This window comes from Streptomyces aurantiaciflavus, from assembly GCF_049808595.1.
Taxonomy (GTDB): domain Bacteria; phylum Actinomycetota; class Actinomycetes; order Streptomycetales; family Streptomycetaceae; genus Streptomyces.
The window spans coordinates 372124-422522 of sequence record NZ_JBNCAQ010000001.1; the positions used below are offsets into that span (position 1 = coordinate 372124).

The 50399-nt window shown below is 70.8% G+C and carries 43 protein-coding genes, 1 tRNA gene and 1 pseudogene (1 of these 45 running past the window's edge); 26 read left to right on the plus strand and 19 right to left on the minus strand.

The annotated features are described in order from the left end of the window. The 3 genes and pseudogenes from ACPT94_RS01620 to ACPT94_RS01630 all read right to left on the minus strand — a co-directional run. Window positions 1-164: the beginning of an esterase-like activity of phytase family protein gene (locus ACPT94_RS01620; protein ID WP_360336804.1), read on the minus strand. The gene continues 856 nt to the left of window position 1, outside the view; 164 of the gene's 1020 nt are visible here — the first part of the coding sequence; the start codon lies at window positions 162-164; the stop codon falls past the left edge of the window. A gap of 174 nt (window positions 165-338) precedes the next feature. After that, window positions 339-1190, minus strand: a complete 852-nt coding sequence (locus ACPT94_RS01625; protein WP_360336993.1) for a serine hydrolase — start codon at window positions 1188-1190, stop codon at window positions 339-341. Between the two features lie 117 nt (window positions 1191-1307). Next, a pseudogene (locus ACPT94_RS01630) lies at window positions 1308-1541 on the minus strand (D-alanyl-D-alanine carboxypeptidase); the annotation flags it as partial. Here ACPT94_RS01630 and ACPT94_RS01635 point away from each other — a divergent pair. Continuing rightward, window positions 1512-3824, plus strand: a complete 2313-nt coding sequence (locus tag ACPT94_RS01635) for a mannosyltransferase YkcB-related protein (protein WP_425244888.1) — start codon at window positions 1512-1514, stop codon at window positions 3822-3824. The pseudogene ACPT94_RS01630 and the gene ACPT94_RS01635 overlap by 30 nt on opposite strands. 188 nt (window positions 3825-4012) lie before the next feature. Continuing rightward, a complete protein-coding gene (locus ACPT94_RS01640; RefSeq protein ID WP_360336808.1) occupies window positions 4013-4816 on the plus strand; it encodes an endonuclease I family protein in 804 nt (267 codons plus the stop codon). A gap of 135 nt (window positions 4817-4951) precedes the next feature. Here the strand turns inward: ACPT94_RS01640 and ACPT94_RS01645 are convergent, their stop codons facing one another. Further along, window positions 4952-6637: a thiamine pyrophosphate-binding protein gene (locus tag ACPT94_RS01645; protein WP_360336810.1), complete on the minus strand. Its 1686-nt coding sequence runs from the start codon at window positions 6635-6637 to the stop codon at window positions 4952-4954. Beyond that, entirely contained in the window at window positions 6634-7614 is a 981-nt protein-coding gene (speB, locus tag ACPT94_RS01650) for an agmatinase (protein ID WP_360336812.1), read from the minus strand. The genes ACPT94_RS01645 and speB overlap by 4 nt, the downstream gene beginning before the upstream one ends. Window positions 7615-7732: 118 nt before the next feature. Here speB and ACPT94_RS01655 point away from each other — a divergent pair, with 118 nt between their 5' ends. Beyond that, window positions 7733-9439 carry a helix-turn-helix domain-containing protein gene (locus tag ACPT94_RS01655; RefSeq protein WP_425244889.1) on the plus strand — a complete coding sequence of 569 codons (1707 nt, stop codon included), beginning with the start codon at window positions 7733-7735 and terminating at the stop codon, window positions 9437-9439. Window positions 9440-9529: 90 nt separating this feature from the next. Further along, window positions 9530-10318 (plus strand): phosphatase, encoded by a 789-nt coding sequence (locus tag ACPT94_RS01660; protein ID WP_360336816.1) that lies wholly within the window; start codon window positions 9530-9532, stop codon window positions 10316-10318. Window positions 10319-10405: 87 nt separating this feature from the next. Here ACPT94_RS01660 and ACPT94_RS01665 read toward each other — a convergent pair whose 3' ends face one another. The 4 genes from ACPT94_RS01665 to ACPT94_RS01680 all read right to left on the minus strand — a co-directional run bounded on the left by ACPT94_RS01665 (window position 10406) and on the right by ACPT94_RS01680 (window position 14669). Then, entirely contained in the window at window positions 10406-10813 is a 408-nt protein-coding gene (locus ACPT94_RS01665) for a hypothetical protein (RefSeq protein ID WP_360336818.1), read from the minus strand. A 303-nt stretch (window positions 10814-11116) separates the two neighbouring features. Beyond that, the gene (gene tesB / locus ACPT94_RS01670; RefSeq protein WP_360336820.1) at window positions 11117-11983 is read right to left on the minus strand and encodes an acyl-CoA thioesterase II; all 867 of its coding nucleotides are present in this window, start codon (window positions 11981-11983) and stop codon (window positions 11117-11119) included. 35 nt (window positions 11984-12018) lie between these two features. After that, a complete protein-coding gene (locus ACPT94_RS01675; protein WP_360336822.1) occupies window positions 12019-13176 on the minus strand; it encodes an acyl-CoA dehydrogenase family protein in 1158 nt (385 codons plus the stop codon). An 896-nt stretch (window positions 13177-14072) separates the two neighbouring features. Beyond that, complete coding sequence (locus ACPT94_RS01680; protein ID WP_360336824.1) at window positions 14073-14669, minus strand: SACE_7040 family transcriptional regulator; 597 nt, start codon at window positions 14667-14669, stop codon at window positions 14073-14075. Between the two features lie 96 nt (window positions 14670-14765). Here ACPT94_RS01680 and ACPT94_RS01685 point away from each other — a divergent pair, with 96 nt between their 5' ends. From ACPT94_RS01685 to ACPT94_RS01700, 4 genes are read left to right on the plus strand one after another with little or no spacing between them, the layout of a single operon-like run. Next, window positions 14766-16397, plus strand: coding sequence for a carboxyl transferase domain-containing protein (locus ACPT94_RS01685; RefSeq protein ID WP_360336826.1), 1632 nt, complete (start codon window positions 14766-14768; stop codon window positions 16395-16397). 11 nt (window positions 16398-16408) lie between these two features. Then, window positions 16409-18346, plus strand: coding sequence for an acetyl/propionyl/methylcrotonyl-CoA carboxylase subunit alpha (locus ACPT94_RS01690; RefSeq protein ID WP_425244890.1), 1938 nt, complete (start codon window positions 16409-16411; stop codon window positions 18344-18346). Further along, a complete protein-coding gene (locus ACPT94_RS01695; protein WP_425244891.1) occupies window positions 18343-19326 on the plus strand; it encodes a hydroxymethylglutaryl-CoA lyase in 984 nt (327 codons plus the stop codon). The genes ACPT94_RS01690 and ACPT94_RS01695 overlap by 4 nt, the downstream gene beginning before the upstream one ends. 5 nt (window positions 19327-19331) lie before the next feature. Next, entirely contained in the window at window positions 19332-20492 is a 1161-nt protein-coding gene (locus tag ACPT94_RS01700) for an acyl-CoA dehydrogenase family protein (protein ID WP_425244892.1), read from the plus strand. 127 nt (window positions 20493-20619) lie between these two features. Here ACPT94_RS01700 and ACPT94_RS01705 read toward each other — a convergent pair whose 3' ends face one another. Beyond that, a complete protein-coding gene (locus tag ACPT94_RS01705) occupies window positions 20620-21150 on the minus strand; it encodes a DUF6232 family protein (protein ID WP_425244893.1) in 531 nt (176 codons plus the stop codon). 282 nt (window positions 21151-21432) lie between these two features. Here ACPT94_RS01705 and ACPT94_RS01710 point away from each other — a divergent pair, with 282 nt between their 5' ends. The 7 genes from ACPT94_RS01710 to ACPT94_RS01740 all read left to right on the plus strand — a co-directional run bounded on the left by ACPT94_RS01710 (window position 21433) and on the right by ACPT94_RS01740 (window position 29750). Next, on the plus strand, window positions 21433-22482 hold the full coding sequence (locus tag ACPT94_RS01710; protein ID WP_360336836.1) for an ABC transporter substrate-binding protein: 1050 nt from the start codon (window positions 21433-21435) through the stop codon (window positions 22480-22482). Between the two features lie 195 nt (window positions 22483-22677). Next, complete coding sequence (locus tag ACPT94_RS01715; protein WP_425244894.1) at window positions 22678-23556, plus strand: siderophore-interacting protein; 879 nt, start codon at window positions 22678-22680, stop codon at window positions 23554-23556. Between the two features lie 158 nt (window positions 23557-23714). Continuing rightward, complete coding sequence (desA, locus tag ACPT94_RS01720; RefSeq protein WP_360336840.1) at window positions 23715-25181, plus strand: lysine decarboxylase DesA; 1467 nt, start codon at window positions 23715-23717, stop codon at window positions 25179-25181. Then, window positions 25165-26457, plus strand: coding sequence for a lysine N(6)-hydroxylase/L-ornithine N(5)-oxygenase family protein (locus ACPT94_RS01725; RefSeq protein ID WP_360336842.1), 1293 nt, complete (start codon window positions 25165-25167; stop codon window positions 26455-26457). The genes desA and ACPT94_RS01725 overlap by 17 nt, the downstream gene beginning before the upstream one ends. After that, complete coding sequence (locus tag ACPT94_RS01730) at window positions 26454-27002, plus strand: GNAT family N-acetyltransferase (protein ID WP_425244896.1); 549 nt, start codon at window positions 26454-26456, stop codon at window positions 27000-27002. Before ACPT94_RS01725 ends, ACPT94_RS01730 begins: the two co-directional genes overlap by 4 nt. Further along, complete coding sequence (locus tag ACPT94_RS01735; RefSeq protein WP_360336846.1) at window positions 26999-28768, plus strand: IucA/IucC family protein; 1770 nt, start codon at window positions 26999-27001, stop codon at window positions 28766-28768. The genes ACPT94_RS01730 and ACPT94_RS01735 overlap by 4 nt, the downstream gene beginning before the upstream one ends. A gap of 94 nt (window positions 28769-28862) precedes the next feature. After that, window positions 28863-29750 carry a DUF4429 domain-containing protein gene (locus ACPT94_RS01740; RefSeq protein ID WP_360336848.1) on the plus strand — a complete coding sequence of 296 codons (888 nt, stop codon included), beginning with the start codon at window positions 28863-28865 and terminating at the stop codon, window positions 29748-29750. Window positions 29751-29765: 15 nt separating this feature from the next. Here the strand turns inward: ACPT94_RS01740 and ACPT94_RS01745 are convergent, their stop codons facing one another. After that, window positions 29766-31331, minus strand: a complete 1566-nt coding sequence (locus tag ACPT94_RS01745) for a purple acid phosphatase family protein (RefSeq protein WP_425244897.1) — start codon at window positions 31329-31331, stop codon at window positions 29766-29768. Between the two features lie 186 nt (window positions 31332-31517). Here ACPT94_RS01745 and ACPT94_RS01750 point away from each other — a divergent pair, with 186 nt between their 5' ends. Then, on the plus strand, window positions 31518-31775 hold the full coding sequence (locus tag ACPT94_RS01750) for a hypothetical protein (RefSeq protein WP_360336995.1): 258 nt from the start codon (window positions 31518-31520) through the stop codon (window positions 31773-31775). A 45-nt stretch (window positions 31776-31820) separates the two neighbouring features. Continuing rightward, window positions 31821-33638, plus strand: a complete 1818-nt coding sequence (glmS, locus tag ACPT94_RS01755) for a glutamine--fructose-6-phosphate transaminase (isomerizing) (RefSeq protein ID WP_360336852.1) — start codon at window positions 31821-31823, stop codon at window positions 33636-33638. 112 nt (window positions 33639-33750) lie between these two features. Here glmS and ACPT94_RS01760 read toward each other — a convergent pair whose 3' ends face one another. Further along, on the minus strand, window positions 33751-34314 hold the full coding sequence (locus tag ACPT94_RS01760) for a GPR1/FUN34/YaaH family transporter (protein ID WP_360336854.1): 564 nt from the start codon (window positions 34312-34314) through the stop codon (window positions 33751-33753). A 151-nt stretch (window positions 34315-34465) separates the two neighbouring features. After that, complete coding sequence (locus ACPT94_RS01765) at window positions 34466-34993, minus strand: universal stress protein (RefSeq protein ID WP_360336856.1); 528 nt, start codon at window positions 34991-34993, stop codon at window positions 34466-34468. 305 nt (window positions 34994-35298) lie between these two features. Between ACPT94_RS01765 and ACPT94_RS01770 the strand changes: the two genes are divergently transcribed. The 5 genes from ACPT94_RS01770 (at window position 35299) to ACPT94_RS01790 (ending at window position 38914) form a co-directional block, all read left to right on the plus strand. After that, a complete protein-coding gene (locus ACPT94_RS01770; RefSeq protein WP_360336858.1) occupies window positions 35299-35637 on the plus strand; it encodes a hypothetical protein in 339 nt (112 codons plus the stop codon). A 377-nt stretch (window positions 35638-36014) separates the two neighbouring features. Then, window positions 36015-37292 (plus strand): helix-turn-helix domain-containing protein, encoded by a 1278-nt coding sequence (locus ACPT94_RS01775; protein WP_425244898.1) that lies wholly within the window; start codon window positions 36015-36017, stop codon window positions 37290-37292. 252 nt (window positions 37293-37544) lie between these two features. Then, window positions 37545-38147 (plus strand): oligoribonuclease, encoded by a 603-nt coding sequence (gene orn, locus ACPT94_RS01780; protein ID WP_189941427.1) that lies wholly within the window; start codon window positions 37545-37547, stop codon window positions 38145-38147. 108 nt (window positions 38148-38255) lie between these two features. Continuing rightward, window positions 38256-38328, plus strand: a tRNA-His gene (locus ACPT94_RS01785). Between the two features lie 145 nt (window positions 38329-38473). Beyond that, window positions 38474-38914, plus strand: coding sequence for a GNAT family N-acetyltransferase (locus ACPT94_RS01790; protein ID WP_360336860.1), 441 nt, complete (start codon window positions 38474-38476; stop codon window positions 38912-38914). A gap of 125 nt (window positions 38915-39039) precedes the next feature. Here ACPT94_RS01790 and ACPT94_RS01795 read toward each other — a convergent pair whose 3' ends face one another. Next, window positions 39040-40095: a LacI family DNA-binding transcriptional regulator gene (locus ACPT94_RS01795; RefSeq protein WP_360336862.1), complete on the minus strand. Its 1056-nt coding sequence runs from the start codon at window positions 40093-40095 to the stop codon at window positions 39040-39042. Window positions 40096-40601: 506 nt separating this feature from the next. Between ACPT94_RS01795 and ACPT94_RS01800 the strand changes: the two genes are divergently transcribed. From ACPT94_RS01800 to ACPT94_RS01815, 4 genes are all read left to right on the plus strand, one after another. Continuing rightward, entirely contained in the window at window positions 40602-41918 is a 1317-nt protein-coding gene (locus tag ACPT94_RS01800) for an ABC transporter substrate-binding protein (protein WP_360336864.1), read from the plus strand. 5 nt (window positions 41919-41923) lie between these two features. Next, on the plus strand, window positions 41924-42940 hold the full coding sequence (locus ACPT94_RS01805; RefSeq protein WP_360336866.1) for a carbohydrate ABC transporter permease: 1017 nt from the start codon (window positions 41924-41926) through the stop codon (window positions 42938-42940). An 11-nt stretch (window positions 42941-42951) separates the two neighbouring features. Then, the gene (locus ACPT94_RS01810) at window positions 42952-43860 is read left to right on the plus strand and encodes a carbohydrate ABC transporter permease (RefSeq protein ID WP_425244899.1); all 909 of its coding nucleotides are present in this window, start codon (window positions 42952-42954) and stop codon (window positions 43858-43860) included. 150 nt (window positions 43861-44010) lie between these two features. Then, window positions 44011-45447 (plus strand): GH1 family beta-glucosidase, encoded by a 1437-nt coding sequence (locus ACPT94_RS01815; RefSeq protein WP_425244900.1) that lies wholly within the window; start codon window positions 44011-44013, stop codon window positions 45445-45447. Window positions 45448-45526: 79 nt separating this feature from the next. Here ACPT94_RS01815 and ACPT94_RS01820 read toward each other — a convergent pair whose 3' ends face one another. From ACPT94_RS01820 to ACPT94_RS01840, 5 genes are all read right to left on the minus strand, one after another. Further along, window positions 45527-46186 carry a hypothetical protein gene (locus tag ACPT94_RS01820; protein WP_425244901.1) on the minus strand — a complete coding sequence of 220 codons (660 nt, stop codon included), beginning with the start codon at window positions 46184-46186 and terminating at the stop codon, window positions 45527-45529. A gap of 21 nt (window positions 46187-46207) precedes the next feature. Then, window positions 46208-46453 (minus strand): RpnC/YadD family protein, encoded by a 246-nt coding sequence (locus ACPT94_RS01825; RefSeq protein WP_425244902.1) that lies wholly within the window; start codon window positions 46451-46453, stop codon window positions 46208-46210. Window positions 46454-46535: 82 nt separating this feature from the next. Continuing rightward, the gene (locus ACPT94_RS01830) at window positions 46536-48554 is read right to left on the minus strand and encodes a beta-galactosidase (protein ID WP_425244903.1); all 2019 of its coding nucleotides are present in this window, start codon (window positions 48552-48554) and stop codon (window positions 46536-46538) included. Then, window positions 48551-49876, minus strand: coding sequence for a glycoside hydrolase family 36 protein (locus ACPT94_RS01835; protein WP_425244904.1), 1326 nt, complete (start codon window positions 49874-49876; stop codon window positions 48551-48553). The genes ACPT94_RS01830 and ACPT94_RS01835 overlap by 4 nt, the downstream gene beginning before the upstream one ends. A gap of 163 nt (window positions 49877-50039) precedes the next feature. Beyond that, window positions 50040-50399: carbohydrate ABC transporter permease (locus ACPT94_RS01840; RefSeq protein ID WP_425244905.1), on the minus strand; the 360-nt coding region annotated here is incomplete at its 5' end.

The following is a 50399-nucleotide window of genomic DNA, read 5'->3' on the forward strand; positions in this document are numbered from 1 at the left end:
GTGCCGGCGTAGGTGGTCTTGTCGAGGGCGTCGGAGAAGCCGTCGACGGAGACCGTGGGGGAACAGGCCCGGTTCTGCTGGGCGCTCGCGGGCCCGGCGGCGGAGAGGCAGGTGGCCGCCGCCAGGCCGGCGGTGAGAGTGGCGAGTACGGTTCGCAGGCGCATGGCGGTCACCGTAGGGCGGGCGGGTGACGGCCGGTAGGACGCGCCGTTAAGGATCCCCGAGGGCTCAGAAAGGCCGCGAGGTTCCGGACGATCCCCCGGGCGGGCTCGGGAAAAGGCCGCGGGGAGGTCCCGAGGGCTCAGGAGACCGCGAGGCCCCGAGGCCGCCGCTCGGTCTCAGGAGGCCGCGAGGTCCCGGTGGATGACCTTGGCGACGCCCTGGATGGTCGTGATGCCGTAGTTCATCGTGCTGTTGCCGTGGGTGAGGACGGTGATGTGGTAGTCGTGGCCGCCGCCCTTGAAGGTGCCGACGCTGTGCACCCGCCAGCCGTGCGTGGCACGCGACAGCCAGCCGTTCTTGACGTGCCAGGAGACACCGGCGGGCCTGCCGTACGGGGTGCCCCAGCGCTGGGAGGCGACGACCTGGCCCATCAGCTTGAGCACGTACGAGCGCGAGGCGTCGGTGAGGACCGCGTTCCTGGCGGTGAGCAGCCTGAGCAGCTTCTGCTCGTCGGTGACGGTGATCTGGGTCAGACCCCAGTAGCCGTTCGCGCCCGGCTTGGTCTGCGTCATCCTGGCCGCGGTGAGGAAGCCCTTGATCTTCGTCACGCCGAGCTGCCTCCACAGGGTGGAGGTGGAGGCGTTGTCCGATTTGGTGATCATGGCCGTGGCGAGGGTCTTCTCACGGCTCGTCAGGGCGCGGTGGTGCTTCTGCGCGTCCCACAGCAGCGCGGAGAGGACGGTCACCTTGACGACGCTGGCCGAGTCGTAGGCGGTGGAGGCGCGCAGGGTGCAGGTGGTGTTGGTGCTGCGGTCGTAGAGGCCGACGGCGACCGTGCCCTTGCGGTTGGCAAGAGCGGCCGTGATGTCCTTCTTCAGCTTGGCCGCCAGACCGGCTTCGGCGGAGGTGCAGCTGACGGTGGGGGTGACGGCCGCGGCGGGAGTGGCGGCGGCCACGCCGGTCATGAGGACGCCGGCGGTGAGCCCGGCGCCGAGCAGTCTTCTGCTTCTTCTGGTCCGGTGAGTCATGCCTCGTTGACTCACACAAACGACCGAGAGTTGTACGGATGTTCCAGGAACCCTGTTCGTGACGGCGTCACGGGAGAAGTCAATTCCGGTAACTTGCGCCGGAGTTGACTTGCCGTCCTTGCCCTGCGTGAGGCCACTCAGCGCGATGGCCCCGGTCAGGGTGCCGGTCTTGGCGTGCACCTTGCCAACGGCGCACGACGAGTTCACGTCGTCGAAGCGGCCCCACTCCGGGCCGAGGGTGCTGCCGGCCTCACGCGTTTTCACAGGCGGGTGCCAGGTACGGCACAGTGCGCGCTCACGCCCGCTCTGCACGATGCCCGGGTGACATCTGCCACCGATCCACACCCCCACACGACCGTGTCCCCCGACTGGCCGCCGCCGACGGCCTCCGCGTCGGCGCCGGTGACACCCCCGCCGGACAAGGCCCCGCGCTGGTCGCTGCCCGCGCTGATCGCGATCCTGGTCCTGGCGGCGGTGCTCTACGGCTGGAATCTCTCCGGAAACAGCCTCAACAGCTTCTACAGCGCCGCCGTTTACAGCGGTACGCAGAGCTGGAAGGCGTGGTTCTTCGGCTCGCTCGACGCCGGGAACTTCATCACCGTCGACAAGCCGCCGTTCGCGCTCATGATCATGGGCCTGTCCTGCCAGATCCTCGGATTCGGCACCTGGCAGATGATGGCGCCGGAGATCGCGGCGGCGCTGGGCACGATCTGGATCCTGCACTCGTCGGTGAAGCGGGTGTTCGGGCACGCGGCGGCCGCCGTCGCCGCGCTGGTGCTCGCGCTGACGCCGATCACCGTCGCCATCAACCGGGACAACAACCCCGACACGATCCTCGTGCTCCTGATGGTCGGCGGAGCCGCCCTCGCCCTGCGCGCCACGCGCGACGACAGGCTGCTGCCGCTCATCGGCTCCGCGGTGTGCTTCGGCCTCGCCTTCAACACCAAGATGCTCCAGGGCTACATCGCCCTGCCGGCCGTCTTCGCCGTATACGTGTACGCGTCGAGGCTGGGGTGGCGGAAGAAGGTCGTCAACCTGGCGCTCGCCGCCGTGGCGTTGGCCGTCTCCAGCTTCTGGTGGGCGACGGCCGTGTCCCTGGTGCCCGCCGACGACCGCCCGTACATCGGCGGTTCGACCGACGGCAGCGCCTGGGACCTGATCATGGGCTACAACGGTCTGGGCCGGGTCCTCGGCGGCGAGGGCAACGGCGGTGGCGGTGGCGGCGGAGGCGGCACCTTCGCCGGGACCGCGGGCATCGGCCGTATGTTCAACGAGATCCTCGGCGGCCAGATCTCCTGGCTGATCCCCTTCGCGGGCATCGCGCTCGTCGGCGGGCTGGTGCTGTGCGGGCGGGCCCCGCGCACCGACGTCACGCGTGCCGCGCTGGTGCTGTGGGGCGGCTGGCTGGTGCTGCACTACCTGACCTTCGCCATGGCCGAGGGCACCATGCACCCGTACTACACCACCGCCCTCGCCCCGGGCATCGCCGCGCTGTGCGGCGGCGCCGGTGTGATGCTGTGGCGCGCCTTCCGCAGCGGTGACGCGCGCTGGTCGTGGGTGCTGCCCGCGGGGCTCGCGGTCACCGGCGTCTGGGCGATCGTGCTGCTGCGCCGGGCCACCGGCTGGAACACCTGGCTGTGGCCGGTCGTCGGCGTGGTCATGGTCCTCGCGATCGTGGGCCTGTTCGTCTTCCGGTCCGCCGGCTCCGGCACCAGGGTCCGGCTGCTCGGCGTGTCCGTCGCCGCGGCGATCGTGGCGGCCCTCGCGGGCCCGGCGGCGTACGCCGCCTCACCGGCCTTCGGCTCCTCCGCCGGCGGCGGCATGGGCGGCACCAACCCCACCGCGGGCCCGTCCACCGGGGGCGGCATGGGCGGTCCCGGCGGCGGCCGGGGCGGCTTCGGCGGCGGCAACGGCGGTCCCGGTGGCCAGATGCCCGGCGGCACGCAGCAGGGCGGCGGCCAGGCGAACGGCGCGTTCCCCGGCGGCGGCAACGGCGAACTTCCGCAGGGCGGCGGTACCCCCAGCGGCGCGCCGAACGGCCAGGGCGGCCGGCAAGGCGGGACGAACGGGGAGTTCCCCGGCGGTGGCCTCCAGGGCGGCACCGAGAACAACACGGCTCCGGGCGGCGGGACCGGCGGCGCAGCCGACGGCATCGGCGGTGGCCCCGGTGGCGGCCAGGGCGGCGGCATGGGCGGTGGCGGCATGGGCGGCGCCGACAGCCGGCTCGTCTCGTACCTGGAGAAGCACCAGGACGGCGCCAAGTGGCTGATCGCGGTGTCCAACTCGCAGAGCGCGGGCCAGATGATCCTCAGCACCGGCGAGCCCGTCATCTCCATGTGGGGCTTCACCGGCTCCGACCAGGCGATGACGCTCGCGAAGCTCAAGGAACTGGTGAAGAAGGGCGAGCTGCACTACATCCAGCTCGGCGGCGGCGGTATGGGCGGCAACAGCAGCCTGAACCAGGAGATCACCGCCTGGGTGCAGAAGAACGGGACGGCGGTGAAGGAGAGCGAGTACAGCTCGAACGCGTCGTCGAGTTCGGGCTCGACCTCCGACTCGGCCTCGGGCGCGTCGGGCTCCTCCGGCTCCTCCAGCTCGTCGATCTACCGTCTGGACCCGTCGGACGTCAGCTGACGATCCGTCCCCAACGGCCCCCGACCTTCCGGTCGGGGGCCGTTGTGACTGTCAACTCGCGTAGACAAGGGGCGATTTGCCGCTTCCGGTCACCCAATGGACACGCGCAGTCCATTTACACGGCCGCATGTCCATGTCACGCTCCCGATTGCCGCCTCCCATCAACCCGCGTAGATCGGACACCCCACATGCTGGCGACACGCATACGCCGATGGAAGTCGGTGGCGCTTGCCACCACTGCCGTCCTGGTCGGCCTCTCCGCTCCCGCGCTCACCGCGACCCCCGCCGCGGCGACCACGACTGCGTACGACTCGACGTACTACAAGAACGCGGTGGGCAAGACGGGTACGAGCCTCAAGTCGGCCCTGCACACCATCATCAGCAGCCAGACGAAGATCTCGTACTCCGCGGTCTGGAACGCCCTCAAGGTCACCGACCAGGACCCGAACAACAGCAACAACGTGATCCTGCTGTACAGCGGCGTCTCGCGCAGCAAGTCCCTCAACGGCGGCGACGTCGGCGACTGGAACCGCGAGCACACGTGGGCCAAGTCCCACGGCGACTTCGGCGAGGTGACCGGCCCCGGTACCGACCTGCACCACCTGCGCGCCTGCGACGTCCAGGTCAACAGCATCCGCGGCAACCTGGACTTCGACAACGGCGGCAGCGCGGTCACCAACGGCGGCGGCAGCACCGTCGACTCCGACTCCTTCGCGCCGCGCGCCGCGGACCGGGGCGACGTGGCCCGCATGATCCTCTACATGGCGGTCCGCTACGAGGGCGACGACGGCTTCGCCGACCTGGAGCCCAACGAGAAGGTCAACAACGGCAGCAACCCCTACATGGGCAAGCTCTCCGTCCTCAAGGCCTGGAACGAGGCGGACCCGCCCAGCGCCTTCGAGGAGCGCCGCAACCAGGTCATCTACGACACCTACCAGCACAACCGCAACCCGTTCATCGACCACCCGGAGTGGGTCGAGGCGATCTGGTAGCCGCTGCGTGCCCGTGAAGGGGCTGAACTCCTGACGAAATACGGGGTGTTCAGCCCCTTCGTCGCGCCTCTGACGCAGGCCGCACATCAGTTGCGGGGCTCGCCGTACCAGCGCCGCCGCGTGAGGCGTGCTGTGTCAGTCGAGATGCGTGGGCGCGAACAACCGCACAAGGGCCGGGAGTACGACCACCGACGGGCCCGGCGACGCCAGGGCCTTCGTCAGGTCCGCTTCCAGGGTCTCGGGGGAGGTCAGCACCCCCGGTACCCCGAAGGACTCCGCCAGCGCCACGAAGTCCGGGCGGGTCAGCTCCGTGGCCGTGGCCTGGCCGAAGGCGTCCGTCATGTACTCGCGGAGGATGCCGTAGCCGCCGTCGTCGACGATGAGCCAGGTGACGTTCAGGTCGTACTGGCGGGCCGTGGCCAGTTCGGCGATCGAGTACAGGGCGCCGCCGTCGCCGGACACCGCCAGCACCGGGCGGGTCGGGTCGGCGACCGCCGCGCCCAGGGCTGCCGGGAAGCCGTAGCCGAGGCCGCCGGCGCCCTGCGCGGAGTGCATGTGGTTGGGCCCCTTGGCGTCGAAGGCCGACCAGGCCCAGTAGGCGAGGATCGTCATGTCCCAGAAGGACGGGGAGGCCGGGGGAAGCGCCCTGCGGATCGACGCCAACAGGTCCTGTTCCAGGCCCAGTTCCTGGGCGGCGATACGTGCGGCGACCTTGTCGAGCAGAGCTCGGACGCGGGCCGGCGCCTCCTCGTCCTCCCGCCGTTCCACCGTCTCCAGCAGCGCCTGCAACGCCAGTCGCGCGTCCGCGTGGATGCCCAGCGCCGGGTGGTTCGACTCCAGCTTGCCGAGGTCGGCCTCGATCTGGACGACCCGGCCTCGCGGCTTGAACGTGTGGTAGTTCGAGGAAAGTTCGCCGAGGCCCGAGCCGACCACCAGCAGGACGTCGGCGTCCTCCAGGAAGTCCGTCGTGTGGCGGTCCTCGATCCAGGACTGCAACGACAGCGGATGCTTCCAGGGGAACGCGCCCTTGCCGCCGGGGGTCGTGACGACCGGCGCCCGAAGCAGCTCGGCCAGCTGCCTCAGCTTGCCCGACGCGTCCGCCCGTACCACTCCCCCGCCCGCGATGATCGCCGGGCGGGCGGCGCGGGACAGCAAGTCGGCTGCCACGGCGGTCAGTTCGGGGCGCGGAGGCAGCTCCTCCGGGAAGGCGTCCCCGACCGTCACCACCGGGATCGACGTCTCGGCCAGCAGCACGTCCTGCGGGATCTCCACCCACACCGGGCCGTGCGGGGCGGTCAGCGCCGACTTCCAGGCCGCCTCGATCGCGTCCGGGATCTGGGACTGGGCGCGAACGGTGTGCACCGACTTGACCACACCCCGGAACGAGGCCGCCTGGTCCGGGAGTTCGTGCAGATAGCCGTGCCGGCCACCGCCCAGCCCGGCCGTCGGGATCTGGCTGCAGATCGCCAGCACCGGCGCGCTGGCCGCCGCCGCCTCCTGCAGAGCGGCCAGCGAGGTCAGCGCGCCCGGGCCCGTCGACAGCAGCAGCGGCGCCGCCTCGCCCGTGACACGGCCGTACGCGTCCGCCGCGAACCCCGCGTTGTTCTCCACCCGCAGGCCGATGTACCGCAGGTCGGAGCGGCGCAGGGCGTCGAACACGCCGAGGGCGTGCTGGCCGGGCAGGCCGAAGACCGTCGTCGCGCCCAGCCCGGCCAGGGTCTCCACGACCAGGTCTCCGCCGATGCGGCCGGCGGGAGGATTCAGGGCGGCAGAGATCTGCGCCTGTGTCGGGCGGAGGACCTGGTCGTGGTCGTGGGTCACTTGCCCTCGTTCTCCTCACGGGCCTCGGCGATCTGACGGGACATGATCGTGGTCAGTTCGTACGCCGTGTGGGACGCGGCCACCGACGTGATCTCGGCGTGATCGTACGCGGGGGCCACCTCGACGACGTCCGCCGAGACCAGGTTGCAGGACGCCAGGCCGCGCAGGATCTCCAGCAGCTCGCGGGAGGTCATGCCGCCCGCCTCCGGCGTGCCGGTGCCGGGGGCGTGGGCCGGGTCCAGGCAGTCGATGTCGATGGAGATGTAGAGGGGCCGGTCGCCGATGCGCTGACGGAGCTGGTCGGCCACCTCGTCGGCGCCCCGGCGGTAGATGTCCGCCGAGGTGACGATGCCGAAGCCCATCTTCTCGTCGTCCGTCAGGTCCTGCTTGCCGTAGAGCGGGCCGCGGGTGCCGACGTGGGAGAGCGCGGAGGTGTCCAGGATCCCCTCCTCCACCGCCCGCCGGAACGGCGTCCCGTGCGTGTACTCGGCGCCGAAGTACGTGTCCCAGGTGTCGAGGTGGGCGTCGAAGTGGAGCAGGGCGACGGGGCCGTGCTTCTTCGCCACCGACCTCAGCAGGGGCAGCGCGATCGTGTGGTCGCCGCCCAGCGTCATCAGGCGGGCCCCCGTCCCCAGCAGGTCGTCCGCCGCCGCCTCGATCGTCTCCACGGCCTCGTTGATGTTGAACGGGTTCACCGCGATGTCGCCGCCGTCCGCGACCTGCGCGAGGGCGAAGGGGGAGGCGTCCTGCGCCGGGTTGTACGGGCGCAGCAGCCGGGACGCCTCACGGATCGCGTTGCCGCCGAAGCGGGCGCCCGGCCGGTACGAGACGCCCGAGTCGAACGGCACGCCCACGACGGCGACGTCGGCGCGGCCGACCTCGTCGAGGCGGGGCAGCCGGGCGAAGGTCGCGGGGCCGGCGTACCGCGGGATCCGCGAGGAGTCGACCGGGCCGCGGGGCGTCTCGTTGCTGCTCATGCACTGCCTTCTTTCCTACGCGTCATCGCGTATGTACTGCTCTGTACTACTGAGTACGACCCTAGGTGGTCGGAAAGCGACTGCGAAGTGTACGTTTCATCCACTGGAGCCGTCCGGGATGGAAGGAACGCACACCGTGCCGGATGCCGCCGTTCCGCCCACACCGCCGGTCCCGCTGGCCGCGCTGCTGGCCCGCGAGGACCTGGCCCTGCGCCGGATCGCCGGACCGTCCGACCCCGGCCTGGTCATCCACGGGGCGCACACCTCGGAGATGGCCGACCCGTACCCGTACCTGCTGGGCGGCGAGCTGCTGCTGACGGCGGGGGTGCACATCCCGGATGCGGCGGGGACGGGCACGTACTTCGACGACTATGTCTCCCGGATCGTGGCGGCGGGCGGTGCGGCGCTCGGCTTCGGGCTCGCGCCGGTGCACGACACCGTGCCGCGCGCGCTGGTCGCCGCCTGCGACAAGTACCGGCTGCCGTTGCTGGAGGTCCCGCCGCAGACCACGTTCTCGGGGGTGGCCCGCGCCGTCTGGCAGCTCATGGCCCAGGCCCGCCACGCGGAGCTGCGCCGGGTGACGGAGGCCCAGCAGAGCCTCGCCTCCGCCGCGTCCCGCCCGGACCCGGTGCCGTCGGTGCTGCGCCGGCTCGCCCAGCGGGTGGGCGGAGGGGCGGTGCTGTACGGGCCGGACGGGGCGGTGATCGCGGAGGCGGGGAGGGATCCGTCGGGCGACGCGCGGGAGGCGCTGGCGGAGCTCGCCCGGGTCGTCGTCGGCCGGGGCTCCGCCACCGCCAGCGACACCACCGCCGCCGGGGCGCATCTCACCGCCTACGTCCTCGGTGCCGGGCGGGGTTTCGTACTCGGGGTGGCCGCGCCCCGGCGCGATCCGGGGGACCACACCATCGCCTCCGTCGCCGCCGTCCTTCTCTCCCTTCTCACCGGCGAGCACCAAAGCGGCACGGGAGCGGCCCGCTCGTCGGCGCTCGTACGACTGCTGCTGGGGGCGGCGCCGGAAACGGTGGCGCCGTTGCTGGGCGGCGAGCGATGGCGTGTGGTGCACGCGGTGCCGGAGGGGGCGGCGGGGCCGGAACGGGAAGGGCCGCCGGAGGCGCCGTCGGGGGCGACGCCGGGGGCCGGGCGCCACAGCCGACCGGACCCGGCACCGGGCGCGCGACGGCACCAGCGCCCCGAGGCGCCGGCCGCGACCGGGGGCCCCGAGCGGCCGGCCGATGCGACAGCCGCGACCGGGGCCCACGAGTGGCCGAGCAGCACACCGGACACCCCACCCCCTGGGCGGCCCGGGCCGCGGCTCCCCGACGCCGTCGCCGCCTCGGCGCTGGGAGCCGCCCTCGGGTCGCCGCTGGTGGACCTCGCGGGCGGGGTCGTACGGGTGCTCGTCCCGGCGGACCGGGAGCCGGTCGCGCAGGCGGGGTGGACGTTGGGCGTCAGCGCGGCCGTGGGGCCCGGCGACTGGCCGACGGCCGACACCCAGGCGGGGCGTGCCCTGGCCCGGGCCCGGGCGACCCGTGCGCCGCTGGTCCGGCACGGCGCCCGGCCCGCGCTCGCCGACCTGCTGCCGCCCGGCGAGGCGGAGGCGCACGCCCGTACGCTCCTCGCGCCCCTCGGCGAGAACGCGGCCCTCGCCGACACCCTGCGTACCTGGCTGTCGCTGCACGGCAGTTGGGACCGTACGGCGGTGGCGCTGGGTGTGCACCGCAACACCGTGCGACAGCGGATCGCGCGTTGCGCGGCCCTGCTGGGGACGGACCTGGATGATCCGGACGTACGGATGGAGCTGTGGTTCGCCCTGCGGCAACGGTGAGTTCGACGGCGCGTGTCAGGCCGAGTGACCCATGTCCCAGCGTCCGGGACACCCAGGACTCCCACTGGCGGCTGCCTCACAATGGACACCATGCCGATACCCGGGACACCCAGCCGCGCCGAGCTCGTCGAGCACCTTGTGAAGACCCGCATCGCGGGTGACGTAGCCACCCCGCGCGAGAACAACCTCTCCCACTACCGCCAGCTCGCCAACGGTGTCCGCAACTTCTGGCTCGGTCTGGAGCTCGGCGACCGCTGGACCGACGAGCAGGACGTGCTCGCGGTGATGGCGGAGCGGGTCGGCGTCAACGACGACCCCGAGTACCGGTACGGCCAGGACACCATCGACCCCGAGCTGACCGTCGACGCGCTGGACCGGCTGGCGGGACGGCTGCGCAAGGCGGCCGAGGACCGGCAGCGGGTGCTGTTCGCCACCGGTCACCCGGGCGGTCTGCTCGACGTGCACCGGGCCACCGCCGCCGCCCTGCGCACGGCCGGCTGCGAGATCGTCGTCATCCCGGACGGGCTGCAGACCGACGAGGGATACGTCATGCAGTTCGCCGACGTGGCGGTCCTCGAGCACGGCGCCACCCTCTGGCACACCCACTCGGGCGAACCGATGAAGGCGATCCTGACCGCGCTGGAGCGCGAGGGGCGTCCGCTGCCCGACCTGGTCGTCGCCGACCACGGCTGGGCGGGCTACGCCGGCCGGCACGGCGTCGACTCCGTCGGGTACGCCGACTGCAACGACCCGGCGCTGTTCATCGCCGAGGCGGAGGGCACCGTGCAGGTGACGGTGCCGCTCGACGACCACGTGGTCAGCCCGCGCCACTACGACCCGATGACGGCGTATCTGCTGGCGGAGGCGGGGCTGGCGTAGGTCCGGCTCACGACCGGAGCCACACATGAACGGCGTGATGCGCGGCCCTGTTCGGGGACCGCACATCGCGCCGTTGCCGTTGTCGGGTCAGTCGTGGCCGCCGTGGCCACCGTTGCCGCCACGGCCACCGTTGTCGTGGCCACCGTTGCCGCCACGGCCACCGTTGTCGTGGTCGCCGTTGCCGCCACGGCCGTTGTCGTGGTCACCGTGGTCACCATTGCCGCCACGGCCGTTGTCGTGATCACCGTAGCCGCCACGACCGTTGTCGTGGTCACCGTAGCCGCCACGACCGTTGTCGTGGTCGCCGTAGTCACCGTTGCCGCCACGACCGTTGTCGTCATCGTCGCAGCCGTTCCACCAGCCGTTGCAGTAGCTGCTGTGGCTGTAGGAGTCGGCCGCCGAAGCGATGCCCGATGTGCCCGCCGCGATACCGCCGGCCATCAACAGCCCGGCGGCGGACACCGCGGCAAGGCGCTTCGCGCGTTGTACTCGCATGAGAAATACCTTTCGCTCCATCGTCTCCCGCGTTTCCCGGAAGGAGGCGCGAGAATGGATGGCCGCAGCCGCAAAGGAGAGTTGCGGCAGGGTCTCTGAGTGTCACCGCATATTGATCTGGAGCACGGGCTCGACCGCCGACGCCTCCAGGTCGCTCGCCATGATGCGCGGGCGATCGCTGTGGCCTTGGTCCGCTCTGCTCGGGAACCGGTCGGCCGGGCGTGCCGTGCGTGCGGCTTTCAGTCATTGAGCCTAGTACCGCTACGGCACATCAGCATCTCGGGCGATCCGCCGCACGGGCCGTCACCGGGGGAGCCGGACCACGCCCTCCTGGATCACCGAGATGGCGAGCCGGCCGTCCCGGGTGTAGATGCGCCCCTGGCCGAGGCCCCGGCCGCCGTACGCCGACGGGGACTCCTGGTCGTAGAGCAGCCACTCGTCGGCGCGGAACGGGCGGTGGAACCACATCGCGTGGTCGAGGGAGGCGCCCACGACGTCGCCGACCGCCCAGCCGCCGCGGCCGTGCGCGAGGAGGACCGAGTCCAGGAGCGTCATGTCGGAGACGTAGGTGGCGAGGACGACGTGCAGGAGGGGGTCGTCGGCGAGCTTGCCGTTGGTGCGGAACCAGACCTGGCTGTGCGGCTCGCGCGGTGCGCCGAACTTCCCGTACGGGGGCTCGTCGACGTAGCGCAGGTCGATCGCCTCGCGGGACTCCAGGAACCGCTCGACGACGGCCGGGGCGAGGTGGTCGTAGCCGCGCAGGCGGTCCTCGGAGGTGGGCAGGGTCGCCGGGTCGGGGGCGGGCGGCATGCCGGCCTGGTGGTCGAGGCCGTCCTCGTACGTCTGGAAGGACGCCGACAGGGAGAAGATCGGTCTGCCGTGCTGGATCGCCACCACGCGGCGGGTGGTGAAGGAGCGGCCGTCGCGGATGCGCTCGACGTTGTAGACGATCGGCGCGCCGGGGTCGCCGATGCGCAGGAAGTACGCGTGCAGGGAGTGGGCGGGCCGGTCCGCGGGGACCGTGCGCCCGGCAGCGACCAGCGCCTGGGCCGCGACCTGACCGCCGAAGACGCGCGGGACGACGGCGGAGCGGGACTGGCCGCGGAAGATGTTCTCCTCGATCTGCTCGAGGTCGAGCAGATCGAGGAGATCCTGTAGTGCCTGACTCATGGGGCCAGTTCTACCGGTGAGTAATTTCTCGGACCTTACAGACCCATGTCCTTCGCGATGATCGTCTTCATGATCTCGCTGGTGCCGCCGTAGATGCGGTTCACGCGGTTGTCCGCGTACAGGCGGGCGATCGGGTACTCGTTCATGTAGCCGTAGCCGCCGTGCAGCTGGAGGCAGCGGTCGATGACGCGGTGGGCGACCTCGGTGCAGAACAACTTCGCGCTGGCGGCCTCGGCGGGGGTCAGCTCGCCCGCGTCGAGAGCCTCGAGGGCGCGGTCGGCGACGGCCTCGGCGGCGTCGACCTCGGCCTGGCAGGCGGCCAGCTCGAACTTGGTGTTCTGGAAGTGGGCGACCGGCTTGCCGAAGACGGTGCGCTCCGTGACGTACTGCTGGGCGAAGCGGACGGCGGCCTTGGCCTGCGCGTAGGCGCCGAAGGCGATGCCCCAGCGCTCGGAGGCCAGGTTGTGGCCGAGGTAGTAGAAGCCCTTGTTCTCCTCGCCGAGGAGGTCCTCGACGGGGACCTTCACGTCGACGAAGGCCAGCTCGGCGGTGTCGGAGGTGCGCAGGCCCAGCTTGTCGAGCTTGCGGCCGATGGAGTAGCCCTCGGACTTGGTGTCCACGGCGAAGAGGGAGATGCCGAAGCGGCGGTCCTCGGCGGTCGGGGCGGAGGTGCGGGCGCACACGATCACGCGGTCGGCGTGGACGCCGCCGGTGATGAAGGTCTTGGCGCCGTTGAGCACGTAGTGCGTGCCGTCCTCGCTGAGCTTGGCGGTGGTCTTCATGCCCGCCAGGTCCGAACCGGTGCCCGGCTCGGTCATCGCCAGCGCCCACATCTCCTCGCCGCTGACGAACTTCGGGAGGAAACGCTTCTTCTGCTCGTCGGTGGCGAGCATCTTGATGTACGGGAGGGCGAGCAGCACGTGGACGCCGGAGCCGCCGAACTGGACGCCCGCGCGAGCGGTCTCCTCGTAGAGGACGGCCTCGAACTTGTGGGTGTCCAGGCCCGCGCCGCCGAACTCCTCGGGCACGTTGATGCCGAAGAGGCCCAGCTCGCCGAGCTTGTAGTAGAAGTCGCGCGGCGCCTGGCCTGCGGCGAACCACTCGTCGTACACCGGGACGACCTCGGCCTCGATGAAGGCGCGCAAGGTCTCCCGGAACGCCTCGTGATCCTCGTTGAACACCGTACGGCGCACGCCGCCACCTCCACGTACCTCGGCCTGTCTAAGCGCTTGCTCACAGCACCGTACCGGTGAGTACAGGGTGCGTCCAGGGTGCTCCCGTGGTAACGCTCGTCACGCCGGGGGCCCTTGCCCACCCACCCGCCCGACTCGGTCGGAGGTGAGGGCACCCCCTGGGGCTCCGCCCCAGACCCCGGGGCGTTCGCACACCCACCCGCCCGACTCGCTTGGACGATGAGTGGCCCTCCCCCTGGGGCTCCGCCCCAGACCCCAGAGCCTCGCCCACCCACCCGACTCGGTCGGACGAGAAGTCTCCCCCGGGGCTCCGCCCCAGCCCCCGGCGGGGGCTCCGCCCCCTGCACCCCCGGGGCGCCGCAGTCCCGCCCGAAAGACACCACAGCCCCGCACCTCCGGTCGCCGCAGTCCCGCACCTCCGGCACACGGGAGCCCTACACCTCCGGCACGGGAGCCCACGCCTCCGAGGTGCCGCGGCACCACTTCGAGGCACCACAGCACACACCCCCCGAGGCACCGCGGCCCCACACCTCGGACCACCGCAGCTCCGCGCCCCGGGTGACCGCAGCCCTACACCCCGCACCACCGCAGCTCCGCGCCCCGGGTGACCGCAGCCCTACACCCCGCACCACCGCAGCTCCGCGCCCCGGGTGACCGCAGCCCTACACCCCGCACCACCGCAACTCCGCGCCCCGGGTGACCGCAGCCCCACACCCCGCACCACCGCAGCTCCGCGCTTCGGATGACCTCAACCCCACACCCCGCACCACCACAGCCCCACACCCCGGTGACCACACCCCCACACCGACCCATCAGCCGCCGATGGCGCCCAGCCCCCACCAAGGCCACCCGCACCCGGCGACGAAAGGCGCGCGGGCCTGGCCGGAGGCCGGTCGCTACGCTTCCGCCGCGGAGCCGAACGCCCCCCGCGCCATCCGGTGGAGCAGCGCCGCCGTGGCGCCTCGGCCCGGCAGGACGCCTGCCCGGCCCAGGTGCGGCGTCGAGTTCAGGAGGCCGAAGACCGAGTGCACCGCCGAACGGGCGGTGGGCTCGGTCAGGGCGGGGTAGACCTCGCGGACGACCTCCACCCACAGCTCGACGTACTGCCGCTGCAGCTGCCGCACCAGCTTGCGGTCGCTGTCGCGGAGGCGGTCCAGCTCGCGGTCGTGCAGGGTGATGAGGGGACGGTCGTCGATGGCGAAGTCGATGTGGCCCTCGATGAGGGAGTCGAGGACCGCCTCGGCGCCGCCCCCGTCGGACTCCTGCACGCGACGGCGCGCGCCGTTCAGCAGCTGGCCGCTGATCCCCACCAGCAGCTCGGCGAGCATCGCGTCCTTGCCGGGGAAGTGCCGGTAGAGACCGGGGCCGCTGATGCCGACGGCGGCTCCTATCTCGTCCACGCCGACGCCGTGGAAGCCGCGCTCGGCGAACAGCCGCGCGGCCTCCTTGAGGATCTGTTCGCGGCGGGTGGGGGCGTCGGTTCTGGGGGCCATGGAAGCAATTCTAGACAGGGAGGTTAGCGGTCGTTAACCTGGAGGAAATGGTTAACGCTCATTAACAGTCGATCACTGGGTGAGGGGACCGCAAGGATGGATCAGGCACCGGAGCTGACGAGCGCGGCAGACCCCGCGTCGGAGGCCTGGCGGGCCAATGAACAAGCCCACCTCGCCCTCGTCGAGGAGCTGCGCGGCAAGCTCGCCGCCGCCCGGCTCGGCGGGGGTGAGAAGGCGCGGGCCCGGCACACCGCGCGCGGGAAGCTGCTGCCGAGGGACCGGGTGGACACCCTCCTGGATCCCGGGTCTCCCTTCCTGGAGCTCGCGCCCCTCGCCGCCGAGGGGATGTACGAGGGGCAGGCCCCGGCCGCCGGCGTCATCGCCGGGATCGGGCGGGTCAGCGGGCGGGAGTGCGTCGTCGTGGCCAACGACGCCACCGTCAAGGGTGGGACGTACTACCCGATGACCGTGAAGAAGCATCTGCGCGCGCAGGAGGTCGCCCTCGAGAACCGGCTGCCGTGCCTCTACCTCGTGGACTCCGGCGGCGCCTTCCTGCCCATGCAGGACGAGGTGTTCCCGGACCGGGAGCACTTCGGGCGGATCTTCTACAACCAGGCCCGGATGTCCGGCGCCGGGATCCCGCAGATCGCCGCCGTGCTCGGGTCGTGCACCGCCGGCGGGGCGTATGTGCCGGCCATGAGCGACGAAGCCGTCATCGTCCGGAACCAGGGGACGATCTTCCTCGGCGGCCCTCCCCTGGTGAAGGCCGCCACCGGCGAGGTCGTCACCGCCGAGGAGCTCGGCGGCGGTGAGGTGCACGCGCGTGTGTCGGGTGTCACCGACCATCTCGCCGAGGACGACGCGCACGCCCTGCGGATCGTGCGGACCATCGTCTCCACCCTTCCGGCCCGCCCGTCCCTTCCCTGGGAGGTGCGGCCGGCGGTCGAGCCCAAGGTCGACCCCTACGGGCTCTACGGCGCCGTCCCCGTCGACTCCCGCACCCCCTACGACGTACGGGAGATCATCGCCCGCGTCACCGACGGCTCCCGTTTCGCCGAGTTCAAGGCGGAGTTCGGGCAGACCCTCGTCACCGGGTTCGCCCGTATTCAGGGCCACCCGGTCGGGATCGTCGCCAACAACGGCATCCTGTTCTCCGAGTCCGCCCAGAAGGGCGCCCACTTCATCGAGCTGTGCGACCAGCGCGGGATCCCGCTCCTCTTCCTCCAGAACATCTCAGGCTTCATGGTCGGCAAGGACTACGAGGCCGGCGGCATCGCCAAGCACGGCGCCAAGATGGTGACCGCCGTGGCCTGCACCCGCGTGCCGAAGCTGACCGTCGTCGTCGGCGGGTCGTACGGCGCCGGGAACTACTCGATGTGCGGGCGGGCCTATTCGCCGCGCTTCCTGTGGATGTGGCCCAACGCCAAGATCTCGGTCATGGGCGGCGAGCAGGCCGCCTCCGTCCTCGCCACCGTCAAGCGGGACCAGCTTCAGGCGCACGGCCAGGAGTGGTCCGTGGAGGAGGAAGAGGTCTTCAAGGACCCGATCCGGGCGCAGTACGAGCGCCAGGGCAACGCCTACTACGCCACCGCCCGGCTCTGGGACGACGGCGTCATCGACCCGCTGGAGACCCGGCAGGTGCTCGGTCTCGCCCTGACGGCCTGCGCCAACGCGCCGCTGCCCCAGAAGGACTACTCGGCGCCCCAGTTCGGCGTCTTCCGGATGTGAGGAGGGGACCCTTGTTCGACACCGTGCTCGTGGCCAACCGGGGCGAGATCGCCGTCCGTGTCATCCGCACCCTGCGCTCGCTGGGCGTGCGCTCGGTGGCCGTCTTCTCCGACGCGGACGCCGACGCCCGGCATGTCCGCGAGGCCGACACGGCCGTACGGATCGGCCCCGCGCCGGCCGCCGAGAGCTATCTGTCCGTCGAGCGGCTCCTGGAGGCCGCCGCCCGCACCGGCGCCCAGGCCGTCCACCCGGGGTACGGCTTCCTCGCGGAGAACGCCGGCTTCGCGCGCGCGTGCGCCGACGCGGGGCTCGTCTTCATCGGGCCGTCGGCCGAGGCGATCGCCCTCATGGGCGACAAGATCCGCGCCAAGGAGACCGTGAAGGCGGCCGGCGTGCCGGTCGTCCCCGGGTCGAGCGGCAGCGGGCTCAGCGACTCGCAGCTCGCCGACGCCGCCCGGGAGATCGGCACCCCGGTGCTGCTCAAGCCGAGCGCCGGCGGCGGCGGCAAGGGCATGCGGCTGGTCCGCGACGCCGCCGTCCTGGCGGACGAGATCGCCGCCGCCCGCCGTGAGGCCCGCGCCTCCTTCGGCGACGACACCCTCCTCGTCGAGCGGTGGATCGACCGGCCCCGGCACATCGAGATCCAGGTCCTGGCCGACGGCCACGGCCGTGTGATCCACCTGGGCGAGCGCGAGTGCTCCCTGCAGCGCCGGCACCAGAAGATCATCGAGGAGGCGCCCAGCGTGCTCCTCGACGAGGCCACCCGGGCCGCGATGGGCGAGGCGGCGGTCCAGGCGGCCCGCTCTTGCGGGTACCGGGGCGCGGGCACGGTGGAGTTCATCGTCCCCGGCGGCGACCCGACGTCGTACTTCTTCATGGAGATGAACACCCGCCTGCAGGTGGAGCACCCGGTCACCGAGCTCGTCACCGGCCTGGACCTGGTCGAGTGGCAGCTGCGGGTGGCGGCCGGTGAGCGGCTGCCGTACACGCAGGACGACATCGCCCTGACCGGGCACGCCGTCGAGGCGCGGATCTGTGCGGAAGACCCCGCGCGCGGGTTCCTGCCCTCCGGCGGGACCGTGCTCAGGCTGGAGGAGCCGCAGGGCGACGGCGTGCGCACCGACTCGGGGCTGAGCGAGGGGACCGAGGTCGGCAGCCTGTACGACCCGATGCTGTCCAAGGTGATCGCGTACGGGCCCGACCGGGTGACCGCGCTCAGAAAGCTCCGGTCCGCCCTCGCGGAGACGGTCACGCTGGGCGTGCAGACCAACGCCGGGTTCCTGCGCCGGCTGCTGGCGCATCCGGCGGTCGTGGCGGGCGAGCTGGACACGGGGCTGGTCGAGCGGGTGGTGGACGACCTGGTCCCCACCGACGTACCGGAGGAGGTCTACGAGGCCGCCGCCGCCGTACGGCTGGAGGGGCTCAGGCCGCACGGGGACGGCTGGACGGATCCCTTCTCGGTGCCGAGCGGCTGGCGACTGGGCGGGGCGCACCGGCCGGTGGACTTCCCCCTGCGCGTGACGGGACTGGAACCCGTCACTCACCCGGTGCGCGGCACCCACACCGTCACCGACGAGCGGGTCCACGTCACCCTCGACGGCGTCCGCCACACCTTCCGGCGGGCCGGCGACTGGCTGGGCCGTGACGGCGACGCCTGGCATGTGCGCGACCACGACCCGGTGGCCGCGTCCCTGACGGGCGCCGCGCACTCCGGCGCCGACTCGCTGACGGCGCCCATGCCGGGGACGGTGACGGTGGTGAAGGTCGCCGTCGGCGACGAGGTGGCGGCCGGGCAGAGCCTGCTGGTGGTGGAGGCGATGAAGATGGAGCACGTCATCTCCGCCCCGCACGCCGGCACGGTCGCCGAACTGGACGTCAGCCCCGGCACGACGGTCGCCATGGACCAGGTCCTGGCCGTCGTCACCCCGCACGAGGAGGTGCAGGAATGACCGGACTCGGACTCCCCATGGCCGTACCGGCCGCGGGCCTGCCCGCGCGGGTCAGGATCCACGAGGTCGGCGCGCGCGACGGCCTGCAGAACGAGAAGGCGACCGTGCCGACCGAGGTGAAGGCGGAGTTCGTCCGCCGGCTCGCCGGCGCCGGCCTGACGACGATCGAGGCGACCAGCTTCGTCCACCCCAAGTGGGTGCCCCAACTGGCCGACGCCGAGGAGCTGTTCCCGCTCGTCCGCGATCTGCCGGTGGAGCTGCCGGTGCTGGTGCCGAACGAGCGGGGCCTGGACCGGGCCCTGGCGCTCGGCGCGCGCCGGGTCGCCGTGTTCGCCAGCGCCACCGAGTCCTTCGCCAAGGCCAACCTCAACCGCACGGTGGACGAGGCGCTGGCCATGTTCCGACCGGTGGTGGAGCGGGCCAAGGCCGAAGGCGACGGTGTGCACGTCCGCGGCTATCTCTCCATGTGCTTCGGCGACCCCTGGGAGGGCGCGGTCCCGGTCCCCCAGGTCGTGCGGGTGTGCCGGGCCCTGCTCGACATGGGCTGCGACGAGCTGAGCCTGGGCGACACGATCGGGGTCGCGACCCCGGGTCATGTCCGCGGGCTCCTCACCGCGCTCAACGAGGAAGGCGTCCCGACCTCCGTGCTCGGCGCGCACTTCCACGACACCTACGGCCAGGCGCTGGCCAACACCCTGGCCGCCCTCCAGCACGGCGTCACCACCGTCGACGCCTCCGCGGGCGGCCTCGGTGGCTGTCCGTTCGCCAAGTCCGCCACCGGCAACCTCGCCACCGAGGACCTCGTGTGGATGCTTCAGGGCCTCGGTGTCGACACCGGGGTCGATCTCGGCCGTCTCGTCGCCACCAGCGTGTGGATGGCCGGCCAACTGGGCCGACCCAGCCCGTCCCGCACCGTCCGTGCCCTGTCCCACGAGGACCTTCAGGGCCTGCAGGGCCGCGAGGCCCACAAGGAGCAGTGACCGTCATGGACCACCGACTCTCCCCTGAGCTGGAGGAACTCCGCCGTACGGTGGAGCAGTTCGCGCACGACGTCGTGGCGCCGAAGATCGGCGACTTCTACGAGCGGCACGAGTTCCCCTACGAGATCGTCCGCGAGATGGGCCGCATGGGCCTGTTCGGGCTGCCGTTCCCGGAGGAGTACGGCGGTATGGGCGGCGACTACCTCGCCCTCGGCATCGCGCTGGAGGAGCTGGCGCGTGTGGACTCCTCCGTCGCCATCACCCTGGAGGCCGGCGTCTCCCTGGGCGCCATGCCGATCCATCTGTTCGGCACCGAGGAGCAGAAGCGGCAGTGGCTTCCCCGTCTGTGCTCGGGCGAGATCCTGGGTGCCTTCGGGCTCACGGAGCCCGACGGCGGCTCGGACGCCGGCGCGACACGGACGACGGCCCGGCTGGACGACGCGACGAACGAGTGGGTGATCAACGGCACCAAGTGCTTCATCACCAACTCGGGCACGGACATCACGGGCCTGGTCACGGTGACGGCGGTGACCGGTCGCAAGCCGGACGGCAAGCCGCTGATCTCGGCGATCATCGTCCCGTCGGGGACCCCGGGCTTCACGGTCGCGGCACCGTACTCGAAGGTGGGCTGGAACGCCTCGGACACCCGTGAGCTGTCGTTCGCCGACGTCCGCGTACCGGCGGCGAACCTGCTGGGCGAGGCGGGCCGGGGCTACGCCCAGTTCCTGCGCATCCTCGACGAGGGCCGCATCGCCATCGCCGCGCTCGCCACCGGACTCGCCCAGGGCTGCGTCGACGAGTCGGTGAAGTACGCGCGCGAGCGCCACGCCTTCGGCCGGCCGATCGGCGCCAACCAGGCGATCCAGTTCAAGATCGCCGACATGGAGATGAAGGCCCACACCGCCCGCCTGGCGTGGCGTGACGCGGCGAGCCGCCTGGTGGCGGGCGAGCCCTTCAAGAAGGAGGCGGCGCTGGCCAAGCTGTACTCGTCGACGATCGCCGTCGACAACGCCCGCGACGCCACCCAGATCCACGGCGGCTACGGCTTCATGAACGAGTATCCGGTGGCCCGTATGTGGCGCGACTCCAAGATCCTGGAGATCGGGGAGGGTACGAGCGAGGTGCAGCGGATGCTGATCGCACGGGAGTTGGGGCTGGTGAGCTGAGGACGGCGGCGCCAGGGCCGCGCCGCTCACCTACGGGCGAACCCCGGGGTCCCCGCCGCCCTCTTCCTGGCGGACCCCGGGTTTCCCCGCCGCCCTCTTCCTGGCGGACCCCGGGTTTCCCCGCCGCTCACTTCTTCACAACGCCCGTGTTGGCCAGACCGCCGTACATGTTGACCGTGTCCCCGTAGTGGTAGTTCCTGGGGTTGAACTGCAGGCTCTCCACCCGGACCTGGAACTCGGCCTCGGGGTTCTCGATGGCGTTGACGATGTACTGGACGAGCTGGCGCAGTTGGTCCGGGTTGGGCAGGGTCATCATGGCCGTGGAGGCGCTGTTCGTCTCCACGGCCAGGACGTGTTCGTTCGGCGCGGTCCACAGCTTCAGCATCCGCACGAACAACGCGACCACCACCGCGACTCCCACGACCAACAGCCCGGCCGCTCTGTCGTCCTGAGCGACCGCCTGGACGACGACCAGTACCACGGCGACGAGGGCCGTCCACTTCAGGAAGTCGATGAGGGCCTCCGTCCGCTTCGGTCTGAGCACGAGAGTGTGCACCCGCGTGACGTTGTGCAGCGGATAGGCCGCCTCTCCGACCCACAGCAGCCGTTTGCTCACCTTGAGGTCGACACCGACCGCCCGTCTCGGAGGCGTCGGCATCGGCAGTGCCCCGCCGAGAGTTCCCCTGGTCTCCACAAGTCCCCCCGTCAGCGCGTGCACCCGTGACCGCGTGAGGACCATTAAGCGCCCGAAGCCTGTTGAACAAGAGGCGATTTACAGCCAACTCCCCTGTACAAGCGGCAAGTTGGCAGGAGCGGGACGGCCACGGACACCCCACAGGACGTGGACCGCGCTCCCCCACCCCTGGACAAGATCTGAGGTTAGGCTAACCTACCTTCGAATTGTCCGGCGGTCTCCGCACGTTCGAAAGCAGACCCACTCATGCCCCACGTCAGCGCCAACCACCTCACCCGCCGCGGCATCCTCGCCGCCGGTGGCGCCCTCGGCCTCGGTGCCGTCCTCGCGGCCTGCGGGGACGACGACGCGAAAAGCAGTGGCTCGGAATCGACGTCGAGCGCCTCCGCCAAGTCCGGTCCCTGGACGTTCAAGGACGACCGCGGCACCACGGTGAAGCTCGACAGGACACCCGCGAACATCGTCGCGTTCACCGGTGTCGGCGCCGCCCTCCACGACTACGGCATCCAGGTCAAGGGCGTCTTCGGCCCGACCAGGACCACCGACGGCAAGGCCGACGTCCAGGCCGGCGACATGGACATCACCAAGGTCGAGATCCTGGGCAACGTGTGGGACGAGTTCAACGTCGAGAAGTACGCCGCGCTCGCCCCCGACGTCCTCATCTCCACGATGTTCGACAACGCCGGCACCCTCTGGTACGTCCCCGAGGCCTCCAAGGACAAGATCGCCAAGCTCGCCCCGAGCGTCGGCATCTCCGTCTACGACCGTCAGCTCACCGCACCCCTGCAGCGCATGTGGGAGCTCGCCGAGTCCCTCGGCGCCGACATGACCGCCGCCAAGGTCACCGACGCCAAGAAGCGGTTCGAGGCCGCGGCCACCCGGCTGCGCGCGGCCGCCAAGGCCAAGCCCGACATCAAGGTCCTGGCCGGCTCCGCGGCCGACCAGCTCTTCTACGTCTCCGGCACCAACCTCTCCATCGACCTGGAGTACTTCAAGGCCCTCGGCGTGAACTTCGTCGAGCCTCCGGAGAGCGCGAAGAAGGCCGGCGGCGGCTGGTACGAGTCGCTGAGCTGGGAGAACGTCGACAAGTACCCGGCGGACATCATCATGTTGGACGACCGGTCCCAGGCGCTGCAGCCGGCGGCGATCACGAAGCCGACGTGGAAGCAGTTGCCTGCCGTCAAGGCCGGCCAGGTCATCCCCCGGTCGCCGGAGCCGATCCTGTCGTACGACAAGTGCGTGCCGCTTCTCGAGAACCTCGCGAAGGCTCTCGAGAACGCGAAGAAGGTCGCCTGACGCACTCCGAGGGAGGCGGTTGAGCATCGTTGACGGGCGCTGGGCCTCTGCGGCGGATCGCTCCCCCGGGTTCTCGGCTTCGCACGAACCCGGGGCCCGGCATCGCGGCGGAGCCGCGTATCGCCACAGCCCGCGCCTCTGAAGGCTCGCCGCCCTCCCGCACGCCTCCCACCTGACGACGCCGCAGGAGCCCCCATGACGACGGCCGTTGCCGCTCCCTTCCGTTTCTTCTCCCTTCAGGTAGTACGGACTCGGCGGCTCGGGCCGTCCCTCGTCCGGGTCTCCTTCGCCGGGGAGGATCTGCGGTACTTCTTCTCCGACGGGTACGACCAGTCCCTGTCGCTGTTCCTGCCGCACCCGGGTCAGACCGAGCCGTGGGTGCCGTACGAGCTCGGGGACGGCTGGTGGCAGGGGTGGCGTGAACTGCCGGACGACGTACGGGCGGTGATGCGGTCGTACACCCTCCGGTCGCTGCGCCGGGACGGCCTCGGGCGTACCACGGAGATCGACATCGACTTCGTGCTGCACACCCCCGCCGGACCCGCCTCCGCCTGGGCGGCCCGGGCCGGCGCCGGGGACCGGGTCGTACTGCTCGGGCCGGCCGTCGCCGACAACCGGGCGATACGTTTCCGCCCGCCGCAGGACACCGACCTGGTGCTGCTGTGGGGCGACGAAACGGCCCTGCCCGCCGTCTCGTCCATCCTGGAGTCCCTGCCGGCCGGACTGCGTGCGCGGGTCTGGCTGGAGGTGCACGACGCCGGCGACGTGCAGGACCTGACGACCGCCGCGGACGCCGAAGTCACATGGCTCGTCCACACCGAGGACGACGGAGAGATCCCCCACTGCGTCGAGAGCGTGGGAGGTGCCCCCACCCCCATGGCCCTCGCCGCCCTTCGCGACGCCCGACTGCCGTCCGCCGAAAGGCCGTACGTCTGGATCGCGGGCGAGTCGCAGTGCGTGAAGTCGCTGCGCCGGCACTTCGTGCAGGAGCGCGGGATCGACCGGCGCCGGGTCACCTTCGTCGGGTACTGGCGTCAGGGTCTGAGCGAGGAGCAGCTCCGCGAGCAGGAGTAACTCCCGCTGGCGCAAAGGCGGTTGAAACGTGAGCGCGGTCACGACCGGGGCGGGGTTTCGGAGCTGAAACTTAGGTTAGGCTAACCTAAGTACAACCCGAGGTTCCGCCCCGAGTCCGTCCCGCAGCGGACCCGTCCCCACCCCGGAGGACCGCCACCATGCGCTCGCACCTGCTCAATGACACGACCGCGGAGCGGTACCGCCGCTCCGTGACCGAAGGAGTCGAGCGGGTGGCCGCCAAACTCGCCGCCACCGACCGTCCGTTCACCGGCGTCACGGTCGACGCCCTGGCTCCCCGCATCGAGCGGATCGACCTCGACCAGCCGCTCGGCGACACCTCGGCGGTCCTGGACGAGCTGGAGGAGGTCTACCTCCGCGACGCGATCTACTTCCACCACCCCCGCTACCTCGCCCACCTCAACTGCCCGGTCGTCATCCCCGCCGTGCTGGGCGAAGCGGTTCTCTCCGCCGTCAACTCCTCCCTCGACACCTGGGACCAGTCGGCCGGCGGCACCCTCATCGAGCGCAAACTGATCGACTGGACGGCCGCCCGCATCGGCCTCGGCCCCGCCGCCGACGGGGTGTTCACCTCCGGCGGCAGCCAGTCCAACCTGCAGGCGCTGCTCCTCGCCCGCGAGGAGGCCAAGCCGGGGCGGGACGGGTGGGAAGGCCCGGCCTCGCTCGCCCGACTGCGCATCTTCGCCTCCGAGGTCAGCCACTTCAGCGTGCAGAAGTCGGCGAAACTGCTGGGCCTCGGCCAGGACGCCGTGGTCTCCGTCCCCGTCGACCACGACAAGCGCATGCAGACCGTCGCCCTCGCCCACGAGCTGGAGCGCTGCGAGAAGGACGGCCTGATCCCCATGGCCGTCGTCGCCACCGCCGGCACCACCGACTTCGGCTCCATCGACCCGCTGCCCGAGATCGCCGAGCTGTGCGAGCAGTACGGCGTGTGGATGCACGTCGACGCCGCCTATGGCTGCGGCCTGCTCGCCTCGGTGAAGTACCGCGACCGCATCGACGGCATCGAGCGCGCCGACTCCGTCACCGTCGACTACCACAAGTCCTTCTTCCAGCCGGTGAGTTCGTCCGCCGTGCTGGTCCGGGACGCGGCGACGCTGCGGCACGCCACCTACCACGCCGAGTACCTGAACCCGCGCCGGATGGTGCAGGAACGCATCCCCAACCAGGTGGACAAGTCCCTGCAGACCACGCGCCGCTTCGACGCGCTGAAGCTGTGGATGACCCTCAGGGTCATGGGCGCCGACGGCATCGGGCAGCTCTTCGACGAGGTGTGCGACCTCGCCGTCGAGGGCTGGAAGCTGCTGGCGGCCGACCCCCGCTTCGACGTGGTCGTCGAGCCGTCGCTGTCCACCCTCGTCTTCCGCTACATCCCCTCCGCCGTCACCGACCCGGCCGAGATCGACCGCGCCAACCTGTACGCCCGCAAGGCCCTGTTCGCCTCCGGCGACGCGGTGGTCGCGGGCACCAAGGTGGGCGGCCGCCACTACCTGAAGTTCACCCTGCTCAACCCCGAGACCACGACGGCCGACATGGCCGCCGTCCTCGACCTGATCGCCGGCCACGCCGAGCAGTACCTGGGAGAGTCCCTTGACCGCGCTTCCTGACCCCACGCACAAGACCTACGACTTCGTGGGCATCGGGCTCGGCCCCTTCAACCTCGGCCTGGCCTGCCTGACCGAGCCCATCGACGAACTCGACGGCGTCTTCCTGGACTCCAAGCCCCGCTTCGAGTGGCACGCCGGCATGTTCCTCGACGGCGCCCACCTCCAGACGCCGTTCATGTCGGACCTGGTCACCCTCGCCGACCCGACCTCGCCGTACTCCTTCCTCAACTACCTGAAGGAGAAGGGCCGGCTGTACTCGTTCTACATCCGCGAGAACTTCTACCCGCTGCGGGTGGAGTACGACGACTACTGCCGCTGGGCCGCGAGCAAGCTGAGCAGCGTCCGCTTCGACACGACGGTCACCGAGGTGAGGTACGACGAGGGGGCCGAGCTGTACGTCGTGGGGACCGCGGCCGGTGAGGAGTTCCGCGCCCCTCACCTGGTCCTCGGCACCGGCACCGTCCCCTTCGTCCCGGAGCCCTGCCGCGGCCTGGACGGCGACCTCTTCCACAACGCGCAGTACATGCGGCGCAAGGCGGAGCTGCGGGCGAAGAAGTCCATCACGATCGTCGGCAGCGGCCAGAGCGCCGCGGAGATCTACCACGAGCTGCTCGCCGAGATCGACGTCCACGGCTACCAGCTCAACTGGGTCACCCGCTCCCCGCGGTTCTTCCCGCTGGAGTACACCAAGCTGACCCTGGAGATGACGTCCCCGGACTACATCGACTACTTCCGCGCACTGCCCGAGGAGACCCGCTACCGCCTGGAGAAGCAGCAGAAGGGCCTGTTCAAGGGCATCAACTCGGACCTCATCGACTCGATCTTCGACCTGCTCTACCAGAAGAACGTCGAGAGCGGCGACCGTCCCGTGCCCACCCGTCTGCTCACCAACTCCACGCTGCGCGGCGCGCGGTACGAGAACGGGCGGTACACGCTCGGCTTCCACCAGGACGAGCAGGGCAAGGACTACGAGATCGACACCGAGGGCCTGGTGCTGGCCACCGGCTACCACTACGAGCCGCCGGCCTTCCTGGAGCCGGTCCGCGACCGCCTCCGCTTCGACGGGCACGGCCGCTTCGACGTGGCCCGCAACTACGCCATCGACACCACGGGCCGCGGCATCTTCCTGCAGAACGCCGGCGTGCACACGCACAGCATCACCAGCCCGGACCTCGGCATGGGCGCCTACCGCAACAGCTGCATCATCCGTGAGCTGCTCGGCAGCGAGTACTACCCGGTCGAGAAGACGATCGCGTTCCAGGAGTTCGCCGTATGATTACCACCTCCACAGGTCCCCTCACCCTCCGTCCCCTCGACCCCCTGAAGGACGCCGAGCTGCTGCACCCCTGGGTCACGCACCCCAAGGCGGCCTTCTGGATGATGCAGGACGCGAAACTGGAGGACGTCGAGCGCGCGTACATGGAGATCGCGGCCGACGAGCACCACCACGCCCTGCTCGGCCTGCACGACGGCGAGCCGGCCTTCCTGATGGAGTACTACGACCCGGCCCACCGCGAGCTGGTCGGCCTGTACGAGCCGCAGCCCGGCGACGTCGGCATGCACTTCCTGGTCGCCCCCACCGACCGGCCCGTGCACGGCTTCACCCGCGCCGTCATCACCGCCGTGATGGCGCACCTCTTCGCCGACCCGGCCACCGTCCGCGTGGTCGTCGAGCCGGACGTCGCCAACAAGGCCGTGCACGCCCTGAACGAGGCCGTCGGCTTCGTCCCGGAGCGGGAGATCCAGAAGCCGGAGAAGAAGGCGCTGCTGAGCTTCTGCACGCGCGAGCGGTTCGTCGCGGCGACGGGGGTGGTCGCATGAGCCTCGCCGACGCCGTGGCCCACCTCTCCCCCGAGCGCTGGGAGCAGGCCAACCGTCTCCTGCTCCGCAAGGCCCTCGCCGAGTTCGCCCACGAGCGGCTGATCACCCCGGAGCTCCAGGGCGACCAGTACGTCGTCCGCAGCGACGACGGCCTGACCGCCTACCGCTTCACCGCCGTGCGCCGCGCCCTCGACCACTGGCAGGTCGACGCCGGCTCGATCACCCGCACCCGTGACGGCGCCGAACTCCCCCTGGCCGCCCTGGACTTCTTCATCGAGCTGAAGGCGGCCCTGGGCCTGAGCGACGAGATCCTGCCGGTCTACCTGGAGGAGATCTCCTCCACCCTCTCCGGCACCTGCTACAAGCTCACCAAGCCGCAGGTCTCTGCCGCCGAGCTCGCGAGGAGCGGCTTCCAGGCCATCGAGACCGGGATGACCGAGGGCCACCCCTGCTTCGTCGCCAACAACGGGCGGCTCGGCTTCGGCATCCACGAGTACCTGTCGTACGCGCCGGAGACCGCGAGCCCGGTCCGCCTGGTGTGGCTGGCCGCGCACCGGTCGCGGGCGGCGTTCACGGCGGGCGTCGGGATCGAGTACGAGACGTTCGTCCGGCAGGAACTGGGCGAGGAGACGGTCGAGCGGTTCGACGGGATCCTGCGTGACCGGGGCCTCGACCCCGCCGACTACCTCCTCGTCCCCGTCCACCCCTGGCAGTGGTGGAACAAGCTCACCGTCACCTTCGCCGCCGAGGTCGCCCGCCAGAACCTGGTGTGCCTGGGCGAGGGCGACGACGAGTACCTGGCCCAGCAGTCCATCCGGACGTTCTTCAACACCTCGCACCCCGGGAAGCACTACGTGAAGACGGCCCTGTCCGTCCTCAACATGGGCTTCATGCGCGGACTTTCGGCCGCGTACATGGAGGCGACCCCGGCGATCAACGACTGGCTGGCCCAGCTCATCGACAACGACCCGGTGCTGAAGTCGACGGGCCTGTCGATCATCCGGGAGCGGGCCGCCGTGGGCTACCGGCACCTGGAGTACGAGGCGGCCACGGACCGCTACTCGCCGTACCGCAAGATGCTCGCCGCGCTGTGGCGGGAGAGCCCGGTGCCCTCCCTCCAGGACGGCGAGTCGCTCGCGACGATGGCCTCCCTGGTCCATGTGGACCACGAGGGGAGGTCGGTGGCGGGCGCCCTGATCGAGCAGTCGGGCCTCACCCCGACGGCCTGGCTCCGGCACTACCTGCGGGCCTACTACACGCCCCTCCTGCACAGCTTCTACGCCTACGACCTGGTCTTCATGCCGCACGGCGAGAACACCGTCCTGGTGCTGAAGGACGGGGTCGTGCAGCGGGCGATCTACAAGGACATCGCCGAGGAGATCGCGGTGATGGACCCGGACGCGGTGCTGCCGCCCGAGGTGCGGCGGATCCGCGTGGAGGTCCCCGAGGACAAGAAGCTCCTGTCCATCTTCACGGACGTCTTCGACTGCTTCTTCCGCTTCCTCGCGGCCGACCTGGCCACCGAGGGGATCCTGGAGGAGGACGACTTCTGGCGCACGGTCGCCGAGGTCACCCGCGAGTACCAGGAGGCGACACCCCAGCTCGCCGACAGGTTCCGGCAGTACGACATGTTCGCCCCCGAGTTCGCGCTGTCCTGTCTCAACCGCCTCCAGCTGCGCAACAACAGGCAGATGGTGGACCTGGCGGACCCGTCCGGCGCCCTCCAGCTGATCGGCACCCTGAAGAACCCCCTCGCAAAGTTCTGATCCGGACGGACGGGCGCCCCCGAGCACGGTCCTCGGGGGCGCCCGTCGTCTTGATCATGTCCCTGGGCCGGACGGCTGGTGGAACAATCCCCCCATGGCGGAAATCATCCAGAAGGACGGCACCTGGGTCTTCGACGGCGACGCCCTGCGGCTGACTCCGGGGAGGGACAAGAACGTCAGTCTGCTCCGCAAGACCCTCGGCGAACTCGTCGTCCCGCTGGGCGCGTTGGCGGGGATCTCCTTCGAGCAGGGCAAGAAGAGCGGGCGGCTCAGACTGCGGCTGCGGGACGGCGCGGACCCGCTGCTGCACGCGACCGGCGGCCGGCTGACCGAGCCGCACGACCCCTACCAGATGCTGGTCGAGTCCGACCGCTACGGCGTCGCCGAGTACCTCGTGGACGAGGTCCGGGGCGCGCTGCTGCTGGACCAGGTCCCCGCCGACCCGGTGGACGCCTATCTGCTGCCCGGCCCGTCCGTACCCCTGTCGGTGTCCGCCGGGGACGGCACGGCGAGCTTCGACGGCGACCACGTCCGGCTGGAGTGGAACTGGAAGACGGAGGACGCCAAGGCCGCCGCCGGCGCCCGCAGCATCCCCCTGACCGAGATCACGGCCGTGGAGTGGCATCCGGCGGCCGGCCTGGAGAACGGCCATCTGCGCTTCGTCGTGCGGGGCGCTCCCACCAAGTCCCCGCCGAAGTACGACCCCAACGCCGTGGAGCTGTGGGGGTTCAAGAAGGACCCCCTGATGGCGCTGGTCGCGGCCGCCGTCCAGGCCCGCCTCCCGCACCCGGCCGCGGCCCCCGAGGACGCCGTGAGGCCGCCGGAGGACGCGCAGCGCGCGGCAGCCGCCGCGCAGCCCGCCGAGGACGACCACGACGCGCTGCTGCGGCGGCTGCGGGAGCTGGGCGAGCTGCACCGCGAAGGGGTGCTCACCCAGGAGGAGTTCACGATGGCCAAGCAGGCGGTCCTCAAGCGGATGTGAGGATCACCGGCCCGTTCACCTGGCCTTGCGGGCCACCGTGAAGTGGTCCACCTGCTCTCCGGACTCGGCGATGCCCCGCACCGTCAGGGTGGTGAGCCGCCCCTTCGGCGCGGGCGTGACGTCGACGCGCAGGAACGAGTAGTCGAGGTACCGCACCCGGGACCAGGCGACGGTCTCGTTGACCTTGCCGTCCTTGGTGTTGATGAACGAGGCCACGGAGTCGACCTCGTGCTCGTGGCCCTCGTAGGAGTCCGGGGCGGAGAAGGCGTACAGGCTGCGGCCCGCCGCACCGGCCGTCACGTACACCACGCCCTCGGTCTCGGGGTAGGCCGTGCCACCGATCGGGAGCTTCTTGGCGACCTGGTTGCCCTTGATGACATCGGTGCGCTCGTACTGGTGGTTGTGGCCGTTGATCACCAGGTCCACCTGGTACTTCTCGAACAGTGGCACCCACTCCTGACGCACACCCCCCTCCGAGGCGTGCGCGGTGGAGGTGCAGTAGGCGCAGTGGTGGAAGAAGACGACGACGAAGTCGATGTCCGCCGAGGCGCGGAACTTCTTCAGCTGGGCCTCGAACCACTTGGTCTGGGTGCCGCCCGAGATCCCGAGGTTGGCGGGGATCTCGAAGGAGACGTCGTTGGGATCCAGCGAGACGACCGCCGTGTTGCCGTAGACGAAGGAGTAGACACCCGGCAGGTTCGCCTTGTCCGGCCCGTTGTCGGGGAGCGTGAAGCGGGCCTCCTCGCCGCCGTAGCCGTTGGGCGAGTACCACGCCTCCATGTCGTGGTTGCCGTACGAGACCATCCACGGGACCTGCTTGGCGACCGTCTCGGTCTGGGCGAGGAACTGGTCCCAGGTGCGCGAGTCGAAGCCGGTGTCGGAGGCCTTGCCCTGGCCCGCCGGGTCGCCGTACGCGATGTCGCCGGCGTGCAGGTGGAAGGCCGGGTTCTGGCCGAGGATCAGGCTGTCGTTGGCGAGGGCGTGGTAACTGACGCCCTGGTCTCCGAAGGCGGTGAAGGTGAACGGCTCCTTGTGCACCGGCGCGGTGGTGAAGGTGCCGAGGGTGCCGAGCAGGTGCGGGGCGGCCGGGTCGAAGCCGGCGTGGCCGACGCCGTAGTAGTACGTACGGCCGGGGCGCAGGTGCGTGAGCTTGGCGTGGACGTAGTACTGGGTGTGGTCGGCGCTCGCGCCGACACCGGCGGGGGTGTGGAGCGTACGGACCTCGGCCGGAATCTTGTGGGAGAGGTCCCAGGGGTGGGCGCCGATGCGGACGAACGGCTTGTCGACGGCGACCGGGACCTGCCAGGAGATCGTCATCTCGGTGCGCGGGTCGGCGCCGAAGGCGAGGTGACGGCCGAAGGGGGCGACGAGGGCCCCGTCGACCTTCTCCGCCGCGGGTGCGGTGGCCTGGGCGGGTACGGCGGCCTGGGCCGTGGCGCCGGGGACGAACGCGCCACCGACGACGGCGCCCAGGGTGACCGCGCCGCCTCTCATCATCGTGCGGCGCGAGAACTTGGAGCGCAGGTACTCGTGCTGCTCGGCCATGCTCATGCGCTCGGCGAGCTGCTCGGGTACGCCCATGCGAGGAGTGTCCATGACGTCTGAAAATCGTCTCCTCGGGCGACCAACCGCGGGCGGAGAAGTGGACGGCTCACGAACAGGCACTCATGACTGATTCAACGTTCGCCCAAAGAGTCCTCACGGGCCTCTGCCCGAAATCGGGCAGCAATCTTGCGAAACAAGCGCCTGTACCCCAGGATCTACCGGGTGCACGAGGAACTTGTCGATCATCTGACGCGCTCCACGCCCCTGAACCGGGGCGAGGCGCTGCGGGTGATCCAGGACGTCCTCGCCTACTTCGACGAGACGACCGAGGAATACGTCCGTCGCCGCCACCGCGAGCTCCAGGCCCAGGGCCTGGTCAACGCGGAGATCTTCGAACGGATCGAGGCGGACCTGAAATACCGGGCGGTGGCCCCGCCGGAGCTCACGCTCCGGCAGCTGCGCCGCATGGTCTACGGCTGAGAGACCGGCCGGGGACTGCCGAGAACTACTGAGGGATACCTGTATATGTGCGGAATCGTCGGATACATCGGGAAGCGTGACGTCGCCCCCCTGCTCCTGGAAGGCCTGCAGCGCCTGGAGTACCGCGGCTACGACTCCGCGGGCATCGTCGTCACCTCCCCGAAGACGGCCGGCCTGAAGATGGTCAAGGCCAAGGGGCGCGTCCGCGACCTGGAGGCCAAGGTCCCGGCCCGCTTCAAGGGCACCACGGGCATCGCCCACACCCGCTGGGCCACCCACGGCGCCCCCTCCGACGTCAACGCCCACCCCCACATGTCGGCCGACCTCAAGGTCGCCGTCGTCCACAACGGCATCATCGACAACGCCGCCGACCTGCGCCGCAAGCTGGAGGCGGACGGCGTCGAGTTCCTCTCCGAGACCGACACCGAGGTCCTCGTCCACCTCATCGCCCGCTCCGAGGCCGAGAAGCTCGAGGACAAGGTCCGCGACGCGCTGCGCGTCGTCGAGGGCACCTACGGCATCGCCGTGATGCACGCCGACTTCAACGATCGCATCGTCGTGGCCCGCAACGGCTCCCCGGTCGTCCTCGGCATCGGCGAGAAGGAGATGTTCGTCGCCTCGGACATCGCCGCCCTGGTCGCCCACACCCGCCAGATAGTCACCCTCGACGACGGCGAGATGGCCACCCTCAAGGCCGACGACTTCCGCACCTACACCACCGAGGGCACCCGCACCACCGCCGAGCCCACCACCGTGGAGTGGGAGGCCGCCTCCTACGACATGGGCGGCCACGACACCTACATGCACAAGGAGATCCACGAGCAGGCCGACGCCGTGGACCGCGTGCTGCGCGGCCGCATCGACGACCGCTTCTCCACCGTGCACCTCGGCGGCCTCAACCTGGACGCCCGCGAGGCGCGCCAGATCCGCCGCGTGAAGATCCTCGGCTGCGGCACCTCGTACCACGCGGGCATGATCGGCGCCCAGATGATCGAGGAGCTCGCCCGCATCCCCGCCGACGCCGAGCCCGCCTCCGAGTTCCGCTACCGCAACGCGGTCGTCGACCCCGACACCCTCTACATCGCCGTCTCCCAGTCCGGTGAGACGTACGACGTGCTGGCCGCCGTCCAGGAGCTGAAGCGCAAGGGCGCCCGGGTCCTCGGCGTGGTCAACGTGGTCGGCTCGGCGATCGCCCGCGAGGCCGACGGCGGCATCTACGTGCACGCCGGCCCCGAGGTCTGCGTGGTGTCCACCAAGTGCTTCACCAACACCACGGTCGCCTTCGCGCTGCTCGCGCTGCACCTGGGCCGCACCCGCGACCTCTCGGTGCGCGACGGCAAGCGGATCATCGAGGGTCTGCGCCGGCTGCCCGCCCAGATCGCCGAGATCATGAAGGGCGAGGAGGAGATCAAGAAGCTGGCCGAGCAGTTCGCCGAGGCCCGCTCGATGCTCTTCATCGGCCGCGTCCGGGGCTACCCGGTGGCCCGTGAGGCCTCCCTGAAGCTCAAGGAGGTCTCCTACATCCACGCCGAGGCCTACCCGGCCTCCGAGCTCAAGCACGGCCCGCTGGCCCTGATCGAGCCCGCCCTGCCGACGGTCGCGATCGTCCCCGACGACGACCTGCTGGAGAAGAACCGCGCCGCCCTGGAGGAGATCAAGGCCCGCAGCGGCAAGATCCTCGCGGTCGCCCACCAGGAGCAGGAGAAGGCCGACCAGACGATCGTCGTCCCGAAGAACGAGGACGAGCTCGACCCGATCCTCATGGGCATCCCGCTCCAGCTGCTCGCCTACTACACGGCGAAGGCCCTGGGCCGCGACATCGACAAGCCGAGGAACCTCGCGAAGTCGGTGACGGTGGAGTAATTCCCCCTCCCGCTCTGCCCGTTGGACATGAACGACCCCCTGTGCGCCACCAGCACAGGGGGTCGTTCTCTCAGGGGCCGGGGCCGCCCGATCACCCCGGCCCGCCGCTGCTTCAGCCGGTGGCCGTCACCCCCCGGCCGGCAGCGCGTCGCGGAAGGGCGGTGGGCCAGTGGGCCAGGGCCGCGGTCGCCGCGTACCAGGCCACCGCGCCCGCGGCGACGGCGAACCAGCCGCCCGCCTTGGCGAGTCCGTCGCTGTCGGCGAAGCGGCCGACCGCGAGCAGGACCAGCGCGACGGTGAAGAGCCCGTACGTCCCCTGACCGAGCTGGTCGCCGCCGGCGAGGGTCAGGGAGAGCGCCACGAGGGCGAACAGGAGCAGGAAGAGCCCGGCGGCGTTGTCGGAGACCTGCGCGCCGGCGGAGACCGCCCAGGTGAACCAGAGGGCGCCGAGGGCCGCGTAGGCGGTTCCGGTGGCCGTGTCGCGGTCCCGGAGGGCGAGGAGACCGGCGACGAACAGCGCGACGCCGCCGATGTAGTGGGCGATGGACACGGCGTCCGCCGCCGTCACGCCGTCGATCAGGCCGGTGTACCCGAGTCCGAACGCCAACAGGGTGATGCCCAGGGCGAGTCGGCCGACGATCGTGGTGGTGCTTCCCGCAGAGACGTCGTTGTCCACGGCGGGCTCCCTTCATGCATGTGCAGGTGAGCGGTGCACGGTATATGCCCTTCACAAGGGCACAAACACCTCTACGCACGAGTAGTTTTACGCTGCGCACAAAGGGGGGTTCGGGTTACCCAGAACTCATCTCACCTGGGAGAACGGCGAGTTACGGAATCACAACGACAGGACGCTTGGCCCGCTTGGCGAGCCGCCCCGCGACGGAGCCGAAGATCCGCCCGACGATGCCGTGCGTCGAGCCGACGACGATCGCGTCGGCCTCGTACTCCCGCCCCACCTCTTCGAGTTCGTGGCAGATGTCACCGCCGCGCTCGACCAAAATCCAGGGCACCTCGGAGAGATAGTCCGCACACGCGAGTTCCAGACCGAGCACCTCGGTGCGGTGGTCCGGGACGTCGACGAAGACCGGCGGCTCACAGCCCGCCCACACCGTGGTGGGCAGCCGGTTGGCGACGTGCACGATGATCAGACCCGCGCGGGAGCGATGGGCCATGCCGATGGCGTACGCGAGGGCGCGCTCGCTGGAGGTGGAGCCGTCGAAGCCGACGACCACGCCGTGCTTGAAGGCGGGATCGCAGCTGGGGCGTGTCTCTTCCGCCGCCAGGGGATCGGCCGCCGTGGGGTCGGCGACCGGCCGCTTGCGGTCCGCGGGTTCGAAGAATTCGTGACCGGCCATGGCTGTCTCGGCGTATCGATCCTTATACGGGTGGGACGAGCTGGAGCGGCGGAGCGTGTCCGGGAATCATCTTCCCAACCCCATACCCCCAAGGGTACGGCGGCACGCCTCGTCGGCCCAGATCCCGCGCGTTGTCCGTGGGGGTTCCAGGGAGCATGCACGAGGGGACGCCCGTAACGCAATGGTTGCTGCCCCGTACAGGCGGTTTGCACAGGATTCACTTACCGGTGTTCCCCGAGTGAGTGACCGACCCGTCGAACAGACGTTGATCTCCGTGAACCGCCGCCCAGGGAGGAACCCGCCCCATGCCCTCATCCCGCCCGCACCGCGAGGGCCATGCCGGCGACGGCGGGACCACCGACCTGATCCGCTGGGCGGCCTTCAGCTGCGTCCTGGTCCCGGTGGTCCTCCTCTGGTACGGCACATCCCTGGCCGGCACCGCCGGCACCGCCCTCGGCCTGGCCGCCGTCACGGCCGTCTGCCGGCTGCTGCTGCGCCGGTCCGAGCGGTGCGCGGCCCGGTCGCCCGCCGACGCGGGCGCGCCGCAGGCGCCGTACGCACCGCACCGCGGACGCCATCAGCGCACCGGAACCGGCTCACACCGTGGCGGCCGTCACAGCGGCGGAAGCACACCGGTCAGCTGACCGGTTTTCACGCACACGAACGACTCTTTTCAGCCAACTTCCGGATCCTGCGCATCCCTTGCCGTAACCACCCCCCACCCCCCGTTCGACCTGCACGGAAAGGGTCCCAGGGGCCCCGCGCACCCTACGGAGATTGGCCACTGCCACAAGGCGCACTTCCCTGCACCTCCCACGAGTGCAACGCTTCGTGATCGAATGCTTCACGCCAAGTTGCCATGTCGACAATGAGCCGGGTGCCGAACTGGCCACTCCGGCATCACGCGACACAGTAGATTCGATCTTGACTGTCTACGGCGGGGGACTCGTGCAGGACCGAGGGGAAACGTGCAGGAGCGACACAACCGAGGAGCCGCGACCACCGAGGGGGGCTTAGCAGGATGAGCCACGACTCCACTGCCGCGCCGGAAACCGCGGCCCGGAAGCTGTCCGGGCGACGCCGCAAGGAGATCGTCGCGGTGCTGCTGTTCAGCGGCGGCCCCATTTTCGAGAGTTCCATTCCGCTGTCGGTGTTCGGGATTGACCGCCAGGACGCCGGCGTGCCGCGCTACCGCCTTTTGGTGTGCGCAGGCGAGGACGGCCCGCTGCGGACCACAGGGGGCCTGGAACTCACCGCACCACACGGCCTGGAGGCGATCTCCCGGGCGGGCACGGTCGTCGTGCCGGCCTGGCGTTCGATCACCTCCCCGCCACCGGCGGAGGCGCTCGACGCACTGCGCCGGGCCCATGAGGAGGGCGCCCGCATCGTGGGCCTGTGCACCGGCGCGTTCGTGCTGGCGGCGGCGGGTCTGCTGGACGGCCGTCCGGCCACCACGCACTGGATGTACGCGCCAACGCTGGCCAAGCGCTATCCGTCGGTGCACGTCGATCCACGGGAGCTGTTCGTCGACGACGGCGATGTGCTGACGTCGGCGGGTACGGCGGCCGGGATCGACCTGTGTCTGCACATCGTGCGGACGGACCACGGCAACGAGGCCGCCGGTGCGCTGGCCCGGCGCCTGGTGGTCCCGCCGCGCCGGTCGGGCGGGCAGGAGCGCTACCTCGACCGGTCTTTACCCGAGGAGATCGGCGCCGACCCGCTCGCGGAGGTCGTCGCCTGGGCGCTGGAGCATCTCCACGAACAGTTCGACGTGGAGACGCTCGCGGCTCGCGCGTACATGAGCCGGCGGACGTTCGACCGTCGCTTCCGGTCGTTGACCGGCAGTGCGCCGCTGCAGTGGCTGATCACGCAGCGGGTGCTGCAGGCGCAGCGGCTGCTGGAGACGTCGGACTACTCCGTCGACGAGGTGGCGGGGCGGTGCGGCTTCCGCTCGCCGGTCGCGCTGCGCGGGCACTTCCGGCGGCAACTCGGGTCGTCGCCGGCCGCCTACCGCGCGGCGTACCGGGCGCGGCGGCCCCAGGGCGAGCGCACGGCGGACAGCGAGCCACCGGCACCGGTCGCGGCGGCGCCCTCCGGGGCGCAGGTGCCGGGTGCTCTGCATCCGGAGGCCGGGGTACCGCCGCAGGTGCGGCGAACGGCGGGGGCAGGGGCAGGGTCGAGCCCTGTGAGCTCGCCCGCGTCGGCTTCCGCGTCCGCGTCCGCCTTGGCGGCGGAGCATGCGCGGGACGCGTATGCGGGGTCTCGGGCCGGATTGCCAGGGCCGCGCAGCGGGATGTGAGGTGAGGGCCGGGGCGGCTGGGGCGACTGTTCTCGCCCCCGCCGCCCTTACCCGTCCCGTCCCCAGGGGCCCCGCCCCTTCGACCCGGCCGGGGCTATGCCCCTGCACCCCATGCGGGCCTCGCACCTTCGACCCCACTGGGGGCTACGTCCCTGGACCCCCTGCGGGGCTACACCCCAGGGGGAGTCCTCCGGAGGCGGTCACAGGGACGGGGGGCATCCCGTCAGGGGATGTCAGCCTTAGGGTGGTCGCATGAACGATCGCATGGTGTGGATCGACTGCGAGATGACCGGCCTCTCGCTGTCCGACGACGCGCTCATCGAGGTTGCCGCCCTCGTCACCGACTCCGAGCTGAACGTCCTCGGCGAGGGCGTGGACATCGTCATCCGGCCGCCGGACTCGGCGCTGGAGACGATGCCGGAGGTGGTGCGTCAGATGCACACCGCGTCCGGGCTGCTGGACGAACTCGCGGGCGGTACGACCCTGGCCGACGCCGAGGAGCAGGTGCTGGCGTATGTGCGGGAGCACGTGAAGGAGCCCGGCAAGGCGCCCCTGTGCGGAAACTCCGTCGGCACGGACCGCGGCTTCCTGCTGCGCGACATGCCGACCCTGGAGGACTACCTCCACTACCGGATCGTCGACGTCTCCAGCATCAAGGAGTTGGCCCGGCGCTGGTACCCGCGGGCGTACTTCAACAGCCCCGAGAAGAACGGCAACCACCGCGCCCTCGCGGACATCCGCGAGTCCATCGCCGAGCTCCGCTACTACCGGGAGGCCATCTTCGTACCGCAGCCCGGCCCGGACTCCGACACGGCGAAGACGATCGCCGCGAAGCACGTGCTGCCCGCCCAGTAGGGGCGCCGCGCAGGGCGCCCCGGAAAGCCGTGCGCGAGCACCCCTTCGGACCCTGTACACTTTTTCTCGGCCGGTCGGGGAAACCACACGCTTCAACCGACGGTCGTGGTGGGTGTAGCTCAGCTGGTAGAGCACCTGGTTGTGGTCCAGGATGTCGCGGGTTCGAGTCCCGTCACTCACCCTGAGTAATCAGCCGGTGGCCTTCCGAGAAGGCCACCGGCTGATGCGTTTCCCGGGAGGCCGTCATCCCCTCACCCCTGCACGCGGGGCCGTTCCGCACCGACCGTCTCGACCTCCTCCCCCTGCGCGTCGACCACGCCGAGGAGATGTCCGTCACGCTGGCCGACCCGGCCCTCCACACCTTCATCGGCGGCTCCCCCCTCGACCTCACCGCCCTGCGCACCCGCTACGAACGCCTCGTCGCCGGCTCCCCCGACCCGTCCGTCTCCTGGTGCAACTGGGTCCTGCGGCTACGGGACACGGCACAGCTCGCCGGCACCGTCCAGGCCACCGTCACCGAGGACCTCACCGCCGAGATCGCCTGGGTCGTCGGTACCCCCTGGCAGGGACGGGGCCTCGCCTCCGAGGCGGCGCGAGCTCTCGTCGACTGGCTGCGGGAACACGGCATCCGTACGGTCATCGCCCACGTCCGTCCCGACCACCGGGCCTCCGCCGCCGTCGCCACGGCCGCCGGCCTGACGCCGACCGGGGAGGAACAGGACGGCGAGACCAGATGGCGTCGTCAGCTCACGCCTCGGCTCCACTGACGCCGGTCCCCGCCGAGCCGTCACCCCACAGCCCCTCGCCGGATCCGTCCGCCGCCGGATCCGTCCGCGCACGGCGTCCGCCGCCGGATCCGTCACCGTACGGCGTCCGCCGCCCATGCGGGCCCCTACGACGACGCCCGCGCCACCAGCTCCGTGGCCAGCACCACCTGGCGCCGTTCCAGCCCCCGGGACACCGCCGGTCGGCGGTCCGCGATCTCCGTGAGGAGGAGGTCCAGCATCCTGCGGCCCATCTCCTCGATGGGCTGGCGGACGCTGGTCAGGGGCGGGTCCATGTGACGGGCGATGGCGGAGTCGTCGTAGCCGACGAGGGCCACGTCCTCCGGGATGCGGCGGCCTGCCTCGCGCAGGGCCTGGCGGGCGCCGGCCGCCATGACGTCGGAGCCGGCGAAGACCGCGTCGAGGGAGGGGGTGCGGGCCAGCAACTCCGTCATCGCGCGGCGGCCGCCCTCCTCGGTGAAGTCGCCGGGTTCGATGAGGGCCTCGTCCACCTCGTACCCCGCGTCGCGCAGGGCGTCGCGGTAGCCGTCGACGCGGCGCTGGGCGCCGTAGACGTCGAGCCGGCCGGTGATGTGAGCGATACGGCCGCAGCCGCGGGCGAGCAGGTGCTCGACGGCGGAACGGCCGCCGCCGTAGTTGTCGGAGTCGACGGAGGGGAGCGTCTCCGCGGCGGAACGCGGGCCGCTGATCACGGCCGGGATCTCCAGCTGGGCGAGGAGATCCGGCAGCGGGTCGTCGGCGTGGACCGAGACGAGCAGGACGCCGTCCACGCGGTGGGCGGCGAGGTACTGGGCCAGGCGGCGGCGCTCCTTGTCGCTGCCCGCGAAGATCAGCAGCAACTGCATCTCCGTGTCGGACAGTTCGGAGCCCACGCCCCGCAGGATGTCCGAGAAGTACGGCTCGGCGAAGAAGCGGGTCTCCGGCTCGGGGACGACGAGGGCGATCGCGTCCGTCCGGTTGGCGGCGAGGGCGCGGGCGGCGGTGTTGGGGACGTAGCCGAGTTCGGCGACGGCGGCCTCGACGGCGGCGCGGGTCGCGTCGCTGACCCGGGGGGAGCCGTTGATCACCCGGGAGACCGTGCCCCTGCCCACACCGGCGCGTGCGGCCACCTCTTCGAGGGTCGGTCGGCCACCGCTCCGGCCCCGCGCTCCGTGGCTTGCCATGGGCTCCGCCGCCTTCCCACCGTCGTCATCACGCTGGCCTGGAATGTAACAGTCCCGTCCGTTGGGCCCGCCGTCGCCGGGGGCTGCCGCCCCCACATCCCACTGTCGGCCTGAGCGGCCCGTCCTCCGTCTCCCTTCCCTCCCGTCCCGCGTCATGCCCACCCTCGACTTGCATCCCCCCTCGCTCGTCCGGGCGGGCCCCACCCCCCTCACTTCGCTCGAGCCGCCCCTCGACGGACGGGCCAACCGGCGCCGCTCCAGGCCGAAAAGCGTCGCTCCCCGGAGTTAGCTAACAGGCCGGTAACTGAACGCATCTCTCCGCGCCCCCGCCCTTGACACCCCCGCTCCGACCGACGACTCTTCAACACATCACCTGTGGGAGCGCTCCCACGGTACCTGACACATACACATCCCGCACGTTCCCCGCCCGAGCCGCAACGAGAACTAACGGGCCCAACCACACAGTTGGCCGGGGGGTCGGCACGTCAGGGCAACAGGAGGACGCAATGCGAGCACGTACCCGAATCGCCCGCAAGGCGCTGGTCCTCGCGGCCGTCGCGTCGCTGGGCACCGGGCTGCTGGCCGGCTGTGCCGACGACGGCAAGGACGAGGAGAACACGTCGTCGGGTGGCGGCGGCGGCAAGACGAAGATCACCCTGGGACTCTTCGGCAGCTTCGGCTTCGAGGAGGCCGGCCTCTACGCCGAGTACGAGAAGCTCCACCCGAACATCGACGTCCAGCAGACCGTCATCGAGCGGAACGAGAACTACTACCCGCCGCTGGTCAACCACCTCACGACCAACAGTGGCCTGCAGGACATCCAGGGCATCGAGGTCGGCAACATCGCCGAGGTCGTCGAGAAGTACTCCGACAAGTTCGTCGACCTGTCGAAGTACGGCAAGGAGAGCGACTACCTGCCCTGGAAGTGGCAGCAGGGGACCGCGAAGAGCGGTACGACGGTCGGGCTCGGCACCGACGTCGGCCCGATGGCCATCTGCTACCGCAAGGACATGTTCCAGGCGGCCGGTCTGCCCACCGACCGGGAGCAGGTCGGCAAGCTGTGGGCGGGCGACTGGGCGAAGCTCATCGAGGTCGGCAAGCAGTACAAGGCGAAGGCCCCCAAGGACACCACCTTCCTGGACTCCCCCGGCGGTCTGTTCAACGCCATCATCGGCAGTGAGAAGGAGCGGTTCTACAACGCCTCCGGCGAGGTCGTCTACAAGACGAACCCGGCCGTGAAGAGGGCGTTCGACCTGACGGCCGAGGCCGCCGAGGACAAGCTGGTCGGCAACCAGACGCAGTTCCAGCCGGCCTGGGACACCACGATCGCCAACAGCAAGTTCGCCGCGATGGCCTGCCCGCCGTGGATGCTCGGCTACATCGAGGGCAAGTCGAAGCCGGAGAGCGCCGGCAAGTGGGACCTGGCCGTGCCGCCGAAGGCCGCCAACTGGGGCGGCTCCTTCCTCAGCGTGCCGAAGTCGGGCAAGAACGCCGAGGAGGCCGCGAAGCTGGCCGCCTGGCTGACCGCGCCCGAGCAGCAGGCGAAGCTCTTCGCCAAGCGCGGCAGCTTCCCGACCGCGCAGGCGGCGTACGACCTGCCGCTGGTCAAGGACGCGAAGAACAAGATGACGGGTGACGCCCCCATCGGTCAGATCTACGCGCCGCTGGCCGAGAAGCTCCCTGTCCAGGTGGTCGGCGCTAAGGACCAGATCATCCAGCAGGGCCTGACGGACAACGGCGTCATCCTGGTGACGCAGGGCAAGTCGCCCAAGGACGCCTGGGACAACGCCGTCAAGACCATCGACAACAACCTGGAGAAGTGACCGGTATGGCCACCCGGCACGACACCGCCGCCGCGCCCCCCGCAAAGGAGGGGGGCGCGGCCCCGGCCCGTCCGTCCGCCGACGCGGTGCCACCGGAGGTCGAGAGGAAGCGCGCCCGGCTCTCCCGCCGCTGGCAGCGGGACGTGCGCTGGAGCCCGTACGCCTTCGTCTCGCCCTTCTTCCTGCTGTTCGCGGCGTTCGGCCTGTTCCCGCTGATCTACACGGCGTGGGCCTCGCTGCACGCGGTGGAGCTGACCGCGCCCACCGACATGGAGTGGGTGGGCCTGCGCAACTACACCCGCATCTTCGACGACGAGTTCTACTGGAACGCGGCGAAGAACACCCTGACCATCGGGATCATCTCCACCGTCCCGCAGTTGATGATGGCGCTGGGCATCGCCCACATCCTCAACTACCGGCTGCGCGCCTCGACCTTCTACCGGGTCGCGATGCTCGCGCCGTACGCCACCTCGATCGCCGCGGCGTCCCTCGTCTTCGTCCTGCTCTTCGGCCGTGACTACGGCATGATCAACTGGGCGCTGGACACGATCGGCATCGACAAGATCGACTGGCAGAACGAGAAGTGGCCCTCGCAGATCGCCGTCTCCTCGATCGTGATCTGGCGCTGGACCGGCTACAACGCGCTGATCTACCTGGCCGCGATGCAGGCGATCCCGCAGGACCTGTACGAGTCGGCGGCCCTGGACGGGGCCAACCGCTGGCGGCAGTTCCTCCACGTCACGCTGCCGTCGCTGCGCCCGACGATCCTGTTCACCTGTGTGGTGTCGACCATCGGCGCCTCCCAGCTCTTCGGTGAGCCCCTGCTGTTCGACTCCACCAAGGGTGCTTCCGGTGGCGCGCAGCACCAGTTCCAGACGCTCGGCCTGTACATGTACGAGCAGGGCTGGGTGAACCAGCACCTGGGCCGCGCCTCCGCGATCGCCTGGACGATGTTCCTGATCCTGATCGTGATCGGCATCGTCAACTACGTCATCTCGCGCCGGCTGCGCGCCAGTAGTTAGGAGAACCGGCCGTGACGACGACCCTGACGAAACCCCAGGCCGACGCGGCGCCCGAGCCGCCGAAGCGTTCACGCGGCATGAAGGCGGCGCGGGCGGGCGGGCAGATGCACGCCGGTCCGGTGGCGTACATCATCCTCGCCGTGTTCACCATCGTCTCGCTGTTCCCGCTGGTGTGGACGGCGATCGCCGCCTCGCGCGACAACCAGCGCCTCGCGCAGAACCCGCCCCCGTTCTGGTTCGGCTCGGGCCTGTTCGACAAGCTCGAACTCGCCTGGAACGACGCCAACCTGGGCGAGGCGTTCCTCAACACCACGATCGTGGCCGGTGTTTCGGCGCTGACCATCGTGTTCCTGTCGACGATCGCCGGGTTCGCCTTCGCCAAGCTGAGGTTCAGGGGCCGGGGCGCTCTGATGCTGGTCGTGATCGGCACGATGATGGTGCCGCCGCAGCTCCAGGTGATCCCGCTGTACATGATGGTCGCCAAGCTCGACTGGACCGACCAGTTGCAGGCGGTGATCCTGCCCTCGCTGGTGAGTGCGTTCGGTGTGTTCTTCATGCGGCAGTACCTGATCCAGGCCCTGCCGGACGAGATCATCGAGGCGGCCCGGATGGACGGCGCGAGCAGTTGGCGCGTGGTGTGGCACGTGGTGTTCCCGACCGCGCGTCCGGCGATGGCGGTCCTGGGCATGCTGATGTTCGTCCAGACCTGGAACGACTTCCTGTGGCCCTTCCTGGTGCTGACCCAGACCGGCAACCCGACCGTGCAGGTGGCGGTCGCGGGCCTGGGCCGCGGGTACACGCCCGACCAGTCCCTGATCATGGCGGGCGCGCTGCTGGGCACGCTGCCGCTGCTGCTCGTCTTCGCGATCTTCGGCAAGCAGATCGTGGGCGGCATCATGCAGGGCGCGGTGAAGGGCTGACCCCCGCGCCCGCTGACGCCCCGCCCAGCGACTTCCGCTTCAGGGGGCCGGGTCACCGCCGCCTCGGCCCCTTCGTACCCCTCGCACCTCTCTTCCCCCCATCCCTCGTCGGTGTCGGTGACCTCGACGACCATCCATGGGAGCGCTTCCATGCCTGAGTCCGCACAGCCGGTGAACCCGGTGACCTTTCCTCCCGCCTTCCTCTGGGGCGCCGCGACGTCCGCGTACCAGATCGAGGGGGCGGTGCGGGAGGACGGCCGCACCCCGTCGATCTGGGACACCTTCAGTCATACGCCGGGCAAGACCGCCGGCGGCGAGACCGGTGACATCGCTGTCGACCACTACCACCGCTACCGCGACGACGTGGCGCTGATGGCGGAGCTGGGCCTGACGGCGTACCGCTTCTCCGTCTCCTGGTCGCGCGTCCAGCCGACCGGCCGCGGCCCGGCGGTTCAGGTGGGCCTGGACTTCTACCGCCGTCTGGTCGACGAGCTGCTGTCGAAGGGCATCAAGCCGGCGGTCACCCTCTACCACTGGGACCTCCCGCAGGAGCTGGAGGACGCGGGCGGCTGGCCGGAGCGCGACACCGCGTACCGCTTCGCCGAGTACGCCCAGATCGTCGGCGAGGCGCTCGGCGACCGCGTGGAGCACTGGATCACGCTGAACGAGCCCTGGTGCAGCGCGTTCCTGGGCTACGCGTCCGGGGTGCACGCGCCGGGCCGCACGGACCCGGTGGCGTCCCTGCGCGCCGCGCACCACCTGAACCTGGCGCACGGCCTCGGCACATCAGCCCTGCGCTCGGTGATGCCGGCCCGCAACTCGGTCGCGATCAGCCTCAACTCCTCCGTCGTGCGACCGCTTTCGCAGACGGCGGCGGACCTGGCGGCGGCCCGGAAGATCGACGACCTGGCCAACGGCGTCTTCCACGGTCCGCTGCTGCGCGGCGCGTACCCCGAGACGCTGCTCGCCTCGACGTCGTCGCTGACGGACTGGTCGTACATCCTCGACGGCGACCTGCGCACCATCAACCAGCCGCTGGACGCGCTGGGCCTCAACTACTACACGCCCACCCTGGTCTCGGCGGCCGACGCCGACCCGAAGGGCCCGCGGGCCGACGGTCACGGCGCCAGCGACCACTCCCCCTGGCCGGGCGCGGACGACGTCGCCTTCCACCAGACGCCGGGCGAGCGCACGGAGATGGGCTGGACGATCGACCCGACGGGCCTGCACGAGCTGATCATGCGCTACACGAAGGAGGCGCCGGGCCTGCCGCTGTACATCACGGAGAACGGCGCGGCCTACGACGACAAGCCCGACCCCGACGGCCGCGTCCACGACCCCGAGCGCATCGCCTACCTCCACGGCCACCTGAGGGCCGTCCGCCGCGCCATCGCCGAGGGCGCGGACGTCCGCGGCTACTTCCTGTGGTCCCTGCTGGACAACTTCGAGTGGGCGTACGGCTACGAGAAGCGGTTCGGCGCGGTGTACGTGGACTACGCGACGCTGGCGCGCACGCCGAAGTCGAGCGCCCTGTGGTACGGCAAGGCCGCGAAGACGGGAACCTTGCCGGCACTCGAGACCGCCTGACCCTCCCGGGGGGGGAGCGGGGGACGGGGCGCGGCACGCTGTGGGGGCGTGCCGCGCCCCTCTGCTCGGTGAGCGCCGGCTAGGACTCCTCGAACAACTCTTCGGCGCTGATGGCCGTCAGGGATCGGTCGAACCAGGTACCCAGGACCTCAAGGTCGGAGCAGGACGTGATCCGCTCCCGCACCGCCTCGGAGACCTCGATGCCACGCCGATCGAGGATACGGAGGATGTCCGCCGCACGGCCTTTGGCCTCACCCTCAGCACGGCCCTTGGCCTCACCCTCAGCACGGCCCTTGGCCTCACCCTCGATGAGGGCTTCCTCGATGAGGGTGCCGCTGCCGGGAAAACGGGGGGTGTACGTGGCCATCAGATGCCTCCACAGTGCACGAGCCGGGGTGTCGTCCAAGCCCACTTCGGTGAATTCCGCCCAGCGCTTCGCGGTCTCGCCGCCGGTGCTGGTCACTGCCGTCGCCAGCGCGTCCAGTATCGCAGGCAGGCCCGGATCCTTGGCGTGGGCGAGCGCGGCGAAGACGGCGAGTGCGAGGTCCTCGGCCGCCTCGTCCGGGTCGGTGATCGCGGGGACATTGCCCGGGCCCAGGACGAGTGGAAAAACCGCCATGCTGGTGTGGACTGGCAGACCGACCCGGACGGGTTCCGCCGCCCAGGACGCGGTGGCCTTGTCCCGGCAGACCACCAGCAAGATCGGAGGCAGCTGGTACTTGGCGTACAGATGCGCCAAGTAGTACGTCCAGCTGTTGGGCTAGTCCGGGTCCGGCTTGCCCTGGGCCTCGACTGCGAGCAGAAAGCCGCCGTCGTCCGCCGTGTCGACTCGGAAGAGGGTGTCCACCCGGCGCGCCAGCGGTCTGATCTCGGTGAGGTCCGTGTCGAGGGGCCGGATCGCCGTGGGCTCGGGGAAGGGGATGCCCGCCCTGGGGAGGGCCCGGGCGAACAGGCCCGGGTCCTCCCTGAAGATCTGGTGCATCGCCTCGTGTGCTGAGCTGACCATGTGACGGAACGTAGTGGCGGGTCAGCGGGGCGCGGGGGTGGAACGGGGTCCGTTCAGTCGTTCGGGTGACTATGCGCCAGGTCTATGCCGGGGTGTGTGGTTCGCGTACGACCGCTGCCCCGCCCGGCGGCACGGTGACCGAACCGTCCGTCAGGGGCTTTCCGGTGAGGAGTTCGACTCCGTCGGGGGCGACGCGGATCTGCGCTCCCGTTCCCGTGTGGTCGAGGAGGAAGACGTAGTCGGCGTCGGTCCCGCGGCGGCGGACCACTTCCACACCGGCGGGGACTCCGTCCAGCTCCGGTTCCACGCCGGCCTCCGCGCGGATCCGCTCCAGCAGACCGCCCAGGGTGCTCGGGTCGGGGAGGGTGGCCAGGTACCAGGTCGTGCCGGTCCCGTACGGGTGCCGGGTCACCGCCGGTATGCCGGTGAGGGGGCCGTCGGTGTACGTGGTCACCGCTTCGGCGCCGTCGAGGCGGACGCGCTCCGACCAGAGGGATCCCCGGCCGCCCCCGCTCAGTCCCACTGTCTCCCCCGGCAGCAGCGGGAACAGTTCGTCCGTGCGCACGCCGAGCACCTCGCGGAAGGCACCCGGGTAACCGCCGAGCCGGACGTGGCAGTTCTCGTCCACCGCCCCGCTGTGGAAGCCGATCGCGAGGGTGCCGCCGCGCTCGGCGAAGGACGTCAGGTTCGCCGCGCCCGCGTCGTCGACCAGGTAGAGGCTGGGGGCCAGGAGCAGGCGGTACGCGGAGAGGTCGGCGTCGGGGCGGACGAAGTCCACGGCCACGCCCGCTCGCCACAGCGGCTCGTACCAGGTGCGGACCAGGTCCAGGTAGCGGAGTTCCTCGCTCGGCTGGGAAGGGAGTTCGAGCGCCCAGCGGGCGTCCCAGTCCCAGACGATCGCCGTCCTGGCCGTACCCGTGCTGCCGCGCACCTCCCCCAACGCCTTGAGATCCGCGCCCAGTCGGACCACGTCACGCCAGATCTGACTGTCCGTGCCGGCGTGCGGCAGCATCGCCGAGTGCCACTGCTCGGCGCCCGCCCTGGCCGCCCGCCACTGGAAGTACGCGATGCCGTCGGCGCCGTGGGCGACGTGGGCGAGGGCGTTGCGGCGCAACTCGCCCGCCGTCTTCGCCCGGTTGACCGGTTGCCAGTTCACCGCGCCCGTGGAGTGCTCCATCAGCAGCCACGGACGGCCACCGGCGAGCGAGCGCACCAGATCACCGCTCATCGCGATGTCGATCTGCGACTCCGGGTCGGTCGACCTGAGGTAGTGGTCGTTCGACACCACGTCCAGCTCCGGCGCCCAGCGCCAGTAGTCGAGGGCGTCGAAGTTGTACATCACCATGAAGTTGGTGGTGGCGGGGATGTCCGGGGCGGCCTCCGCGAGCACGGCCCGCTCCGCCTTGCACAGCGACAGCAGTTCGTCGCTGCAGAAGCGGCGCCAGTCCAGCCGGTGGGTCGGGTTGGGGACGGCGCCCGTCGCGCGCGGGGGCAGGACCTCGTCCCAGTCGTAGTACCACTGGCTCCAGAAGGTGGTGCCCCAGGCGTCGTTCAGCGCCGTCAGGTCATCGCCGTACTTCGCCCGCAGCCATCGTCTGAACGCCGCCGCGCTCGTGTCGCAGAAGCACTCCGCGTTGTGGCAGCCGTACTCGTTGTGGACGTGCCACATCACCACGGCCGGGTGGCCGGCGTACCGAGCGCCCAGTTCACGGGTGATGCGGAGGGCCGCCTTGCGGTACGCCGGGCTGCTCGGGCAGAACGTCTGGCGGCTGCCGTACGACAGCCCGCGGCCGTCGCGGTCGACGGGCAGCGCCTCCGGGTGGGCCCGGAAGAACCACGCCGGCGGCGCGGCCGTCGGGGTCGCCAGGTCCGCCGCGATGCCGTGGGCGTACAGCATGTCGAGGACGCGGTCGAGGCGGGAGAAGTCGTACTCGCCCTCGGACGGTTCCAGCAGGGCCCAGGAGAAGATGTTGATGCTGACCATCGTCACCCCGGCCTCGCCCATCAGCCGCATGTCCTCGGCCCACACCTCCTCGGGCCACTGCTCGGGGTTGTAGTCGCCGCCGTAGACGATGCCGGGCACCTTCGGTTCGCGGCTCATCCTTCGACTCCCGACAGCAGACGGCGAGTCGTGGCCACGCCCCACTCGTCCAGGGAGAGCAGGCGGTCGCTGGACGCCATCAGGCCGCCCGTCGCCTCCACATGCGCCGCCCACCGCTCCCGGGTCTCCACCGCCGGGCGGGCCATCAGGCAGTCGGGGTCGTTGATCCAGAGGCGGCCGTGCTGCCACTGGCGGCCCACGCCGGTGAACTCGGCCGGGTCCTGGCCGGGCTGGCTGTAGTCGTCGGCCTCGGGTCGGCGGTGCGGGGCCGTGTCGGGGCTGACCCGCATCGCGTCGAACAGGCCGAGGGAGGGGAGGATCGGTGCGCCGCAGCCCAGGAGGTACGACTCGGGGCCGATGGCTTCCCTGATCAGCGCGATGCCCTCGCGGTAAGCCGTGACCGCGTCCACGGACGAGTGCCGTACGCCGTCCAGCGCGCCCGCGTACAGGAAGTCGACCTTGAAGTAGTCGTAGCCCTCGGCGCGCAGGGTGCGGAAGACGTCCGTCAGGTACGCCGCCGCCTCCGGGTGGGTGGTGTCGAGGACGTTCAGGTCGTGGCCCCAGTTGCGGCCGGCGTGGGCGAAGCCGCCGTCGGGGTCGCGGACCAGCCAGTCCGGGTGCTCGGCGGCCAGGTCGCTCGCCGGGTCGACCAGGAAGGGCGCCGTCCAGATGCCCGCCCGGCGGCCCCGGGCGCGGATGGCGTCGGCGATTCCGGCGCGGGAGCGGAAACGGCCCGAGAGGGTGAGCCAGTCGCCGAGCGCCTTCTGGTAGCCGTCGTCGATCTGCACGACGTCGATCGGCAGGTCGAGGGTGTCCATCGCACGGAGGTTCTCGTGGATGTCGTCCTCGGTGACGGCGGTGAAGTACTCGTACCAGGAGCACCAGACGGTGGGCGCCGGACGGGGAGCCCCCAGGCCGAGGCTGTCGGCCCAGTCGGCGAGGGCGCCCTGGATGCCGCCGGGGCCCAGGTAGGAGTAGAAGTCCACCTTGCCGTCGGCGCTGATCTCCGCCATGTCGCCGCTCACCGCCAGCCGGATGGAGGGGACGGAGCTCAGCGGGTCGGCGGCCGCGCACACGACGACCGGTCCGCCCTCGCCCTGGGGCGCCAGGGCCAGCAGCCCCTCCCCCTGGAAGACCCCGGCGGGCACGGTGACCCCGGGCCGGTAGCAGACGGTCGCCCAGTTGGCGTTGGTCGGGCGGTACGGGCGCGCGTCGAGGGCGTAGGCGCCGCTGGGGCTCCAGGACTGCCAGCCCTCCTCGTGGACGAGCGCACGACGCGGGTCCACGGGGACGGAGACGACCGGGGTGAAGGGGTGGTGCACGGGGGGTCTCTTTCACGGAAGGTGGAGCTTCGGCCCTGCCGACGGTCGGGGCCCTGGGCCGGCCCTTGGGTCAGCCCAGGGCCCGACCTTGTGGCCGGCCGCTGTGGACAGCCTTTGTGGCCGGCCTCTGTGGTCGTCCTCTACGGTCGGCCTCTGTGGCCGGTCAGCCCTTGTTGGCGCCGAGGGTGAGGCCGCTGACGAACTGGCGCTGGAGCGCGAAGTACACGATCAGCGTCGGGATCGCGGTGAGGAGGGCGCCTGCTGCGACCAGGTTGGGGTCGGTGAAGTACTGGCCGGAGAGGTTGTTCAGCGCCGACGTGATCGGCATGTTCTCGCCGGTGGAGATCAGTACGATCGCCCAGAAGAAGTCGTTGTAGATCCAGATGGACAGCAGGGTGGCCAGGGCCGCCATCGCCGGCTTGCACAGGGGCAGCACGATCTGCCAGTACAGGCGCCACACGGAGGCGCCGTCGACGAGGGCGGCCTCGGTCAGCTCGTGCGGCAGGGAGCGCATGTAGTTGCT

Bases quoted from the DNA above. Each gene is read 5' to 3' on its own strand.
- ACPT94_RS01625 (WP_360336993.1), bottom strand. From the start codon at position 1,190: ATGACTCACCGGACCAGAAGAAGCAGAAGACTGCTCGGCGCCGGGCTC.
- ACPT94_RS01795 (WP_360336862.1), bottom strand. From the start codon at position 40,095: ATGGCAAGCCACGGAGCGCGGGGCCGGAGCGGTGGCCGACCGACCCTC.
- ACPT94_RS01660 (WP_360336816.1), top strand. From the start codon at position 9,530: ATGCCGATACCCGGGACACCCAGCCGCGCCGAGCTCGTCGAGCACCTT.
- ACPT94_RS01775 (WP_425244898.1), top strand. From the start codon at position 36,015: ATGAGCCACGACTCCACTGCCGCGCCGGAAACCGCGGCCCGGAAGCTG.
- ACPT94_RS01815 (WP_425244900.1), top strand. From the start codon at position 44,011: ATGCCTGAGTCCGCACAGCCGGTGAACCCGGTGACCTTTCCTCCCGCC.
- ACPT94_RS01765 (WP_360336856.1), bottom strand. From the start codon at position 34,993: ATGGCCGGTCACGAATTCTTCGAACCCGCGGACCGCAAGCGGCCGGTC.
- ACPT94_RS01655 (WP_425244889.1), top strand. From the start codon at position 7,733: ATGGAAGGAACGCACACCGTGCCGGATGCCGCCGTTCCGCCCACACCG.
- glmS (WP_360336852.1), top strand. From the start codon at position 31,821: ATGTGCGGAATCGTCGGATACATCGGGAAGCGTGACGTCGCCCCCCTG.
- ACPT94_RS01740 (WP_360336848.1), top strand. From the start codon at position 28,863: ATGGCGGAAATCATCCAGAAGGACGGCACCTGGGTCTTCGACGGCGAC.
- ACPT94_RS01730 (WP_425244896.1), top strand. From the start codon at position 26,454: ATGATTACCACCTCCACAGGTCCCCTCACCCTCCGTCCCCTCGACCCC.
- ACPT94_RS01700 (WP_425244892.1), top strand. From the start codon at position 19,332: ATGGACCACCGACTCTCCCCTGAGCTGGAGGAACTCCGCCGTACGGTG.
- ACPT94_RS01705 (WP_425244893.1), bottom strand. From the start codon at position 21,150: ATGCCGACGCCTCCGAGACGGGCGGTCGGTGTCGACCTCAAGGTGAGC.
- ACPT94_RS01715 (WP_425244894.1), top strand. From the start codon at position 22,678: ATGACGACGGCCGTTGCCGCTCCCTTCCGTTTCTTCTCCCTTCAGGTA.
- speB (WP_360336812.1), bottom strand. From the start codon at position 7,614: ATGAGCAGCAACGAGACGCCCCGCGGCCCGGTCGACTCCTCGCGGATC.
- ACPT94_RS01680 (WP_360336824.1), bottom strand. From the start codon at position 14,669: ATGGCCCCCAGAACCGACGCCCCCACCCGCCGCGAACAGATCCTCAAG.
- ACPT94_RS01710 (WP_360336836.1), top strand. From the start codon at position 21,433: ATGCCCCACGTCAGCGCCAACCACCTCACCCGCCGCGGCATCCTCGCC.
- tesB (WP_360336820.1), bottom strand. From the start codon at position 11,983: ATGAGTCAGGCACTACAGGATCTCCTCGATCTGCTCGACCTCGAGCAG.
- ACPT94_RS01800 (WP_360336864.1), top strand. From the start codon at position 40,602: ATGCGAGCACGTACCCGAATCGCCCGCAAGGCGCTGGTCCTCGCGGCC.
- ACPT94_RS01825 (WP_425244902.1), bottom strand. From the start codon at position 46,453: ATGGTCAGCTCAGCACACGAGGCGATGCACCAGATCTTCAGGGAGGAC.
- ACPT94_RS01830 (WP_425244903.1), bottom strand. From the start codon at position 48,554: ATGAGCCGCGAACCGAAGGTGCCCGGCATCGTCTACGGCGGCGACTAC.
- ACPT94_RS01685 (WP_360336826.1), top strand. From the start codon at position 14,766: ATGGATCAGGCACCGGAGCTGACGAGCGCGGCAGACCCCGCGTCGGAG.
- ACPT94_RS01805 (WP_360336866.1), top strand. From the start codon at position 41,924: ATGGCCACCCGGCACGACACCGCCGCCGCGCCCCCCGCAAAGGAGGGG.
- ACPT94_RS01640 (WP_360336808.1), top strand. From the start codon at position 4,013: ATGCTGGCGACACGCATACGCCGATGGAAGTCGGTGGCGCTTGCCACC.
- ACPT94_RS01745 (WP_425244897.1), bottom strand. From the start codon at position 31,331: ATGGGCGTACCCGAGCAGCTCGCCGAGCGCATGAGCATGGCCGAGCAG.
- orn (WP_189941427.1), top strand. From the start codon at position 37,545: ATGAACGATCGCATGGTGTGGATCGACTGCGAGATGACCGGCCTCTCG.
- ACPT94_RS01770 (WP_360336858.1), top strand. From the start codon at position 35,299: ATGCCCTCATCCCGCCCGCACCGCGAGGGCCATGCCGGCGACGGCGGG.
- ACPT94_RS01695 (WP_425244891.1), top strand. From the start codon at position 18,343: ATGACCGGACTCGGACTCCCCATGGCCGTACCGGCCGCGGGCCTGCCC.
- desA (WP_360336840.1), top strand. From the start codon at position 23,715: ATGCGCTCGCACCTGCTCAATGACACGACCGCGGAGCGGTACCGCCGC.
- ACPT94_RS01790 (WP_360336860.1), top strand. From the start codon at position 38,474: ATGTCCGTCACGCTGGCCGACCCGGCCCTCCACACCTTCATCGGCGGC.
- ACPT94_RS01735 (WP_360336846.1), top strand. From the start codon at position 26,999: ATGAGCCTCGCCGACGCCGTGGCCCACCTCTCCCCCGAGCGCTGGGAG.
- ACPT94_RS01665 (WP_360336818.1), bottom strand. From the start codon at position 10,813: ATGCGAGTACAACGCGCGAAGCGCCTTGCCGCGGTGTCCGCCGCCGGG.